Source organism: Massilia sp. Masssp93 (assembly GCF_059491295.1).
On the sequence record NZ_CP168502.1, the window covers coordinates 5,040,153 to 5,096,782 of the forward strand.

The 56,630-nt window shown below is 65.5% G+C and carries 50 protein-coding genes and 1 tRNA gene (1 of these 51 only partly in view); 23 read left to right on the top strand and 28 right to left on the bottom strand.

Annotated features, from left to right (window positions below; translation table 11 throughout):
- Positions 1-358: the 5' end (the start) of a GGDEF domain-containing protein gene (locus ACEN9Q_RS20805; RefSeq protein ID WP_495625886.1), read on the bottom strand. It extends 848 nt beyond the left edge of the window; 358 of the gene's 1,206 nt are visible here — the first part of the coding sequence; its start codon is at positions 356-358; its stop codon lies off the left edge, out of view.
- Between the two features lie 156 nt (positions 359-514).
- Here ACEN9Q_RS20805 and lplT point away from each other — a divergent pair, with 156 nt between their 5' ends.
- The 5 genes from lplT to ACEN9Q_RS20830 all read left to right on the top strand — a co-directional run bounded on the left by lplT (position 515) and on the right by ACEN9Q_RS20830 (position 7,620).
- Positions 515-1,741 carry a lysophospholipid transporter LplT gene (gene lplT, locus ACEN9Q_RS20810; RefSeq protein ID WP_056449728.1) on the top strand — a complete coding sequence of 409 codons (1,227 nt, stop codon included), beginning with the start codon at positions 515-517 and terminating at the stop codon, positions 1,739-1,741.
- A gap of 216 nt (positions 1,742-1,957) precedes the next feature.
- A complete protein-coding gene (locus ACEN9Q_RS20815) occupies positions 1,958-4,261 on the top strand; it encodes a M1 family metallopeptidase (RefSeq protein ID WP_495625887.1) in 2,304 nt (767 codons plus the stop codon).
- Between the two features lie 40 nt (positions 4,262-4,301).
- Entirely contained in the window at positions 4,302-4,784 is a 483-nt protein-coding gene (locus ACEN9Q_RS20820) for a DUF6702 family protein (protein WP_495625888.1), read from the top strand.
- Positions 4,784-6,820 (top strand): TonB-dependent receptor, encoded by a 2,037-nt coding sequence (locus ACEN9Q_RS20825; RefSeq protein ID WP_495625889.1) that lies wholly within the window; start codon positions 4,784-4,786, stop codon positions 6,818-6,820. The genes ACEN9Q_RS20820 and ACEN9Q_RS20825 overlap by 1 nt, the downstream gene beginning before the upstream one ends.
- Positions 6,821-6,867: 47 nt before the next feature.
- Complete coding sequence (locus ACEN9Q_RS20830; RefSeq protein ID WP_495625890.1) at positions 6,868-7,620, top strand: 2OG-Fe dioxygenase family protein; 753 nt, start codon at positions 6,868-6,870, stop codon at positions 7,618-7,620.
- A 265-nt stretch (positions 7,621-7,885) separates the two neighbouring features.
- Here ACEN9Q_RS20830 and ACEN9Q_RS20835 read toward each other — a convergent pair whose 3' ends face one another.
- Together ACEN9Q_RS20835 and ACEN9Q_RS20840 are read right to left on the bottom strand one after the other, a co-directional pair.
- Entirely contained in the window at positions 7,886-9,136 is a 1,251-nt protein-coding gene (locus ACEN9Q_RS20835; protein ID WP_495625891.1) for a DUF1501 domain-containing protein, read from the bottom strand.
- A gap of 19 nt (positions 9,137-9,155) precedes the next feature.
- Complete coding sequence (locus ACEN9Q_RS20840; protein WP_495625892.1) at positions 9,156-10,721, bottom strand: DUF1800 domain-containing protein; 1,566 nt, start codon at positions 10,719-10,721, stop codon at positions 9,156-9,158.
- Between the two features lie 173 nt (positions 10,722-10,894).
- On the opposite strand from ACEN9Q_RS20840, the gene ACEN9Q_RS20845 reads away from it, so the two are divergent.
- Both ACEN9Q_RS20845 and ACEN9Q_RS20850 read left to right on the top strand, forming a co-directional pair.
- Positions 10,895-11,245: a DUF3147 family protein gene (locus ACEN9Q_RS20845; protein WP_495625893.1), complete on the top strand. Its 351-nt coding sequence runs from the start codon at positions 10,895-10,897 to the stop codon at positions 11,243-11,245.
- A gap of 158 nt (positions 11,246-11,403) precedes the next feature.
- On the top strand, positions 11,404-11,982 hold the full coding sequence (locus tag ACEN9Q_RS20850; protein ID WP_495625894.1) for a PEP-CTERM sorting domain-containing protein: 579 nt from the start codon (positions 11,404-11,406) through the stop codon (positions 11,980-11,982).
- A 52-nt stretch (positions 11,983-12,034) separates the two neighbouring features.
- Here ACEN9Q_RS20850 and ACEN9Q_RS20855 read toward each other — a convergent pair whose 3' ends face one another.
- Entirely contained in the window at positions 12,035-12,802 is a 768-nt protein-coding gene (locus ACEN9Q_RS20855) for a hypothetical protein (protein ID WP_056449745.1), read from the bottom strand.
- A gap of 444 nt (positions 12,803-13,246) precedes the next feature.
- Between ACEN9Q_RS20855 and ACEN9Q_RS20860 the strand changes: the two genes are divergently transcribed.
- Entirely contained in the window at positions 13,247-13,636 is a 390-nt protein-coding gene (locus ACEN9Q_RS20860) for a hypothetical protein (RefSeq protein ID WP_495625895.1), read from the top strand.
- Positions 13,637-13,716: 80 nt separating this feature from the next.
- Here ACEN9Q_RS20860 and ACEN9Q_RS20865 read toward each other — a convergent pair whose 3' ends face one another.
- Both ACEN9Q_RS20865 and ACEN9Q_RS20870 read right to left on the bottom strand, forming a co-directional pair.
- A complete protein-coding gene (locus ACEN9Q_RS20865; protein WP_495625896.1) occupies positions 13,717-14,217 on the bottom strand; it encodes a hypothetical protein in 501 nt (166 codons plus the stop codon).
- Positions 14,214-15,275 carry an AAA family ATPase gene (locus ACEN9Q_RS20870; protein ID WP_495625897.1) on the bottom strand — a complete coding sequence of 354 codons (1,062 nt, stop codon included), beginning with the start codon at positions 15,273-15,275 and terminating at the stop codon, positions 14,214-14,216. Before ACEN9Q_RS20870 ends, ACEN9Q_RS20865 begins: the two co-directional genes overlap by 4 nt.
- A gap of 524 nt (positions 15,276-15,799) precedes the next feature.
- Between ACEN9Q_RS20870 and ACEN9Q_RS20875 the strand changes: the two genes are divergently transcribed.
- From ACEN9Q_RS20875 to ACEN9Q_RS20885, 3 genes are all read left to right on the top strand, one after another.
- Positions 15,800-16,228, top strand: a complete 429-nt coding sequence (locus tag ACEN9Q_RS20875) for a hypothetical protein (RefSeq protein WP_495625898.1) — start codon at positions 15,800-15,802, stop codon at positions 16,226-16,228.
- Positions 16,229-16,417: 189 nt separating this feature from the next.
- Entirely contained in the window at positions 16,418-16,960 is a 543-nt protein-coding gene (locus ACEN9Q_RS20880) for a hypothetical protein (RefSeq protein WP_495625899.1), read from the top strand.
- The gene (locus ACEN9Q_RS20885) at positions 16,953-17,696 is read left to right on the top strand and encodes a hypothetical protein (RefSeq protein ID WP_495625900.1); all 744 of its coding nucleotides are present in this window, start codon (positions 16,953-16,955) and stop codon (positions 17,694-17,696) included. The genes ACEN9Q_RS20880 and ACEN9Q_RS20885 overlap by 8 nt, the downstream gene beginning before the upstream one ends.
- Positions 17,697-17,873: 177 nt before the next feature.
- Here the strand turns inward: ACEN9Q_RS20885 and ACEN9Q_RS20890 are convergent, their stop codons facing one another.
- The 5 genes from ACEN9Q_RS20890 to pepN all read right to left on the bottom strand — a co-directional run bounded on the left by ACEN9Q_RS20890 (position 17,874) and on the right by pepN (position 23,349).
- Positions 17,874-18,788 carry a hypothetical protein gene (locus ACEN9Q_RS20890; protein ID WP_495625901.1) on the bottom strand — a complete coding sequence of 305 codons (915 nt, stop codon included), beginning with the start codon at positions 18,786-18,788 and terminating at the stop codon, positions 17,874-17,876.
- Positions 18,785-19,246 carry a DUF6932 family protein gene (locus tag ACEN9Q_RS20895; protein ID WP_495625902.1) on the bottom strand — a complete coding sequence of 154 codons (462 nt, stop codon included), beginning with the start codon at positions 19,244-19,246 and terminating at the stop codon, positions 18,785-18,787. Before ACEN9Q_RS20895 ends, ACEN9Q_RS20890 begins: the two co-directional genes overlap by 4 nt.
- Before the next feature lie 155 nt (positions 19,247-19,401).
- Positions 19,402-19,477, bottom strand: a tRNA-Thr gene (locus tag ACEN9Q_RS20900).
- A 181-nt stretch (positions 19,478-19,658) separates the two neighbouring features.
- Complete coding sequence (locus tag ACEN9Q_RS20905) at positions 19,659-20,660, bottom strand: class 1 fructose-bisphosphatase (RefSeq protein WP_056449755.1); 1,002 nt, start codon at positions 20,658-20,660, stop codon at positions 19,659-19,661.
- A gap of 25 nt (positions 20,661-20,685) precedes the next feature.
- Complete coding sequence (pepN, locus tag ACEN9Q_RS20910; RefSeq protein WP_495625903.1) at positions 20,686-23,349, bottom strand: aminopeptidase N; 2,664 nt, start codon at positions 23,347-23,349, stop codon at positions 20,686-20,688.
- Between the two features lie 219 nt (positions 23,350-23,568).
- On the opposite strand from pepN, the gene ACEN9Q_RS20915 reads away from it, so the two are divergent.
- The gene (locus ACEN9Q_RS20915) at positions 23,569-24,204 is read left to right on the top strand and encodes a DUF4136 domain-containing protein (protein ID WP_056449891.1); all 636 of its coding nucleotides are present in this window, start codon (positions 23,569-23,571) and stop codon (positions 24,202-24,204) included.
- Between the two features lie 353 nt (positions 24,205-24,557).
- Here ACEN9Q_RS20915 and ACEN9Q_RS20920 read toward each other — a convergent pair whose 3' ends face one another.
- The 4 genes from ACEN9Q_RS20920 to ACEN9Q_RS20935 are packed head-to-tail and all read right to left on the bottom strand — an operon-like array spanning position 24,558 to position 27,029.
- A complete protein-coding gene (locus tag ACEN9Q_RS20920; RefSeq protein WP_200958406.1) occupies positions 24,558-24,704 on the bottom strand; it encodes a hypothetical protein in 147 nt (48 codons plus the stop codon).
- Positions 24,701-25,681 (bottom strand): quinone oxidoreductase family protein, encoded by a 981-nt coding sequence (locus tag ACEN9Q_RS20925; protein WP_495625904.1) that lies wholly within the window; start codon positions 25,679-25,681, stop codon positions 24,701-24,703. Before ACEN9Q_RS20925 ends, ACEN9Q_RS20920 begins: the two co-directional genes overlap by 4 nt.
- Positions 25,682-25,700: 19 nt before the next feature.
- On the bottom strand, positions 25,701-26,081 hold the full coding sequence (locus ACEN9Q_RS20930) for a methylglyoxal synthase (protein WP_056449761.1): 381 nt from the start codon (positions 26,079-26,081) through the stop codon (positions 25,701-25,703).
- A gap of 21 nt (positions 26,082-26,102) precedes the next feature.
- Positions 26,103-27,029: a DMT family transporter gene (locus tag ACEN9Q_RS20935; protein WP_056449764.1), complete on the bottom strand. Its 927-nt coding sequence runs from the start codon at positions 27,027-27,029 to the stop codon at positions 26,103-26,105.
- 181 nt (positions 27,030-27,210) lie between these two features.
- Here ACEN9Q_RS20935 and ACEN9Q_RS20940 point away from each other — a divergent pair, with 181 nt between their 5' ends.
- The 3 genes from ACEN9Q_RS20940 (at position 27,211) to purD (ending at position 30,150) form a co-directional block, all read left to right on the top strand.
- Positions 27,211-27,990 carry a DUF2182 domain-containing protein gene (locus ACEN9Q_RS20940; protein ID WP_495625905.1) on the top strand — a complete coding sequence of 260 codons (780 nt, stop codon included), beginning with the start codon at positions 27,211-27,213 and terminating at the stop codon, positions 27,988-27,990.
- A 103-nt stretch (positions 27,991-28,093) separates the two neighbouring features.
- The gene (locus tag ACEN9Q_RS20945; RefSeq protein WP_056449768.1) at positions 28,094-28,819 is read left to right on the top strand and encodes a YebC/PmpR family DNA-binding transcriptional regulator; all 726 of its coding nucleotides are present in this window, start codon (positions 28,094-28,096) and stop codon (positions 28,817-28,819) included.
- A gap of 59 nt (positions 28,820-28,878) precedes the next feature.
- Positions 28,879-30,150: a phosphoribosylamine--glycine ligase gene (purD, locus tag ACEN9Q_RS20950; protein WP_495625906.1), complete on the top strand. Its 1,272-nt coding sequence runs from the start codon at positions 28,879-28,881 to the stop codon at positions 30,148-30,150.
- A 322-nt stretch (positions 30,151-30,472) separates the two neighbouring features.
- Here purD and ACEN9Q_RS20955 read toward each other — a convergent pair whose 3' ends face one another.
- The 3 genes from ACEN9Q_RS20955 to ACEN9Q_RS20965 all read right to left on the bottom strand — a co-directional run bounded on the left by ACEN9Q_RS20955 (position 30,473) and on the right by ACEN9Q_RS20965 (position 33,917).
- The gene (locus ACEN9Q_RS20955; RefSeq protein ID WP_056449772.1) at positions 30,473-30,766 is read right to left on the bottom strand and encodes a GIY-YIG nuclease family protein; all 294 of its coding nucleotides are present in this window, start codon (positions 30,764-30,766) and stop codon (positions 30,473-30,475) included.
- 139 nt (positions 30,767-30,905) lie between these two features.
- Positions 30,906-31,487 (bottom strand): hypothetical protein, encoded by a 582-nt coding sequence (locus ACEN9Q_RS20960; RefSeq protein WP_495625907.1) that lies wholly within the window; start codon positions 31,485-31,487, stop codon positions 30,906-30,908.
- Positions 31,488-31,550: 63 nt separating this feature from the next.
- On the bottom strand, positions 31,551-33,917 hold the full coding sequence (locus ACEN9Q_RS20965; protein WP_495625908.1) for a dockerin: 2,367 nt from the start codon (positions 33,915-33,917) through the stop codon (positions 31,551-31,553).
- A 548-nt stretch (positions 33,918-34,465) separates the two neighbouring features.
- Between ACEN9Q_RS20965 and hemF the strand changes: the two genes are divergently transcribed.
- The 6 genes from hemF (at position 34,466) to rng (ending at position 39,384) form a co-directional block, all read left to right on the top strand.
- On the top strand, positions 34,466-35,377 hold the full coding sequence (gene hemF / locus ACEN9Q_RS20970; protein WP_495625909.1) for an oxygen-dependent coproporphyrinogen oxidase: 912 nt from the start codon (positions 34,466-34,468) through the stop codon (positions 35,375-35,377).
- Positions 35,374-36,045, top strand: coding sequence for a nicotinate-nucleotide adenylyltransferase (locus ACEN9Q_RS20975; protein ID WP_495625910.1), 672 nt, complete (start codon positions 35,374-35,376; stop codon positions 36,043-36,045). The genes hemF and ACEN9Q_RS20975 overlap by 4 nt, the downstream gene beginning before the upstream one ends.
- Positions 36,045-36,731 carry a ribosome silencing factor gene (rsfS, locus tag ACEN9Q_RS20980; RefSeq protein ID WP_056449782.1) on the top strand — a complete coding sequence of 229 codons (687 nt, stop codon included), beginning with the start codon at positions 36,045-36,047 and terminating at the stop codon, positions 36,729-36,731. The genes ACEN9Q_RS20975 and rsfS overlap by 1 nt, the downstream gene beginning before the upstream one ends.
- Positions 36,732-36,737: 6 nt before the next feature.
- Entirely contained in the window at positions 36,738-37,208 is a 471-nt protein-coding gene (gene rlmH / locus ACEN9Q_RS20985) for a 23S rRNA (pseudouridine(1915)-N(3))-methyltransferase RlmH (RefSeq protein WP_056449784.1), read from the top strand.
- 4 nt (positions 37,209-37,212) lie between these two features.
- Positions 37,213-37,833 carry a Maf family protein gene (locus tag ACEN9Q_RS20990; RefSeq protein WP_495625911.1) on the top strand — a complete coding sequence of 207 codons (621 nt, stop codon included), beginning with the start codon at positions 37,213-37,215 and terminating at the stop codon, positions 37,831-37,833.
- Between the two features lie 66 nt (positions 37,834-37,899).
- Complete coding sequence (gene rng, locus ACEN9Q_RS20995; protein ID WP_495625912.1) at positions 37,900-39,384, top strand: ribonuclease G; 1,485 nt, start codon at positions 37,900-37,902, stop codon at positions 39,382-39,384.
- A 16-nt stretch (positions 39,385-39,400) separates the two neighbouring features.
- Here the strand turns inward: rng and ACEN9Q_RS21000 are convergent, their stop codons facing one another.
- Entirely contained in the window at positions 39,401-40,870 is a 1,470-nt protein-coding gene (locus tag ACEN9Q_RS21000) for a sensor domain-containing diguanylate cyclase (RefSeq protein WP_056449790.1), read from the bottom strand.
- 2 nt (positions 40,871-40,872) lie between these two features.
- The gene (locus tag ACEN9Q_RS21005) at positions 40,873-42,966 is read right to left on the bottom strand and encodes a sensor histidine kinase (protein ID WP_495625913.1); all 2,094 of its coding nucleotides are present in this window, start codon (positions 42,964-42,966) and stop codon (positions 40,873-40,875) included.
- 566 nt (positions 42,967-43,532) lie between these two features.
- Between ACEN9Q_RS21005 and ACEN9Q_RS21010 the strand changes: the two genes are divergently transcribed.
- Positions 43,533-44,636: a glycosyltransferase family 9 protein gene (locus ACEN9Q_RS21010; RefSeq protein WP_495625914.1), complete on the top strand. Its 1,104-nt coding sequence runs from the start codon at positions 43,533-43,535 to the stop codon at positions 44,634-44,636.
- Between the two features lie 149 nt (positions 44,637-44,785).
- Here ACEN9Q_RS21010 and ACEN9Q_RS21015 read toward each other — a convergent pair whose 3' ends face one another.
- The 7 genes from ACEN9Q_RS21015 to ACEN9Q_RS21045 form a co-directional block, all read right to left on the bottom strand.
- A complete protein-coding gene (locus ACEN9Q_RS21015; RefSeq protein WP_495628976.1) occupies positions 44,786-45,568 on the bottom strand; it encodes an ABC transporter substrate-binding protein in 783 nt (260 codons plus the stop codon).
- Positions 45,569-45,619: 51 nt separating this feature from the next.
- Positions 45,620-46,351, bottom strand: coding sequence for an energy-coupling factor ABC transporter ATP-binding protein (locus ACEN9Q_RS21020; protein ID WP_082548358.1), 732 nt, complete (start codon positions 46,349-46,351; stop codon positions 45,620-45,622).
- Entirely contained in the window at positions 46,348-47,058 is a 711-nt protein-coding gene (locus tag ACEN9Q_RS21025; protein ID WP_495625915.1) for an ABC transporter permease, read from the bottom strand. The genes ACEN9Q_RS21020 and ACEN9Q_RS21025 overlap by 4 nt, the downstream gene beginning before the upstream one ends.
- 9 nt (positions 47,059-47,067) lie before the next feature.
- The gene (locus tag ACEN9Q_RS21030) at positions 47,068-47,934 is read right to left on the bottom strand and encodes a formate dehydrogenase accessory sulfurtransferase FdhD (RefSeq protein WP_495625916.1); all 867 of its coding nucleotides are present in this window, start codon (positions 47,932-47,934) and stop codon (positions 47,068-47,070) included.
- Complete coding sequence (gene fdhF, locus ACEN9Q_RS21035; protein WP_495625917.1) at positions 47,931-50,741, bottom strand: formate dehydrogenase subunit alpha; 2,811 nt, start codon at positions 50,739-50,741, stop codon at positions 47,931-47,933. Before fdhF ends, ACEN9Q_RS21030 begins: the two co-directional genes overlap by 4 nt.
- Positions 50,738-52,438 (bottom strand): NADH-ubiquinone oxidoreductase-F iron-sulfur binding region domain-containing protein, encoded by a 1,701-nt coding sequence (locus ACEN9Q_RS21040; protein ID WP_495625918.1) that lies wholly within the window; start codon positions 52,436-52,438, stop codon positions 50,738-50,740. Before ACEN9Q_RS21040 ends, fdhF begins: the two co-directional genes overlap by 4 nt.
- Before the next feature lie 247 nt (positions 52,439-52,685).
- Entirely contained in the window at positions 52,686-54,362 is a 1,677-nt protein-coding gene (locus tag ACEN9Q_RS21045) for an OFA family MFS transporter (RefSeq protein ID WP_056449806.1), read from the bottom strand.
- A 139-nt stretch (positions 54,363-54,501) separates the two neighbouring features.
- Here ACEN9Q_RS21045 and ACEN9Q_RS21050 point away from each other — a divergent pair, with 139 nt between their 5' ends.
- The gene (locus tag ACEN9Q_RS21050) at positions 54,502-56,010 is read left to right on the top strand and encodes a class I adenylate-forming enzyme family protein (protein WP_495625919.1); all 1,509 of its coding nucleotides are present in this window, start codon (positions 54,502-54,504) and stop codon (positions 56,008-56,010) included.
- A 246-nt stretch (positions 56,011-56,256) separates the two neighbouring features.
- Here the strand turns inward: ACEN9Q_RS21050 and ACEN9Q_RS21055 are convergent, their stop codons facing one another.
- Positions 56,257-56,493 (bottom strand): hypothetical protein, encoded by a 237-nt coding sequence (locus tag ACEN9Q_RS21055; RefSeq protein ID WP_495625920.1) that lies wholly within the window; start codon positions 56,491-56,493, stop codon positions 56,257-56,259.
- Positions 56,494-56,630: the final 137 nt, after the last annotated feature.

Sequence of the window (56,630 nt, forward strand, 5' to 3'; positions counted from 1 at the left end):
GCCGGGCCAGCGGCGCGCCTTGCATGACGGGCAGCGCGTGCACCGCCAGCACGCCCGACACGAGGGCCGCGCCCCATCCCCATCCGGGCGCAAGGTGCAGGTGGCGCCGGATGCCGGCCAGCATGCCGAAATGGCCGCCGATGTAGAACGCGTTGACGCAGGCGCTGACGATGATGGGGCTGGCCGGCAGGTGCAGGCCGATTGCGCCCATCATATTGCTGAAGGCAAAGAGGACGGCGGCCAGCGTCCAGTCGACGAGGCAGGTCTGGCGCGCACTGGCGAGGTAGAGCAGGCCCATGCTGGCCGCCATGGTCAGCGCCGCGAGCGCGGCAGCCACGGTAAGTGTGTACGCATCCATCTTTTCCCCTTGGTCAACGATGATGTCGTCGCCCCAACTTTAATTCCAGAAGTATAAGACTATTGTCCATATGTAAATCTAACCAATTATTGCAATCACAACCTTTAAGCCAAGCGAAACCGGCGCCCGCCATGGCTGTGATATAAGAATGGCCCCATGAATGCCGCTTTCTTCGCAATCGTCGGCGCCCAGTTCTTTTCGTCGCTGGCGGACAGCGCCCTGTTCATCCTGTGCGTGTCGCTGATCGCCACACTCTCTTTTCCGCAGTGGATGACGCCGCTCCTCAAAATGGGCTTCGTCCTGTCGTACATCGTGCTGGCGCCGTTCGCCGGCGCCTTCGCCGACCGCTTTCCCAAGGGCCGCGTGATGCTGCTCACGAACACGGTCAAAATGGCCGGCTGTGCGCTGATCCTGGCCAAGGCCAATCCCCTGCTCGCCTACGGCATCGTGGGTCTCGGCGCGTCCGCCTATTCGCCGGCCAAGTACGGCATCCTGGCCGAGGTGCTGCCGCCGCGCCGGCTCGTGGCGGCGAACGGCTGGATCGAGGGGACGACGGTGCTGGCCATGATCCTCGGCACGGTGCTGGGCGGCGTCATCTCCGCCAATCCGCAGGCGATCGCGTGGCTGCTGCAGCTGCGCGCTTCCCTCACCTTGCCCTGGCAGGCCACGCCGGTCGGCATGGCGGTCGCCGTGATCGTCATGACCTACCTGCTCGCGACGCTCCTGAACCTGCCCGTGATGCACGCCGGCGCGCGCCCGCCTCACGCGCGCCGCACGCTGCCCGCACTGCTGGCCGATTTCTACCGCTGCAACCGCACCTTGTGGCGCGACCGCGAAGGCCGCATCTCGCTCGGCGTGACGTCGCTGTTCTGGGGCAGCGGCATGGTCCTGCAGGTGCTGCTGCTGACGTGGGCGCAGAACGTCCTCGGCCTCACGCTCGACCGCGCGGCCGCGCTGCAGGGCGTGTTCGCGCTCGGGGTCGCGCTGGGCGCGGCCATCGCCGGCAAGGCCGTGCCGCTCGTGCGCTCGCTGGCCGTCATGCCGCTCGGCGCCGTGATGGGCGCCGGCTTGTGCGCGATGGTCTGGGTGCATTCCGTGCAGGCGGCGCTGCCGCTGCTGCTGGCGATCGGCGTCCTGGCCGGCCTGTTCGTCGTGCCGATGAACGCCATCCTGCAGCACCGCGGCCACCGGCTGATGAGTGCCGGCCAGTCGATCGCCGTGCAGAACTTCAACGAGAACCTGGCCATCCTCGCGATGACGTCCAGCTACGCGCTGGCCCTGCAGGCGCGCTTGCGGCTCGATACCGTGCTCGTGCTGCTGGGCATGCTGATCGTGCTCGTCACGGTCGGCCTGCGCGGACTGGCGGCGCCGCGCCGCGGCTGAACAGTGTCCGCGCCGGCGTCCGCTGCGTGTCCGCGGATGTGTCCGCGTGTCCGACCGTGTCGAAAGCGCCACGCCCAGCCGTTTGTAACAGTCTTGTTACAAATCAAACGGGGTAATGGCGGAAAGGCAAGACTAGAATATTTTCCTTCTTTCAACCATGAATGCAGGGTAAATATGATACGTTTCCCGATCGGACTGGCGGCCGTATGCCTCACCATGTCGGCAATCGCGGCGGAACCTTTCGACGACAAATTCCGCCAGCTCGACGAATTGCTGCCGACGCCCACCTCCATCCGCACCGCTTCCGGCGCCCCGGGACACGCATACTGGCAGCAGCGCGCCGACTATGCGATCCGCGCCACGCTGGACGAAGGCAAGCGCGCGATCAGCGGCACCGAGACGATCACGTATCACAACAATTCGCCCGACACCCTGTCGTACCTGTGGGTCCAGCTCGACCAGAACATCTACAAACGCGATTCCGACGCGCGCATGACGGCGACCGTGCCCTCGCGCGACGCCTGGGCCAAGGCGCGCGGGCCGGAAGACGGCTATAAATTCGACGCCCTGCGCTCGGTGCTGGAAAAGCGCACGTTCGACGGCGGTTTTAAGATCGCCGGCGTGAAGGACGCGGGCGGCCATCCGCTGCACGTCGTCATCAACCGCACGATGATGCGCATCGACCTGCCGCAGCCGCTCAAGGCCGGCGCGACGCTGGCGTTCGCTATCGACTGGAGCTACAACATCAACGAGCAGAAGGTGCTCGGCGGCCGCTCCGGCTACGAAAAATTCGACGAGGACAAGAACGACCTGTTCGAGATCGCCCAGTGGTTCCCGCGCATGGCCGCGTACTACGACGTGACGGGCTGGCAGCACAAGCAATTCCTCGGCACGGGCGAATTCACGCTGGAATTCGGCGACTACGACGTGCAGCTGACCGTCCCGGCCGACCACATCGTGGCCGGCACCGGCGAACTGCAGAACCCGGGCGAAGTGCTCACGTCCGCCCAGCGCCAGCGCCTGGAGCAGGCGCGCACGGCGACCAGGCCGGTCGTCATCGTCACGCAGGCGGAAGCGCAAGCGAAGGAAAAGACGCGTGCAAGCGGCACGAAGACGTGGCATTTCCGCGCGAAGAACGTGCGCGATTTCGCGTGGGCGTCGAGCCGCAAGTTCATCTGGGACGCGCAGGGTTTCAAGAAGGACGCGACCAATGTGCTGGCGCAGTCGTTCTACCCGAAGGAAGGCAACCCGCTGTGGGAAAAATACTCGACGGCCGCCGTGATCCATACGATCGCCGAGTACAACAAGTATTCGTTCGACTATCCTTACCCCGTCGCGATTTCCGTGAACGGCCCGGTGGGCGGCATGGAATACCCGATGATCTGCTTTAACGGCCCGCGTCCGACCAGGGACAAGAAGACGGGCGAGCTGACGTACTCCAGCCGCATCAAGTATGGCCTGATCAGCGTCGTGATCCACGAGGTGGGCCACAACTACTTCCCGATGATCGTCAACTCCGACGAACGCCAGTGGACGTGGATGGACGAGGGCCTGAACAGCTTCCTGCAATACCTGGCGGAGCAGGCCTGGGAAGAGCACTACCCGCAGTCGCGCGGCGAACCGCGCGCCATCGGCGACTACATGAAGAGCACCAACCAGGTGCCGATCATGACGAACTCGGAATCGATCGCCGCCCTCGGCTACAACGCCTATGCGAAACCGACGGCCGCGCTGATCGTCCTGCGCGAGACGGTGCTGGGCCGCGAACTGTTCGACTTCGCCTTCCGCGAATACGCCCAGCGCTGGAAATTCAAGCGCCCCACGCCGGCCGATTTCTTCCGCACGATGGAAGACGCGTCCGGCACGGACCTCGACTGGTTCTGGCGCGGCTGGTTCTACACGACCGACCACGTGGACGTGAGCGTGGACGGCATCAGCGAATACACGGTCGGGACGAAAGACCCGGCGATCGAAAAGGCGTGGAAGAAGGCGCAGCACGACGCCGCGCCGATCTCGATCACGGACCAGCGCAACAAGGGCACCTTGCCGCGCCGCGTCGACGCGCATCCGGAACTGAAGGATTTCTATAACGAGCATGACGAGTACACGGTCACGAACCACGACCGCAACAAGTACAACGAAGCGCTCGAAGGCCTCGACGACTGGGAAAAGAACCTGCTGAAGGAAGGCAAGCACCTGTACCTCGTCGACTTCAGCAACCTCGGCGGCCTCGTGACGCCGCTCGTGCTGGAGATCACGCTTGCGAGCGGGAAGAAATACGTCGAACGCATCCCTGCCGAAGTGTGGCGCTACACGCCGAAGAAGATCACGAAGCTGATCATCACGGACGAGCCCATGGTCGCGCTGACGCAGGACCCGTACTGGGAGACGGCGGACACGGATACCGGCAACAACAGCTGGCCGCGCAAGGCGACCCCGTCGCGCCTGGAGCTGTTCAAGACCCAGCATGACCAGCCGGACCTGATGAAGGACTTCAACGAAAAACTGAAGACCAAGTGACGTAGGGCGGGCACCCCGTGCCCGCCGTACAAGACACGATATGATGAAGAATCTTATCCTGCTGCTGTGCGCCTGCGTGTGCGCGAGCGCCTCCGCGCACCGCTTCCACGCCGGCATCACCGACATCAGCTACAACGCGCGCACGGGAAGCACGGAAGTCGTGCACACGTATATGGTGCACGACGTCGAAGCGCTGTTGACGGAACTGTACCAGCGCCCGTTCGACCTGTCCGATCCGGACGACCAGGCCGTGCTGCGCAAGTACGTCGACAAACAGTTCTGGCTGGCCGACAAGGACGGCCGCCGCCTGCCCCTCGCCTGGGTGGGCGTGACGGTCGACACGGACAGTGTCGTCGTGTTCCAGGAAGCCGTGCGCACGCCCGTCGTCACCGTCGAGACCATCCACGACGCCGTGCTGAGCGACTTCCTGCCCGACCAGCAGAACACCGTGAACCTGACGGCGAACGGCAGCCTGCGCACGTTCGGTTTTACCGGCGGCCGCACGGAACTCGCCGTCCACTGATGCGTACCATCCCGCTGCTGCTCGCCGCCCTGTGCGTGCACGCCGGCGCGCGGGCCGACGATCCGGTGATCCAGCGCGTGCTCGTCGAGGGCGCGCGCGCGAGCCAGCTCGGCATCGCGGATTCCGCCAGCGCCGGCACCGTCGGCCAGAAGGAGCTGGCGATGCGCACCGTCTACCGGCCCGGCGAATTGCTGGAGGCGGCGCCGGGCCTGATCGTCAGCCAGCACAGCGGCGAAGGCAAGGCCAACCAGTTCTTCCTGCGCGGCTTCAACCTGGACCACGGCACGGACCTGGCCACCTGGCTCGACGACATGCCCGTCAACCAGCGCAGCCACGCACACGGCCAGGGCTGGACCGACCTGAACTTCCTGATCCCGGAGCTGACGGCGCGCCTGGATTACAAGAAGGGGCCGTATTCGGCGCGCGAAGGCGATTTCGCCTCGGCCGGCAGCGCGGCCATCACCTACGCCAACCGCCTCGCGCGCAACGTCGCCACCGTGAGCGCCGGCCAGGACGGCTATGCGCGCACGGCGCTGGCCGCATCGCGCGAGACCGGCGACGGCGTGCTGACGTATGCGCTGGAAGCCGTGCACAACGACGGCCCGTACACGCATCCGGACGATTACCGGAAACTCAACGGCGTGCTGCGCTACAGCCGCGGCTACGCAAACAACGGCTGGAGCGTGACGGCGATGGCCTATCGTGGCCGCTGGAATGCGACGGACCAGATCCCGCAGCGGGCCGTGGCGGCCGGCCTGCTCGACCGCTTCGACGCCGTCGACCCGACCGACGGCGGAGACGCGCAGCGCCTCAGCCTCTCGGGCGTGTGGCGCCGCACGGGCCAGGATGCGGCGTCGAAGGTCAGCGGCTACATCATCCGCAACCGGCTCGACCTGTGGTCCGACTTCACCTACTTCATGAACGACCCGGTCGACGGCGACCAGTTCGCCCAGCCGGACCGGCGCGTGACGAGCGGCTTCAATGCGACGCACAGCTGGCACGTGCACCGCGGCGAGACGGCGACGTCCGACATCACGGTCGGCGTCGAAGCGCAGAACGACAATATCTTCAACGGCCTGTATGGCACGAAGGCACGCCGCCTGCTGTCCGTCACGCGCGCGGACCACGTCGCCGAGACGAGTGCCGGCGCCTTCATCGAGAACGCGACGCGCTGGAACGGCTGGTTCCGCACGAAGGTGGGCGCGCGCGCCGACGCCTACCGGTTCCGCGTGCGCAGCAGCCTCGCGGCGAATTCGGGCACGACACGCGATGCGCTGGCCAGCCCGTCGGCCAACCTCGTGTTCGGGCCATGGCGCCAGACCGAGGTCTACGTGAACTACGGCACGGGCTTCCACAGCAACGATGCGCGCGGCACCGTCACGACGGTCGACCCGAAGACGCTGGCAGCGCTCGGCACGACGCCGGGCCTCGTGCGCTCGCGCGGCATGGAACTGGGCCTGCGCACCGAGGCGATCCCGAAAATGCAGACGGCGCTGTCCCTGTACCGCCTGGACTTCGATTCCGAGCTGACCTATGTCGGCGACGCGGGCACCACCGAAGCCGGCCCGCCCAGCCGCCGCGTCGGCGTCGAATTCTCGAATTACTATAAACCGTATAAATGGTTGTCCGTCGACTTCGACGCCGCCTGCGCGCACGCGCGCTCGCGCGGCGCCGCGCCCGGGCGCGACCGCATCCCGGAAGCCATCGAAGGCGTCAGCCAGCTCGCGCTGACGGTGACCCAGGTGGGCGCATGGGAAGGCGCGCTGCGGCTGCGCTGGTTCGGCCCACGGCCGCTCGTCGCGGACGACAGCGTGCGTTCGCGCGCCAGCACGACCTTGAACGGCCGCCTCGGCTACCGCATCGACCGCACCGTGCGCCTGGAACTGGAAGGCTTCAACCTGACGAACCGGCACGCCTCGGCGATCGATTACTACTACGCGTCGCAGCTGCCGGGAGAAGCCGCGCCGCGCGCGGACGTGCACTTTCACCCGATCGAACCGCGCTCGTTCCGGCTCACGCTCGTCAAGAACTGGTAATGCCCGGCGGCGGCACGAAGGCCTGGAAAAAGTGCTAGGCTAACGGGATGACAACACCGCAACCACCCTACACCGATCCGGCCCGCATCGCCGACGCCCTGCGCGGCGACGGCTATGCCTTGCTGCGCCCGGCCGACGTGGCGCTGCTGACCGGCTGCACGCTCGACGAGTTGATGGCACTGGCGCCAAGCTGGCAACGCCTGGAACTGGATAACTACCTCAAGGACGGCGGCCGCTATCGCCGCCGCCGGCACTCCTGCTTCATCGACAGCGGCGACGACCTCACGCAAAGCCCGCATCGCGCGCACTGGCAGCCGGTCGAGTACAACGCCCTGCACGGCGGCATGCACCGGCTGTTCGTGCCCATCGAACCGTCCACGGTCGGGCAGCCGGCCTGGAGCCGCCTGCTGCGTGCGCTGGGCGCCGTGTGCTCGCAAGTGAAAGGCCCGCAGACCTGGTACGTCGAAGCGCACCAGTTCCGCATCGACACGGCGGACGGCATCGGCCGTCCCACGCCGGAGGGCGCGCACCGCGACGGCGTCGACTTCGTCGCCGTCATCCTGATCGGCCGCGAACACATCAAGGGCGGCGAAACGCGCGTGTTCGAGGCGCACGGCCCCCGCGGCCAACGCTTCACGATGACGGAACCGTGGACACTGCTGCTGCTGGACGACGCCGCCGTGATCCACGAGTCGACGCCGATCCAGCCCGTGGGCGACAACGGCCACCGCGACACGCTGGTGCTGACCTGGCGCGCCGGCGCCTTCCAGGGCGACGACGCCGAGCCGACGGGCGCCTGAGCCACCTCCGCGCGGCCGCGCCGGCCGCCGCCTCCATTCTTGCCTCACCGACGGGTATGCGCTGTCCCGGGACACCGCATGCGGCAAGAAATGTTAGCGTATGACAATTGCGGGCAAAAAAAAAGCCCGCATCCTTGTCGGTGCGGGCTGAATCCAGATTTTCGGAGAAAAACTGGAGGAGACAGTTGCAACTATAGTCCTATATTTTGTGCACTGCAATACGGTAGAACTACTATATGTAGAGGACTGCCTCTAGAGCAGGAGCTCATGCGCCGACGATACGAAATCCAGCACGTTTTTGCGGCATTGCGGGAAAGACTTGTTCCAGACGTTTATCGCCTAACATTAAATGTTCTTCAGAAATCTGCGCTAACACCGAACGAAAATCGGTCGTGACGAGCAAATCGCGGCCCTCGTTCAGTTTCGCGTCGCTGACGCCTTCCCAGTCCCCGTAAACCTTACCTCCACGCACTTTTCCGCCCATGACCCACATCACATTGCCGTGACCGTGATCCGTGCCGCCGTTGCCGTTCTCGCGGGCCGTGCGGCCGAACTCCGACATCACGACGACGATCGTGTCGTCGAACAACGGACCGAGCCGCTCGGCCAGCACGGCCAGGCCCTGCCCCAACGGTGCCAAACGATTGGCCAGCTGGCCGCTGGCCGCGCCCTGGTTCGCGTGCGTGTCCCAGCCGCCCAGCGCGACGAACGCCAGCTGGATATTCGGGTCGTTGCGCATCAGGCCCGCCAGGCGCGCGGCATCGTCGGGAAAGCCGTTCGGCAGCGGCGCGCCGCGGTCGGCGGCCTGCATTTCGCGGCTCATGTCGCCCTGCTCCAGCGCGCCCATGACTTCGCGGTGCGCCGCGCGCCCGTCCGCGTACGCGCGCCCGAAGCGCGGGTGATTCGCGTACAGCTCGTCGAAGGCGGTCTTCACGGCGGGCCGGTCGAGCAGGTCGGCGCGCGCCGCACGCGCGACGTTCGGCAGGTTCACGGCGGCCGCGCGGCCGGACAGGATGCGCGGCAGCACCGGACCGATGCCCAGCAGCCGGCTGGGCGACTGCGGACCGGGCAGCGCGGCCACGAGGCGGTTCATCCAGCCGTCCGGCGTGCTCTTGCGGCCGGGCGTCGCGGATTCCATGTAGTCCTGCGCGTCGAAGTGGGAACGCGTCGCGTCCGGCGAACCGCTGGCGTGCACGAAGGCCAGCCGGTTCGCGCGCCACAGCGGCTGCAGGCTGGCCAGTGCGGGATGCAGGCCGAAATAGCCGTCCAGGGCGAGCGCTCCGCCGTCCATGCCCGGCGCCGCCAGGCCGATCGTCGGCCGCAGGCGCAGATAGTTCTCGTCGCCGACAGGGGCGACGACGTTCAGGCCGTCGACGGCGCCGCGCAGCATCACGACGACGAGTTTTTTGCCGGTCGGGCTGGCGGCGGGCGCGCTGACGGCCCACGCGCTGCGCCCGACGGGCAGCAGGATGCCGGCGCCCAGCGCCAGCGCGTTGAGGAAGTGCCTGCGTTGCATGTCGTTCTCCCGGACGGAATCAGCGCTGCATGAAATCGGGGCTGCCGAGCAGCATGGCCGCGCGCAGGTTGTCCGGATTGCGCTGGACGATGGCCTGCGTGCGCGGTGAAATCGATCCGGCCAGCGTCGCCTGCAGGCGCGCCGGATCGAGCGGCGCCGGCTTCGGATTGGCCGGCGCCGCCGGCACCGGCAACCGCACGACGTCGCTGCCCGCCATATCCGGTTCCATCGCCGCGACGGGACGGGGCTCGGCCGGCAGCGCGGCCAGCGGCAGCCTGCCGGATGCAAGCGCGGTGGCGAAGGCGATGCGCCGCGACAGCGCGTCCGGGTTGAGCCACGCGTCCTGCGTGTTCTTGTACCCGTCCGGCGTCTGGCAACCGTACAGCGGCATGCCCAACTGGTTCATCGTATTCACGAGCGGCATCACGTTCACGACCGGCGCGCCGCTGGCCCTGACCGCCGAGACCACGAACTGGTACGGCGTCTTGAACTTGGCGCCGACGGTGCCGGCGGCCATGAATTCGCGGCTCGCGAACAGCGTCACCAGCACGGCGCGGATATCGCCCTGCGACGCCAGCCACGTGGCCGCCATGCGGTCGACGAGGGCCGGCGGCGGATCGTCGCTGACGAAGTACTGGGCCAGCTCGCGGCTCACGTGGTGCGCGGTGGCCGGGTGCATGGCCAGCACGTCCAGCGCGTATTCGCCTTCCTGCTGGCCGGCGGGCGCGATCTCGTGCCCGAGCCACGTCTTGATGCCGCGGTCGTGGCGGCCGGCGTCGAAGCGGAACGTCTCGCCCGTGCGCGCCAGGCGCTTCTGGTCGAACGTCCAGCCGGTCAGCATGCGTGCCAGTTCCGTCACGTCGCGCTGCGTGTAGCCGCCGTCCGCGCCCAGCGTGTGCAATTCCATCAGCTCGCGCGCGTAGTTCTCGTTCAGGCCGCGCGCCTTTCCCTTCGCATCCGGACGCGGCGCCGACGACACGACGTTATCGAGGTAGAACAGCATCGCCGGATGCTTCGCCGTCGCGCCCAGCAGCGCGCGGAAGGAACCCAGCGCGTACGGGCGGATCGCGTCGCGCTCGTAACCCGTCACCAGCGCGCGGTCGATCCCCTTGCCGGCGAATACGTTGAAATGGTTGTACCAGAAGTCGACCATGACTTCTTCCAGCTGGCGCGGGCTCTCGACGGCGCGCAGCAGGCGGGCCTCGGCGGCCTGGCGCGACACGCGCATCTCCACCTGGCGCCGGCGCTGCTTCGCGCCCTCGTCGTCCATGCGCACGTCGCGCCGCAGCGCCAGGAATTCGCCCAGCGACTCGCCAGTACTGCGGTTGACCGTGTCCAGGGCGCCCAGGCGCGCGTCCAGGTCGGGCGGCAGCGGGATCGTCTCCGGATGCAGCTGCTCGGCTATCCAGCGCTGCACGCCCATGGTCGCCACGCGCTCGACGTCGCCGGGACGCGGCCCGAACGCGAGCCGGTTCAGCACGTGCAGGGCCTGCGCCTGCGCATCCGGCGCGGGCGCGGCCGCTGATGCGGCGCCCGTCGCGATCAGCGCAAAGGTCAGCAGGGCAAGCGATGCGCGGTAGGTCATGGTCAGCACTCCTCGTTGATCGTCATTTAACCTTGAATGGATGAGCGGGAATATCGATGCGACGTTTCAGTGGTAAAGATTTGTAACCGATCTCATGTAAATGCCGCACGTGCGGAACAGGCGCGCTGGAGCGTGCTTTGCTACACTGCCGGAGTTTCACCTCCCCGCCTGCCATGTCCTGGATCGTCATCAAATACCTGATCACCGCCGCCGTCGTCGTCCTCGTGTCGGAAGCCGCCGCGCGCTCCGACCGCCTCGGCGGCCTGATCGCATCCCTGCCGCTCGTCACCGTGCTGACGCTGATCTGGCTGCACGTCGAGCGCCAGCCGCAGGAAAAAATCGCCAACCACGCCTGGTACACGCTGTGGTACGTGCTGCCCACGCTGCCCATGTTCGCCGTGTTTCCCTGGCTGCTCGACCGCTTCGGCTTCTGGCCGGCGCTCGCGGCCGGCGTCGCGATCACGCTGGGCAGCATACTCCTGTTCGCCATCCTGCTGAAACGCTTCGGCATCCAGCTGCTCTGATCGTTCATGCTTCCAGGGAACGGAGCGTCGTGACACAGGCCGTTTGCCGCCTCGCACTGCAAAGCGGCAAGCTGGCGCCGCAGCCAATGGCCCCGGCCTATCCTTCGCACGAGGCCGCCGATCGCCGGCCCGGCCATTCATCGCTTGCAAGGAATCCAATGAAGCATCCATGCCTCCTGGGCGCTGCCCTGCTGCTGTGCACCGCCGTCCACGCCGCACCGTCCGCCTGGCTGTTCGAATACCGCGGCTTTTACGACTACCACGACCCCACGGTCTTGCGCACCGACGTGGCCGTCACGGGCAGGATCGCCGGCGACGACGTCGACGGCGACGGCGTCATCGACGCATCCGAGCTGGACTCGCTGTGGATGAACATGCGGCTGTGGTCCGGCGACTTCGCCCGCTGCGGCGGCGGTTCCGTCGATCACGATTGCCAGCTCGACGCGTTTTCCTTCCGTCCCGGCACCGGCGGCAGCGACGCCCTCGACATTGCCGCGAGCTGGCGCGACGTGTACGCGACCCAACTCGAGTACCACACGGAAGCGTTCGTGAGCGGCGTGAAGTACTCGGCCACGTCGAGTTACGGTCACGATTACCCGGTGGACGATTATTATTTTTTCGGCGCGGGGACGACGCTGACGATCACGCCGCTGTCGCCGGTCCCGGAACCGGGGGCGTGGATGATGCTGGGGTGCGGCCTGCTTGCGCTCGCGGCGAGGCGGCGTCGCGGGCTTTGAAAAAAGAAAAAGCCGGCACGAAGCCGGCCTGGAGGTGTGAACGGAATACCGCTCAATAATCGCGGTTGCGGCCGCCCAGCAGCTTGGCCAGCACGAAGCCGGCGGCGGCGGCGATGGCGATGGCGGTGCCCGGTTTCTGGCGCACGTACTCGAAGCTGGCTTCGCGCCACTGGCCGTAGGCGTCGGTCAACTGTTGCTGGCGCTGGCCCAGGTTGACGGTGGCGCCGCTCAGCATGCCCTGCAGCTTGTCCACGCCGGCGTGGGCGCTGGTGGCCAGGCGGTCGACCACCGGACGGGCCGCGTCGGCAGCCTTGTCGACCATCGGACGGGCGGCGTCGGCGGCCTTGTCGATCGACTGGTGCAGGCCTTGTGCGCGCGCATTCACCTGGGCACCCATGTCTTTCGAATCGCCGCCCACGCCCGAACCGGTGGCGGCGCCGGCGCTCTGGCTGTTCTGGCTGCCCGAACCCAGCGAGCTGCTGTTGCTGGTGCCGATACTGCTGTTGGTGCCGGAGGCGGTGGAGCCGGATGCGCTCATCGAGCCCATCGAGCCCATGCCCGACGACGACGAGCCGGCATTGCTGGTGCCGCCCACGGCGCCCGTGCTGGAAGCGGTGGCGCCGCCGGTGCTGCTGCCGGTCGAGCTGTGCTGGTCCTTGCCCTGGTTCTCCTGGCTGCTCTTGTTCAGGCTGCCCGAACCGGCCGTGCTGCCCAGGTTGCCCGCGCCGCTGGCGTTCGGCAGGTTGCTCGCGCTGTCCTTGCCCAGGTTGCCCGACCCCGTGGTGCTGCCTTTTGCTTCGCTCGACTTCTGATTATCCATGATGAATTCCTCTTGTAAGATTTTGACCAACGCGGAGTAGACCGATCTTCTTGACCGTGCATCCGTTCAAAAGTTCGACCGATAGGCGGTCCTTTCGCGTCGCGCCGATGCGCGATGTCGGTGCGACACCGTCAGAATGCGGTGTCTCAATAAAAAAAATATAACTTTTTGTCGGTCCCGACTGTGCGCTGCATAACAAAGGCGGAGGAAGGACGGGGGATGGGCGCGGGAGCGGAGAGGAAAAACAAAAAGGGCCACCCTGCTGGGTGGCCCTTCTCGACTACTTGAAGGTGCAGGAGTACCTGAAGCTCGCCGAGGCGCGCCTCTAGGGCATCGTGGTCGCCATCCGCGCCTGGAACGTCGGCAGGACCAACCCGATCAACACCGTGTCCCTGGCGCTCTACGAGCGGGGCATCGACCACGACCTGATCGACGGGGACGGCGATGACTAGGCCGACGGTCGTCATCCTCGCAGGCCGTCCGAGCAGGCCTGTCCTGCCCCTCCTCTCGCCGAGTCCGCGCGCCCCAGCCGTCGCGCCCACGCGCCTGCCCGCTCGACGGCTGCTCCCGGACAAGGATTCGGCTTCCCACAAGGCTGAGGCCGTCGCGCGGAGGGCACTTGCCCTCGCCGAAGAGGGCTACGCCCTGTTCGGCGCGCTGGAGGCCTGCGCCAAGGCTGCGGGCGTAAGGCCCGACTCGGACGAGTTCGACGCCGCGGCCGAATTAGTCGGGTTTCCCTACTGCCGCGTCCTCGACCTCTACGTGGACCCGGAGACGAAGCGCAAGGCAGAGGAGCTAGGCTTCCCAAACGCGCACAGAGTACTCAGCCGCTAAGCCTGAGTAGCCTTGAACAGAACCTACCGTTGCCCCGCCGTGTTTTAAGGGGAAGTGCCTGAAGACATTCCCCTTCTCTTTCAACTTTCTTTCGGTTGTTGGTCTACTGATTGGATGTCAGGGGGCGGCGTCTCGTCCGCCACAGTGACCGGTGGCAGAGCCTCTTCAGCAGGCTTTCGGAACGCATTTCCCTTGTGCGCCCGGGTGATCGACATTTCAACGATTCTCTCGATTACGCGTTCCGGCGTGGCCCACTTCATTACCAGACGACCAGGGTCCATTCCGTACTCAGCAACGATATCGCGCAGCTCATCCAAGGATAGCTTTCCCAATGCATCTCGTAATGCGGGCTCACCGTCCCGTACGATCTGTACAGGGTCAAGCACGGCAGGGGCACGGCGGTTTTTCCCTCGTTTAGGGTCACCATGATCTGATTGTCCCGTGACATCTTCCTTCGGTGCCTTGCGCTTGGCTGCTCCGGAACCTAAGGCATCGATTAGCGCAGCTTCAAATTCTGGATTGCGCTCAGCCTCTTCGAGAACAACACGCATCAAGCGGTTGAGAGTATTCCGCAAGCTCACAGTTCATTCTCCAAATCATTCCAAATTTCATGCGCCAGTTCGATATAGGTTGAGGTCAGCCCGTTCGGGTCGGAACCGTACTTCTGTCGCAGCGTCCGCTTGGATCGCGAATATTCTGCAGCGGCAGACGCAGTATTTGTCTGCTTAATCTTCGTTACATATACGGCTGGAACGTTGGCATCGGTTTGGAGTTGCTTCAACACGGTGTTGTGTACCGTCGAGTTGGCCTGATACTTAGTGATGACAATGCCGAGCGGAACAATATCCTCGCCAATTGCTTGAGCAAACTCACCGACCCGGGTAACGATCTGGGGAATGCCATAAGTCGAGAGGTGATCAGGGATAGTTGGAATAATATACGCGTCGGACAGACGCAAGCCGTTCAGCGTAACAATGCCCAAGTTCGGTGGGCAGTCTACGATGACGATATCGTAGTCGTCCAACTTGGACTTAACCGCACGCCACAGTAGTTCAACCGGATTTACAGCGTAGAATTTCCCGGATGGGGCTGACGCAAGTTGGTCCTGGACGTCGATCAAGTCAAGACTCGAGGACAACAGGTCGATGCTCCTAGCCTCTTGAACGTCACCTACCCTTTTTTGCAGCGTTGCCTCAAGGTTAAACTTCTTTACATCTGGATTCATTGCGTCCTTGAACAACTGGGCCAATGTGTGTCCTTGGTTATTCAGATCGAGCCACTTGTCTTCCCCAAGTAACATGATCGTCGCGTTAGTTTGAGGGTCGAGGTCGATGACCAACACCTTCTTTTTCATCTCTGCGGAGAATACCTCGGCGAGAGCTACGGACGTGGTCGTCTTCGCGACGCCACCCTTCAAATTAATTGTCGAGATTACATGAGTCATCGGAGTGTTCCTCTTATTCCTTTTTAGCCAAGACCGAATTTGCGAACGCCGGAAAATTGGCCCGGATGCTAGCTCTGCAACCGGGCTGGGGAAATTAGCCGCTCGCACGCGCCAGTTGGCGACGGCTTGACGGGACACCCCTGCCATCTCGGCAATCTCACCTATTCCTACCAGTTCAGTGCTCTCCTGAGTCATACCACCCACCTTGTGAACATTATTCACGAACACAGTGTACAACGTACACAAAAAGAGTCAAGCGGGAAATTGCTTGATCTTGAAAGCGCAGCCACATCCGATACCAAAAAATACGAATGGCGAATATTATCAAGCTACTATAGATGAGCACCGCGTCGCTACCAGCGCTTCGCGATACCTGGTCTACGTGTGAGCCAGGCCGAAGTCTTCGGGCACTAAAGCTCGAGGTAGTCAAACCCATCACGTCGGAGAAGTTGAAGGCCTCTCAGACGGCCAAGCAGAATGCACCGTCTTAAATGACGTAAGTCTCCTTAGGGTTGCCCGGCCATGTTCGGCGGGAGCGGTTGCGGGCCGGTTCCCTTCCTTTTCAAGCCCTTGGGCAGCCCCGCCCGCTGATCGACAGTAGGCGCGCCCTCCCTTGGCCGTCCGCACCGCTCCCAAATCCGTCCAGGCGCGGCCTAATGCTCTCACACACCAGCCAAACAGGAGAGCACAATGAAGCTGCAAGAGATGAGCACCAGTCAATGCTGGAGCTGCACAACTCCATCGCGGAGACGCCAGCCGGACCGAAGTCGTTCGCCACTAAGGCCAAGCTGATTGCCCGGATCGAGTCCATCGCGGTGGCCGGCAACGTCAATCTCGCGTCACTCTGGCAGGCAAAGACGCCCGAGGCAGGCGAGCCTGACATGCCGCCGCGGGCCGCAGCCACCGAGGCCATAGACGCCCCACCGAAAGCCGAGCGGATGCCCACCGGCAAGGGCATTGGCCGCCTCGCGCGCGAGCTCCTGCTTGACCCTACCGGCTACCCACACGCCGTAGTCGCCGAGATGGTCAATGCCCGCGTTGAGGGCGCGCGGGCCACTGCCAAGTCAGTTAGGTGGTATGCATGCAACATGAGGAAGAACGGTATCAACGTTCCCTCAAGACAGAAGCGTCAAACTGTCGTCATTTAGCCCAAGCAGTCTCATAGTCCCATGCGACACGCAGCATCCAGGATGGCCGATTTGCCTCGCCTATGCACTGTGGATCTAGTTTTTTTCCACTCTGCCAATCATTCTGTTCAAATTTCGTAGTCTTGAGGTATTGACACTCAAGTCTGAGCGCATGAAAATCACTCGTGGTCGACAACGGAGTTACTAGACATGAGTGAAACTGCAGCAAGGGAGTTTAACGCCATCCGGACGGTCCACGACGCGCTTGAGCCACTTGAAGAGGAAGCAAGGGCTCGCGTCCTAACTTACATTACTAGCTTGTTAGGTATCGAAGTAAAAATGGCTGGCGGTCGTAACAGCTCTGCGGTATCGACAGAAAGCTCGGCCATAGACGAGGAAGCCGAGGTGATTTCCGCCGAAGACGCAGCAAAGAGTGCCCCCACCTACTCGACCTTTGCTGAGCTTTATGCTGCAGCTAGTCCTAAAAGTAATGGTGAAAAAGCTCTGGTTGTCGGGTACTGGCTTCAGATTTGTCAAGGCGCAGAAAACTTCACCTCTGCCATGGCCAATAAGGAATTGACTCACCTCGGCCATAAGGTTGCGAATATTACTGATGCTGTGGATCAGATGAAGAACCAAAAGCCCATGCTCATCTTACAGCTCAAGAAAAGTGGGAATAGCCGACAAGCCCGGAAGCTCTACAAAGTAAGCCATGAAGGCGTAAAGCGTGTCGAGGGAATGATCCGTGGATGAGCCTCGACTCGCAACCGCGCTAACCGGGCTATTAGGTCCAACACTGTCGGCCGACCTCGCAAGCGACCTCGTGAAAATCAGGCGCGACTGTGCTACGCATACACTTGAGCGCGCGGCGCCAGGTAAGTTTGTCGAGACATTTGTACAGTGCCTCCAGTACATAGACACCGGCACCTTTGATGCCAAGCCAAGCGTTGACGACTACCTTGGCAAAAAGGTCGAGAACACTTTGCTGCCCGAGAGTCTGCGCATCTGTGCAGCTAGGGTGGCGCGGTCAATGTACACTTTCCGCAACAAGCGAAATATAGCTCACAAGAATGACGTGGATACCAACATTCACGATCTCGCCTTCGCGCATCAAGGTGCGGCATGGATCACCGCCGAGCTTCTACGACACGCTACTGGAATTTCCATGCAAGAGGCTGGCATGCTAATCGCAATGGTGCAGGCGCCTGTCGGCACATTGATCGAGGAGATTGGCGACACTCGCCTTGTCCACGCGGACGTATCGATAAAAGCCGAGCTTCTAATTCTACTTCACAGCCATTATCCAGACACGATAACGGTAGACTCGATGCTCAAAAGCTTGAGCCGTCGAAATGCGGGTACCGTCCGGAATCGACTACGTGACCTGCACATGGAGAAGTTGGCGCACGGTGATGCCAAGTCGGGCTACCGCCTCACTCAAACTGGCCATGTAGCGGCCGTCGCTGAGATTAAGGCGCTGGCCGTGTAGGTCTCTGTTAATCAGACGCAGCGATCAATGCAGTCTACCTCTACGGGGACTAAGCCTGGTGTTGAGCTACCGCGATTCGAGTCAAAAAAGGGTCACCCGCATGGGGTGGCCCTTCTTATTTTTGGCGCCGCAGACCGCACTCGAACTAGTTACCTTAGCATTGCGAATCCAAATGCATTACTCGACAGATATAAGCTGCCTCTTATAGATATCTTTCCGCTCTACCGAATCCCAATACTTAGCCGTTTCTACCTTAATACGTGCGATTGACGTGATAGTTAGACGCTGAACCTGATCGGTCAACCGAAGTGGGAACCTAATAGAAATCTTGCCGTCATCAGTACGAATATCGAGCCTTCCTGTATCAGTGATGCTGGCAACGCTCCCTACCAAGACTTCTTCGTACTTCTCCGGTTCACGGATAGTATCCAACAATGAGCGGATGCGAGTTATTTCATCCGGCGACCCTTCCCAGAACTGTCGCCCTCGGGGCGATTCCCAAGTAAACTGCGCAGCTAACCCTGCGCCATCTAATACTCTCATGAACTCGCTAAGCTGATGGGCAGATTTACCTCCAACCGCATCAACGGCATCGTAAAAATCGTCTTGATGGGAATTCAGAAGACGGAATGTCTGCGTCAGCGTAGCTTGAAGGAGACTTTCTCCAGTCAGGTCAGGTAGACCATTGCCAGTAACAAAGATGCGGGTAGAACCGTAGCCAAGCCCAGCTAGCTTTAGGTTAAGAGCGCTTACTACGTCTTGACCTACCCCTCGCTCAGCCTCGTTCCCATAGCGGAGTCTATGCGCAGCGAGCTTCCAAGCTTTGGATAGCGGCTCCATCGCTGCAATAAACCAGTCAAGCGAGATACTACCGTTTGCCCGCGGTCCAATGACACGAAGATCAACGAGTTCGCCTGCTTCCTCTGCCTCTTCGATTGCGAGCCGATGCTTTACCCTTTGCGCAAATTGAGTTTGGTTTTTTGCAGCAATTTGAAGAAAAAAGTCATCTGGCTTAGCGCGAGCGCGCTCGGCAGTTTCTTTTGCATGTTCGGATAGCGACTCGGCATGCTCACGCAGGAACTTTGTACTCATATGTTCACCTCCGCAAAACCTTTCGCCGTAACTCTGTCATGACTAAACCCTAGGACACCCCGCCAGTATGCCTCTCGGTGGAAAATGTCGTCTTGCGCTGGCGTTTCAACGTAGAGATCAAGATTGAAGAGGTTCTCTGCTGCGTCGTGATCCAACAAATGCGAAATCTGCTGTAGTACGGCTGGGTTGGCATTTGGGATGCCGGTCACCCAGTGCGGGTTCCAGAGAACGCAGTCAATATCGCCGGGCCCAGGCTTCTGCGTCATGAAGGACCCATCTAACCATAGCGTACCAGCTAATCCAAGCCCTTGGAGCGCGCCAACCCAAGCGATAAGTCGTTCGTACAGATCATGTCGGCGCTGGTCTTCAAACGGCGCAACAGCTAACGCGTGCAGCTCGGGCAACGTAATGACGTGCAACCCAGGCCGCAACAAGGGCGGGAAGTCGGGCTTAGCCATTTTTTCTCGATCACCAATCCTTTATTGGGCATGCCTCAAGGTACCCATTCCACTAGGATATTAGCAGTCTTTCATCCAAAATTGCCAATAAATAAGGGGCTGATCAGCCCACGAAAATAAAAAGGGCCACCCGCATGGGTGGCCCTTCTCACTTTTGGTGCCGCTGACCGGAATCGAACTGGTGACCTTCGCATTACGAATGCGCTGCTCTACCGACTGAGCTACAGCGGCTAAACCGGAAAACCGTTTAACCTGTGTCTGCACTACCTTGCCATCAGACTGCTGGCGGCCCGGAGGCCATCATGGGTGTTGCTCAACCGAATGAGCTGCACCGCAAAGGAGCCCGCATTCTAACAACAACTCCGCAAACTTGCTAGTCCGACTCGGCAATTTTATGCGGAGCGGTCGAAAATCATGCCTGATGGTAGCTCGTCACGCGCTCCACTTCGCTCTTCGAGCCGAGGAACACGGGCACGCGCTGGTGCAGCTTCTGCGGAACGATGTCGAGGATGCGCTCGCGGCCGTCCGTCGCGGCGCCGCCGGCCTGCTCGACGATGAACGCCATCGGGTTCGCTTCGTACATCAGGCGCAGCTTGCCCGGCTGCGACGGGTCGCGCTGGTCGGCCGGGTACATGAAGATGCCGCCGCGGTTCAGGATGCGGTGCACGTCGGCCACCATCGAGGCGATCCAGCGCATGTTGAAATCCTTGCCGCGTGCGCCCGTCTTACCGGCCAGCATTTCATCGACATAGCGCGTGACGGGCGGATACCAGTGGCGCTGGTTCGACATGTTGATGGCGAATTCCTTCGTCTCTTCAGGGATCTGCATGTCCTTCTGCGTGAGGACCCAGGAACCCATCTCGCGGTCCAGCGTGAAGCAGTTGACGCCGTTGCCGGTGGTGAGCACGAGCATCGTCTGCGGGCCGTACACGGCATAGCCGGCCGCGACCTGCTTGCTGCCGGCCTGCATGAAGTCGGCTTCGGTCGGGTGCGTCATGCCGTCCGGCGCCTTCAGCACGGAGAAGATGGTGCCGATGGACACGTTGACGTCGATGTTCGACGAGCCGTCCAGCGGATCGAACAGCAGCATGTATTCGCCCATCGGGTAGCGGTTCGGGATCGGGTGGATGGATTCCATTTCTTCCGACGCCATCGCGGCCAGGTGGCCGCCCCACTCGTTGGCCTCGAGCAGGATCTCGTTGGAGATCACGTCGAGCTTCTTCTGCACTTCGCCCTGGATGTTCTCGGTGTTGGCGCTGCCGAGGATATCGCCGAGCGCGCCCTTGCCGACCGAGTGCGAGATGGTCTTGCAAGCGCGCGCCACCACCTCGATCAGGAGGCGCAGCGACGCGGGGATGTTGCTGTGGAGACGCTGTTCCTCGACGAGGTATTGCGTCAGGCTGACACGTTTCATGGACTTCCTTCGTTTGTGAAAATGTTTAGTTGGCGAGGGCCTTGCTGACCACCTCGCGCACATCGTTCGACAGCTTGGCCTGTCCGGCCACCAGCTGCAACGCCCGCCTCATCTGGGCCTGCAGGTCCGGCGTGAAGCGGCGCCAGCGGTCCATCACGCGGGCGAGGCGGCTGGCCACCTGCGGGTTCAGCGCGTCCAGCGCGATCACCTGCTCGGCCCAGAACGCGTAGCCGCTGCCGTCCGGCGCGTGGAAGCCCACCGCGTTGCCGACACAGAACGTCGACACCAGGCTGCGCGCACGGTTCGGATTACGCAACGTGAAGGCCGTGTGCGTCATGAGTTCGCGCACGCGGTTCACGTTGGTCGTCGGGGCCGCGGCCTGCATCGCGAACCATTTATCCACGACCAGCGCCTCGCCCTGGAATTCGTCGTAGAAGCGCTGCAGGGCGTCACCGGCCGCGGGCGCGCGCGCATGCACGAGGGCCGACAGGGCCGCCACGCGGTCCGTCATGTTCGTCGCAGCGGCGAACTGGCGCTGGGCCAGCGTCAGGCAGTCATCGTCCGGGGCGGCGCACAGATAGGCCAGCGCCAGGTTTTTCAGTGCGCGCTTGCCGATCGATCCGGCGTCCGGGCTGTATTCGCCCGGCGTCTGGCTGGCGTCGTATTGCGCCCGCAATTCCGCGCGCAGGCGGGTGCCGATGGCGGCGCGCACGAACTGGCGCGCCAGGTGGATGGCGAGCGGGTCAACGACGTCCAGCTGGTCGGCGATCATCGATTCCGTCGGCAGCAGCAGCGCCTGCTCGCGGAAGGCCGGGTCCAGCGTATCGTCGGTGAGGATCTTGCGCATGGCGTCGACGAACACGTCGTCCAGGTCCGGCCTGGCGTTCTCGATGACGTTGCCGGCGGCGGCCACCTGGCCGGCCAGCTTCAGCAAACGGCTCATCGCGAGGCGCTGGCCCGCTTCCCAGCGGTTGACGGGGTCGCTGTCGTGGCTGAACAGATGCACCAGCTCGGCGTCGTTGTAGCCGTATTTCAGGATCACGGGCGCGGAAAAATCGCGCAGGATCGACGGCGTCGGCTGTTCCGTGACGCCGGTGAAGGTGAAGGTCTGGTCAGCGTCCGTCAGCTCCAGCACGGCCGTCGTGCCGTGGTCTTTTCCGTCCACGGTGAGCGGCAGGTCGCGGCCGTCCTTGCCCAGCAGGCCGACGGCGACCGGGATGTGGAACGGCAGCTTTTCCGGCTGGCCCGGCGTCGCCGGACACGACTGGACGAGGCGCAGCGTGTACGTCTGCGCCTGCTCGTCGTAGCGGGTCTCGGCCTGCACGACGGGCGTGCCGGCCTGGCTGTACCAGCGCTCGAACAGCGTGAGGTCGCGGCCGTTGGCGTCGGCCATGGCGAGGCGGAAGTCGTCGCAGGTGACGGCCTGGCCGTCATGGCGTTCGAAATACAGGTCCATGCCCTTGCGGAAGCCCTCGCGGCCCAGCAGGGTCTGGTACATGCGCACGACTTCGGCACCTTTTTCGTAGACGGTGACCGTATAAAAATTATTGATCTCGACGAAGGAGTCGGGACGGACCGGGTGCGCCATCGGGCCGGCGTCTTCCGGGAACTGGGCCTGGCGCAGGGTGCGCACCTGGTCGATGCGGGTGACGGCCCGGCCCGTGTTCGTGCCGATCATGTCGGCCGAGAATTCCTGGTCGCGGAACACGGTCAGGCCTTCCTTCAGCGACAGCTGGAACCAGTCGCGGCAGGTCACGCGGTTGCCCGTCCAGTTGTGGAAGTATTCGTGGCCGACGACGGCCTCGATGCCCTGGAAGTCGACGTCGGTCGCGACGCGCGGATTGGCCAGCACGAACTTCGTGTTGAAGATGTTCAGGCCCTTGTTTTCCATCGCGCCCATGTTGAAGTCGCCCACGGCGACGATCATGAAGCGGTCCAGGTCGAGCTCCAGGTCCCAGCGCTCCTCGTCCCAGCGGATGCTGTGCTTGAGCGACTGCATCGCGTAATCGGTCTTGTCGAGGTTGCCCTCTTCCACCCACACCTGCAGCAGGGCCGTGCGGCCGTCGGCCAGTTCGAAGTCCTCTTCCTGGCACACGAGGCGCGCGGCGACGAGGGCGAACAGGTACGACGGCTTCTTGAACGGGTCTTCCCACAGCGCGTAGCGGCGGCCGTCCGGCAGGTCGCCTTCCTCGACGAGGTTGCCGTTCGACAGCAGCACCGGATACTTGTCCTTGTCGGCGCGCAGCATCACGGTAAAGCGGGCCATCACGTCCGGACGGTCCGGGAAATAGGTGATGCGCCGAAAACCTTCGGCCTCGCACTGGCTATAAAAACTGCCGTTGGACGTGTACAGGCCGCTGAGGGTAGTATTGCTTTCGGGAATGCAGACGGTTTCGATTTCCAGCGTCGCCTCTTCCGGCGCGTTGGGGATGCGCAGCAGGGTGCCCTCGACGGTGTACTCCCCTTCGGCCAGCGCCTTGCCGTTCAGGCGCAGGGACACCAGTTCGATGTCTTCGCCGTACAGCTCGATTTCGCGCTGGGCACTGGCGGGATTGCGGCGCACCGTCATGCGATTGGCGACGACGGTGCGGGCGGGGTCGAGATCGAAGCCGAGTTCAACGGTATCGACCAGATAACTGGGGGCGGTGTAATCCTTCCGGTAGATCGTCTGGGGCGTATCGGTGCGCATGGTCAGGTCCGCAAAGCCGTTGGTGGGATGCTTATTTTACCAACAGCTTCACGCCGCACTCCGTCTGACCTTTCTTTTGTATCGCCATGTATAGGCAGTAACCGTGCGTAAATGTATCGACGAACATCACGCATCAGGAATAATATGGTCACCTGAACAAGACCGATTACAGGATTTGACATCCGACAGACAGGGAATACCGAATAGATGGAGCGCATCATGAAACGTACCATGATCACGGCGGTCGCCTCGCTGAGCCTGTTGCTGGGCGGCTGCGCGACGACGATCCGCAGTGACGTCACCACCTTCAACCAGTGGCCCGCCCAGTTGCCCGACAAGAGCTATGCGTTCGAGACGCCGCCGCCGCAGGACAACACGCTGGAGCTGCAGAGCTACGAAAACCTCGTGCGCGCCCAGATGAGCCGCCTCGGTTTCCATGAGGCACAGCAGTCGCCGGCGCTGAAGGTATCGATGCGCTTCACGACCATCGACGTGCCCACGCAGGTCATCTACCCGGCCTTCACGCCGATGTACTCGCCCCGCTTCGCCTACATGGGGTGGCGCCGGCGCTACTGGGGCGGCTGGTACAGCCCGTTCTACGACCCGCTGTGGGGCCCGTACCCGGCCTATGACGTGCAGGAAGAACACCGCTACCACCGCCAGCTGCAATTGTCGATCGCGTCGGCGACGGACGGCAAGCGCCTGTTCGACGTCACGGTCCGCAACGTCAGCAAGCAGATGTCGACCCCGGCCGTGATGCCGGCCCTCGTGCAGAGCGCGTTCGAAGGCTTTCCTGGGCCGAATGGCGGGTCGCGGGTGATCGAGCTGAAACAGGATCCGCGGCAGAACGGTTGAATTCGCGCACCGTCGCCCCTGCGCAGGCAGGGGCCCAATTTTTACGTGTCTCGACAACGCCAGCAAACTTGGGTCCCCGCCTTCGCGGGGACGACGTTAACGGTTGAGTTCGCGCACCGTCGCCCCTGCGCAGGCAGGGGCCCAATTTTTACGTGTCTCGACAACGCCAGCAAACTTGGGTCCCCGCCTTCGCGGGGACGACGTTAACGGTTGAGTTCGCGCACCGTCGCCCCTGCGCAGGCAGGGGCCCAATTTTTACGTGTCTCGACAGCGCCAGCAAACTTGGGTCCCCGCCTCCGCGGGGACGACGTTTTCAGGCGTAGGGTGGGTGGACACCCCGTGTCCACCACCGTTCAACCGAGGTACGCTTCCGACAGGAACGTGATCCCCACGATCAGCAACACGGCCAGCATCAGCACCACCAGCAACCGCCCGAACCGCGGCGCCGTCGCCGGCTGCGGATCGATCGGTGGTTCATTGTCGTCGCTAAATTCTCTCATGGCAGCAGGATCGTTTTGCCCGTCGTGCGGCGTCCTTCGAGGGCGACGTGGGCCCGGGCCGCGTCGGCGAGTGGGAAGCGCTGGTGGATCTCGATGCTCACCTGCCCGCTCGACACCATCCGGAACAGGTCGGCCGCCATCGACTCCCGCTGCGCCCGCGTGGCCGCATACGATTGCAGCGTGGGCCGCGTGATGTACAGCGAGCCGCGCGACGCCAGTTCGTTCAGCGCGAACGGCGGCACCGGCCCCGACGAATTGCCGAAGCTGACCATCAGCCCGCGCGGCCGCAGGCAGTCCAGCGAGCGCGTGAACATGTCCTTGCCGACGGAATCGTAGACGACCGGCACCTTGGCCCCATTCGTGATCTCAAGTACGCGCTGCACGACGTCCTCGGTGTTGTAGTTGATGACGTGGGCGGCGCCATGCTGCTTTGCCAGCGCCGTTTTCTCGTTGGACCCCGCCGTGCCGATGAGGTTCACGCCCAGCGCGCGTGCCCATTGACAGGCGATCAGTCCGACGCCGCCGGCCGCGGCATGGAACAGGACCGTCTCGCCCGCCTGCACGGCATAGGTCTGCTTGAGGAGGTATTGCACGGTCAGGCCCTGCAGCAGCATCGCGGCGCCCGTCTCGAACGAGATGTCGTCCGGCAGGTGCACGAGGACGTCGGCCGGCATCACGCGCAGCTGGCTGTAGGCGCCGTTCGGGCGCGCCGCATAGGCCACGCGGTCGCCCGGCCTGACGTGCGTGACGCCCTCGCCCACCGCCTCGACGACGCCGGCCGCTTCCTGGCCGAGGCCGCCAGGCAGGTCGAGCGGGTACAGGCCCGTGCGGAAATACGTGTCGATGAAGTTCACGCCGATCGCGTGGTTGCGCACGCGCGCCTCGCCCGGGCCGGGATCGCCGACCTCGACGTCGACGTACTCCAGTACCTCGGGCCCGCCCGTGCGTGCGAAGCGGATCGCTTTTGCCGTCGTCATGGCCGGTCTCCCGTCGATATCAGTTCGGCGTCGCCTGCAGCTGCGACAGCACGAGGTGGGCGCTCGCGACATTGGTCGCGCACGGGATGTTGTGCACGTCGCAGGCGCGCACGAGCGCATTGATGTCCGGCTCGTGCGGCTGCGGGGTCATCGGGTCGCGCAGGAAGATCACGCAGTCGATCTCGCCGTTCACCAGATGGGCGCCGATCTGCAGGTCGCCGCCGACCGGACCGGAATGCATGCGCGTCACGTCCAGGCCCAGTTCATTGATCAGGCGTCCGCCCGTGGTGCCGGTCGCCGACAGCGTGCAGCCGCGCAGGAAGTCGACGTACTCGGCGGCGAGCGCGATCATGTCGTCTTTTTTCTTGTCGTGGGCGATCAGGGCGATGCGAGGTTTCATGTTCCGTTCCGTTTCGGTTTGTCAGGATTGTTTTTTCAGCGACAGCAGATAGATCCCGGCCAGCACCAGGCCCGTTCCGGCCAGTTGCACGGTCGTGATCGCCTCCCCCAGCATGGCCCAGCCCAGGAACAGCGTCGACACCGGGCCGATCATGCCGGCCTGGGATGCCGTCGTCGCGCCGATGCGCTGGACCGCGGCCATCGTCATGAAGACAGGGAAGATGGTACAGAATATCCCATTCACGAGCGAGAGCCCGTAAACCGGCAGCGGCTGCACGAGCAGGCTCGCGGGGCGCAGCACGAAGAACTGGGCGATGCAGGCCACGCTCGAGACGCACATCGCGTATGCCACCAGGCGCAGCGAGCCGATGCGGCGCACCATCTCGCCGGTGCCCAGCAGATAGGTCGCGTAGCAGACCGCCGAGCCCAGCACGAACAGCGATCCGGTCACGGTATTGCCCGCGCCGCCTTGCAGGTCGTGCGCGAACACGAGCACGATGCCGCAGTACGACAGGCCGAGCGCGACCCATTGCGCACGGGCGATGCGGCGCTTGAGGCCCAGCGCCGTGATCAGGAGGACGAAGGTCGGCGTGAGGAACAGGATCAGGCGCTCCAGGCCCACCGAGATGTATTGCAGGCCGAGGAAATCCAGGTAGCTCGACAGGTAGTAGCCGACCAGCCCCAGCCCGACGAGACGCCAGCGGTCGCGCACGGCGAGCGGCGGCTCGGTCCGCATCTTCCACACGGCGACGGCCGCGAACACCGGAAACGAGAACAGCATCCTGAACGCGATCAATGTAACGGCATCGATGTGGTAGCGGTACAGCAGTTTGGCGACGATCGCCTTCGTGGAAAACAGGACGGCGCCGCCGATGGCGATCGCCAGGCCGCCCAGCACGGCCGGGCGTGGGTGCGACGCAACGGAAATGTCAACAGCAGATTTACTCATCCGACGATTGTACGGGGAATCCGCATTGTCGGCTGAGGACGCCTCCGAACCCGGCCAGTGGGGCACGGTCCAACTGCCATCATCGCTCAACCGCCGACCGGAGGATGTCCATGGCACACCATTGCACCCATCCACCCTGCCTTGTCCGCGCGACCGCGCAACCGGCCGGAGCCGGCAAGCGATGAGCCGCGCCAGCGGCGTCGGCCGCCCCGGTGCCGACCGCACCGTCGTCCTCGCCCTGCTGGCGCTGCTCGCGGCGCTGTGCTGGGCCTGTCTGCTGTTCCTGATCTTCCGGGCCGGCCGCCTGTCGCCGCCGGGTGCGGGCACCGGCGGCCACATCCTGGCCACCCCGTACCACACGGCCGAACTCGCGCGCCTGCTGGCGTTATGGATCGTCGTCATCGCCGCGATGATGCTGCCGGCCGCGGCGCCGTCCGTGCTGCTGTACACGCGCGTCAAGCGGCTCGTGCGCGAGCGCTGGGTCTATCCCTCCACCTTCCTGTTCATGCTGGGCTACCTGTTCGCCTGGACCTGTTGCGCCCTCGCCGCCACGTTGGCCGACTGGCAGCTGCACGACGCCGGCGCGCTCGACGAGACGATGGGCATCGCGCACCCGACCGTCGGCGCCCTGGCCCTCGTCGCGGCCGGCGTCTACCAGTGGACGCCCGCCAAGCACGTCTGCCTGGACAACTGCCGCGCGCCGCTGGCGTTCGTCCTCACGCACTGGCGCCGCGGCACGTGGGGCGCGTTCCGGATGGGCGTCACGGATGCCCGCTACTGCACGGGCTGCTGCTGGCTGCTGCTGGCGCTCGTGCTGCCGGCCGGCGTGCTGAACCTGCCCGTGATCGCCGGCCTGATCGCGCTGATCCTCGCCGAAAAACTGCTGCCCGGCGGCCACGTGGTGGCGTGCGCGACGGGGCTCGGGCTGGTCGGGCTGGGCACCGCATTGTTGTTTCCCTGACAGTTTTTAGACGGGGTGCCTATGCTAAAATGTCGAGGATTATCATACCCGGGGCCTCGATCATTGCAATCCAGCGAGGTCCTCTGCCTAAGGAAGACTCGACATGGCTGGACACAGCAAATGGGCCAACATCAAGCATAAGAAAGCCGCGACGGACGCGAAGCGCGGCAAGATCTGGACCCGACTGATCAAGGAAATCACCGTTGCCGCCCGCATGGGTGGCGGCGACGTTACGACCAATCCGCGCCTGCGCCTCGCCGTCGAGAAGGCGGCCGACGCGAACATGCCGAAGGATAACGTCAACCGCGCCGTGCAGCGCGGCTCGGGCGGCCTGGAAGGCGTCAACTACGAAGAAATCCGCTACGAGGGCTATGGCATCGGCGGCGCTGCCATTATCGTCGACTGCATGACCGACAACCGCGTGCGCACCGTGGCCGAAGTCCGCCACGCGTTCAGCAAGTTCGGCGGCAATATGGGCACCGAAGGTTCCGTCTCGTTCATGTTCAAGCACGTGGGCCAGTTCCTGTTCGCCCCGGGCGTCGAAGAAGACAAGCTGATGGAAGCCGCGCTGGAAGCGGGCGCCGACGACGTGATCCCGGACGACGAAGGCGGCTTCGAAGTGCTGTGCGATCCGAACGGCTTTGCCGGCGTCAAGGAAGCGCTGGAAGCGGCCGGCTTCAAGGCCGATTCCGCCGAAGTCATCATGAAACCGGACACCGAGACGGTGTTCACCGGCGAAGACGCGCTCAAGATGCAGAAGCTGCTCGACGCCCTGGAAAACCTGGACGACGTGCAGGAAGTCTATACGAACGCGGTCATTGAAGAATAAGCCTCATTCATAAGCCTCATTCAAGTACAAGCACAGGCATCGCCTGGCGAAAGCAATCCATGAAAATCCTGGTAGTCGGCTCTGGCGGCCGTGAACATGCCCTGGCCTGGAAACTGGCCCAATCCGAACGTGTCCAGATGGTCTATGTCGCACCGGGCAACGGCGGCACAGCGCGCGATGCGCGCCTGGTCAACATCGACATCACCGATCCGGCCGCGCTGGCCGACTTCGTCGTCGCTGAAAACGTCAACCTGACGCTCGTCGGGCCGGAACAGCCGCTGGCGGCCGGCATCGTCAACCTGTTCCGCGCGCGCGGCCTGAAAGTCTTCGGCCCGACCCGCGAAGCGGCCCAGCTTGAAAGCTCGAAGGACTTCGCCAAGGCCTTCATGCACCGCCACGGCATCCCGACGGCGCAGTACCAGACCTTCACCGACGTCCAGCAGGCCCACGCCTACATCGATGCCCAGGGCGCGCCCATCGTCATCAAGGCCGACGGCCTGGCCGCCGGCAAGGGCGTCGTCGTCGCCATGACCCTGGAAGAAGCGCACCAGGCTGCCGACGACATGTTGTCGGGCAACCGCTTCGGCGATGCCGGCGCGCGCATCGTGATCGAGGAGTTCCTGGCCGGCGAAGAGGCGAGCTTCATCGTCATGTGCGACGGCAAGAACGTCGTCGCCCTGGCCACGTCGCAAGACCACAAGCGCCTCAAGGACCACGACCAGGGTCCGAACACGGGCGGCATGGGCGCGTACTCCCCGGCGCCCGTCGTCACGCCGTCGATCCACGCGCGCGTGATGCGCGAGATCATCAACCCGACCATCCAGGGCATGGCCAAGGACGGCATCCCGTACAGCGGCTTCCTGTACGCGGGCCTGATGATCGATGCGGCCGGCGTTCCCAAGGTCATCGAATTCAACTGCCGCATGGGCGATCCGGAAACGCAGCCCATCATGACGCGCCTGAAGAGCGACTTCGTGACGGTGCTGGAACATGCCTGCAACAGCACGCTGGACAAGGTCGAACTGGAGTGGGACCGCCGCACCGCGGTGGGCGTCGTGATGGCGGCGGCCGGCTATCCGGACGCTCCGGCCAAGGACGACATCATCGACGGCATCCCCGCGGAAACGCCGGAATGCGTCACCTTCCACGCCGGCACGCAACTGGTCGGCGGCACGCTGCAGACGTCGGGCGGCCGCGTGCTGTGCGTCGTCGGCCTGGGCGACAGCGTCAAGATGGCGCAGAAGCAGGCGTACGAGACGGTCGAGAAGATCCACTTCAACGGCGCACAGTACCGGCGCGACATCGGCTGGCGCGGGATCAAGCAGGCGTAAGCGCTGCTTTTGGTTGCTGCGAAGCGGGATACGGCGAGAGCGGTGTCCCGCTTTCTCTTTGGCCGCTTCGGGTACGACTTCGGTAAGGAAATTGGGTCCCTGCCTGCGCAGGGACGACGGTTTTTAGGCCAACACAACAAGCACGTCGTCCCCGCGCAAGCGGAACCCCGAGTTCAAACGTCATCCCCGCGCAGGCGGGCCCCCAAGTTCAAACGTCGTCCCCGCGCAGGCGGGGACCCAAGTTCAAGCGCATCGTCCTCGCGCAAGCGGAACCCCAAGTTCAAGCGTCGTCCCCGCGCAGGCGGGGACCCAAGTTACGCACCTACCGACAAATTTCATCATAGAGATCACGCCAATCGGCGTTCATACTCTGGATGAGATTAACCTTCCAGTCCCGCCGCCATTTCTTGATCCGCTTTTCACGTGTGATGGCCTGCGTGATGTCGGCATGTACCTCGTACCAGACGAGGCGTTTCGTACCGGCGTCTTTTGTGAACCCGCTTACGAATCCTTCGCGATGTTGCCAGACACGTTTGATCAGATCGGAGGTAACGCCGACGTATAACGTACCGTATGGCTTGCTAGCCAGGATGTAGACGTAGCTCGACTTGTCCATATTCGAGTCCTCGGTTCCGAAAATGGCATGGTCGGGCCGAGGACTCGATAGGCTGCTGAGAAGTCGCAAGAAGATCGACTTCGGAAGCCAGGCTTGGGTTCCCGCCTTCGCGGGAACGACGGTTTATGACGGCAACGATTCAACCGCGACGACGGCGCGCCAGCCCGCCGGCCGCCAGGCCGCCCAGCATCAGCGCCAGCGTGCCCGGCAGCGGTACCGCGCTGGCGGCCGCTTCCACGTCGACGTTGTCGATCTGGTTGAAGGCGCCGGAGCTCAGGCGCAGTGCCGTGATGCCGGTCAGCGCCGTGGTCCACGTGCCCGCGTCCTGGATCGAGCCGACCCAGGTGCCGTCGGCCGACACCTCGCTCGCGTCCGTGTAGTAATCGAAGCCTTTCAGGTCGAACTTGCCGCCGCCCACGCGGCTCAGGGTCACGAACGAGCCCGCACCGTTTTCCATGCCGTCGTGCCAGTTATAGGTCTGCGGCTCGTACGTGCCGTCGCCGATGTGCGCTGCGCCGGCGTCCGCATTGGGCGCGTTCAGGGTCACCTGGAAGCCCGATTCCACATAGGTCAGATTCAGGCCGCTATAGGTCATACTGTCGGCCAGCGCGAAGCCGTCGCCGTACATCATCTCGGTCAGGCCGTCGAAGTTCAGGACGGTCGCGCTGGCGCTGCCTGCCGCCACCAGGGCGACGGCGGCGAGGATGGTTTTGAATTTCATGTCAATCTCCGAAAATAATCTTGATCGATGCAGCCGGCGCCCGTGCAGGCGCCGGCATGGCCATCAATAGCTGAACACGACACCGCGGCCAGCGCCGGCGGCGAACACGCGTCCGGGCACCGTCTGGTCGGCCGCCAGGTTGCTGATGCCTGCGTACTGGTGCTTGTCGTCGTTGATCCGGCGCCAGGTCGCGGCACCATTGTCGGAGCGGTACACACCCCACACGTTATTGATCACACCGACGATGTAGATGGAGGACGAGTACGTCGCGCCGGCCGGCGCCTTGCCGAGTGCGATGGAAGTCGCACCGTACACTTCCGGATACATCCACGTCGGATTGGCACCCCAGTCCGGCGCCGTGGCGTTTACCTTGGTCCAGGTCACGCCCGAGTCCGTCGAGTGCAGGACGCTGAAGCCGTCAGCCAGCCAGACATCGCCTTCCGCGTTCGGATTGACCGCGACCGACGTGTGGCCGAAGTCCGCCACCAGCGCGCCCGCGCTCACGAACGTCGTGCTCTCGCTGAACGTGTGGCCGCCGTCCGTCGAATACCAGAAGTGGGCCGTGTCCGACCACTGGTTCCACCAGGCGCCGCCCGAGTTGTAGGCATAGACCTTGTTCGGGTTCTTGCGGTCGGCGACGATCCGGTAGGCGCGGTTGACGCCCACGGAAGGCAGCGCCGGCAGGTTCGTGTACGTCCAGGTCGCGCCGTTGTCGGTCGTGTAGGCCGGTACTGCGCCCGACGGTGCCCAGATGATGTTGCCCGGCTTGGTGACGGCGATCGTTTCCTCGTTGCTCTGGTTCGCCATCGCATCCGGATGCTTGCTGGCGAACGCCGTCCAGGTCACGCCGGAGTCGGTCGAGTACGCGCCGCGGGGGTTATTCTGGACCCAGCCGCCACTGCCGACTGCCGCGATATAGGCCGGATTCGACCAGGCCATGTCGGTGGCGTGGCCGTTGCCGAACCAGCCGACCGGGCCGCGCGTCGGTTTCTTCAGGAGCTCGGTCTGCACGTGCGTGCCGATGTCGCCGGAGCTTCTCAGCAGCGCGTAGCTGGCGCCCTTGGGGGGCGTCGTCAGGCTGATCGTCGCGGTTTCCTCGAGGCCGGTCACGTCCAGGTTCCAGTTGGGCGTGGCTGCCGACGCGCTCTTCGTGTCCCAGATCCCGCCGCCGAACACGTGCAGGATGTGGTCGGGGTTGCTCGGATCGATCTCGACGTCGTCGACCCAGCCCGAGAAGTCCACGTCGGACGGCGTATGCGGGGTCATCGACGCGATCTCGCGCCACGTCTGGCCGGCGTCGTCGGACACCTGCACGACCGGCTGGCCCTGCCAGTTGCCCCAGGAGTTCGAAACGCCCAGTGCAATGCGCGTCGTCGGGCCGGAACCGGACACGGACAGGCCGCCCATGCCGAAGTTCACCCATTGCTCCGTATCGTAGCTCTTCAGCAGTGTCCAGTTGGTGCCGTCGAACTTGTACAACCTGCACGGACCGCCGGCGCCCGGGCCCATTTCCTTGGTGAACGCGACGTAGACAATGCCGTCCTTGGCGCGGACCATGTGCGGGATGTAGAAGCCGGTCACCGGGGTCGTCACGCCCGCCCAGGTCGCGCCGCCGTCGGTGGACTTGTACAGGTTGTAATTCAGGCCGGCCGCATTGGCGTAATCCGGCGCCACGGACGTGTAGATGGTCTGCGTGGCCGTGCCCGTGCCCGTGGTCGACGTGTCGAACAGCACACCCTCGATGCCGCCCAGGGTGCGTCCGGGCAAGCTGCCGATCTGGTCGCCGGGGTACTGGAACGACGTCAGGGACGTCACCTGGTTCCAGGTCTGGCCGTAGTCCGTGCTCTTCCACAGGCCCGACGTGCGCGAACCGTAGTACAGGACCGACGGTTTGTTCGGATCGACCATCAGCCGCTCGCCGATGGCACGGCCCGGATCGTTGGAACCGGCGCGGAACGGCAAATCAACATGCGTCCAGTTGTCGCCGCGGTCCGTGGAAATGTACAGGCGGGCATTGGTGCCGGACCAATCGTACATGCCCGTGACCAGGTAGACGCGCTTGTCGTCGTTCGGGTCCAGGGCGACGCTTTCGGCGCCGTTGAAGAATTCTTCGCGGATGCCGAAGCCGTCCGTGATGGAGGTCCAGGACGAGGTCGCCGCATCCCAGCGATAGGTGCCGCCCATGTCGGTACGCGCATACAGGACGTTCGGGCTGGTCGGGTGGAAGATCAGGCCTGTCACGTAGCCGCTGCCGCCGTATTTGACGCTCTGCCACCGGTTACCCGTCGTCGCGACATCGGCGCCGCCGCCGGACGCGCTGCCGACCATGGCGGCAAGGGAGGGCGACTGCGACGACGGGCTGCTGCCGCCGCCGCACGCTGCCACCAACCCGGCCAGGGCGCAGGCAAGCGCAAGGGATTGCTTCTTCATGCTTGGACTCCAAGAAAATTGATGAATCGTGGTTGCCGGTAAGGCGGACGAGCCGCCGGATCGACGCGCCCCGGCCGGCCCGGCGCGCGTTTGTTGCAATGCACCAACTCACCGGCACGGCCGAACTCGGCCTGCCCGTACGCTGGTGCGTTTAATCAGAAGGAAGAAAAATGGCGGCATACCCGCCATGGCGCGGGCGCGCTACGGTCGTGGCCGAGGGGTGGATGTTTGCTTCAAGGCGGTCTCCGGTTTTATCGTATGTCTTCTTTCCAGCACGCGTCGACGACGGCCACGCTGGATATGAAATCGTTTTCTTGAGACCTAGAGTATTGACAAAAGGTATGCATTTCTTGCACTTCCAGCTATAAAAGCTTGAAATGTGCAGAAAGTTGAAGAGATTGAGGCAGAATTTATAGTGACGCCCAGGGCCGTCGCCGGGCAATGTGATAGAGGTTTCCGAGAAGAAACTAACACCGCCGGCAGTTGCTGCCACGATCCCCCGCATCAGTGTACAATCCCCCGTTCATTTTTTTCTCACCCATTCCCACATGTCCACCCCGAATCCCGCCGCCGTCAAGGCCTGGCTGCTCGACCTGCAGGCGCGCATCGTGCAAGCGCTGGAAGGCGTCGACGGCAAGCCCTTCCTGCGCGACACGTGGGAACGGCCCGAAGGCGGCGGCGGCATCTCGCGCCTCATCGAGGAAGGCAATGTGATCGAACGGGGCGGCGTGAATTTCTCGCACGTGCGCGGCACGAGCCTGCCGCCGTCGGCGATGGCCGCGCGGCCGGAACTCGCGGGCCGCGCATGGGAAGCGATGGGCGTGTCGCTCGTGATCCATCCGCGCAATCCATATGCACCCACCGTGCATATGAACGTGCGGTTTTTCGAAGCGACGGCCGAAGGCAAGGACCCCGTCTGGTGGTTCGGCGGCGGCATGGATCTCACGCCCTGTTACGGCTTCGAGGCCGATGCGCGCCACTTCCATCAGGTCTGCCACGACGCGCTCGTGCCGTTCGGCGACGACCTGCATCCGCGCTTCAAGCGCTGGTGCGACGACTATTTCTACCTGAAGCACCGCAAGGAAGCGCGCGGCGTCGGCGGCATCTTCTTCGACGATTTCAACGAACTCGGATTCGACACGTCGTACGCCATGGTGCAGGGCGTCGGCAACGGCTTCCTCGACGCCTACCTGCCGATCCTGCAGCGCCGCAAGGACCAGCCCTACGGCGAACGCGAACGCGATTTCCAGGCCTACCGGCGCGGGCGCTACGTCGAATTCAACCTCGTCTGGGACCGCGGCACGCTGTTCGGCCTGCAGTCGGGCGGGCGCACGGAAGCGATCCTGATGTCGATGCCGCCGATCGTCAAATGGCGCTACGACTGGCATCCCGAACCGGGCAGCCCGGAAGCGCAACTGTATTCGGACTTCCTTCCCCACCGGGACTGGCTGGCTTCGTGACGACGTGTGCGAATTCCTGTGTAGCACTGCTGGGAGGTAGTTTCGATCCGCCGCATCACGGCCACGTCGCGCTGGCCGAACTGTTCGCGCGCCTGCTCCGTCCGGACGAGCTGCGCGTGCTGCCGGCCGGCCACCCGTGGCAAAAGAGGACCGGCCTGGAAGCGGGCGACGCCGAGCGCGTGGCGATGCTCGAACTGGCGTTCGCGGGCAGCAGCGCGCCCGTGACGATCGATACCCGCGAAATCGCCCGCCACGGCGCGACGTACACGGTCGAAACGCTGCGCGAAGTGCGCGCGGAACTGGGTCCAAGCGTCTCCATCGTGTTCGTGATGGGCGCGGACCAGCTGCAAAAACTGGACACCTGGCGCGACTGGCAGGACCTGTTCGCGCTGGCGAATTTTGGCGTCGCCGCCCGCCCCGGCTACGGGCTCGACGATGCCGCGCTGCCGCCCGCCGTGGCGGCGGAACTGGCACACCGGCGCGCGTCGTTCGACGATGTGCGCGCGAGCCCGGCGGGCAAAGTCTGCCTGGCGCACACGCTGGCCGTCGACATCTCGGCCACCCAGGTGCGCGCTGCGCTGCACGCGCAACCCCGTACTGACATAAGCGCGCTGGTTGCGCCGCAAGTGCTAGACTATATTCAACAACATAACTTATACAAAAGCTAATGGATATCAAGAAACTGCAAACGCTCGTCGTCGACGCCCTCGAAGACGTCAAGGGCCAGGAAATCGTCCTGTTCGACACGACGCACCTGACCAGCCTGTTCGACCGCATCGCGGTCGTGTCGGGCACGTCGAATCGCCAGACCAAGGCGCTGGCCGCCTCGGTGCGCGACAAGGTCAAGGACGCAGGCGGCGACGTGATCGGCATGGAAGGCGAAGACACGGGCGAATGGGTCCTCGTCGACCTGGGCGACATGATCGTGCACATCATGCAGCCGGCCATCCGCCAGTACTACCGCCTGGAAGAAATCTGGGGCGACAAGCCGGTGAAGCTGGGCGCCGCCAAGCGCAAGTCGACGACGGAAGGCCTGGACGCGGCCGCACCGAAAGCGAAGTCGAAGCACCTCGCCGCCAACCAGGAACAGGAAGATGCGAAGCCGGTGCGCGAGCGCAAGCCGGCGGCCAAGAAATCGGCCGACGCCAAGCCGGCCGCCAAGAAACCGGCCGCCAAGAAGATCCCGACCGGCGCCACCGTGAAGGTTGCCGTGTCCAAGACCGCCGCCGCGGACGCGAAGGCCGCCAAGGCCGCCAAGGCTGCCGCCGCACCGAAGCGCGCCACCAAGGCCGCGGCCGAGGGCGCCGCACCGGCCAAGAAAGTCATCCGCCGCATCAAAAAAGCTGACGAATAAGCTGCAATGCAGTTGATCATCGCCGCCGTCGGCCACAAGATGCCGGCCTGGATCGAGACCGGCTTCGCGGAATACGTCAAACGCATGCCGCCGGAACTGCGCATCGTGCTCAAGGAAATCAAGCCGGTGGAACGTTCCGGCAGCAAGACGGCGGCCACCGCGATGGCGCTCGAGCGCGAGCGCATCGAGGCCGTGCTGCCCAAGGGCGCGCGCATCGTCGCCCTCGACGAACGCGGCAAGGATCTGACCAGTGTCGGCCTGTCGCAGCAGCTGGAGGCCTGGCAGCAGGACGGGCGCGATTGCGTCTTCCTGATCGGCGGGGCCGACGGCCTCGATCCGGAACTCAAGGCGCGGGCCGATGGCCTGATCCGCATCTCCAGCATGACACTGCCGCACGGTATCGTGCGCGTGATGCTCGCGGAACAGTTATATCGTGCCTGGACGATTACCCAGAACCATCCCTACCATCGAGTGTGACCCGATGAAACCGCTCGACAAGAAAATCTACCTCGCCTCGAAGAGCCCGCGCCGCCGCGAACTGCTGCGCCAGGTCGGCATCGACTTCGACATCCTCAGCCTCCGCTCCGACCCGGCCCGCGGCATCGACGTCAGCGAAGACACGTTCGCGGACGAGCCCGCGCTCGACTACGTGGCGCGGGTGGCGCGCGAAAAAGGCGCGTTCGCGTGGAACGTGCTGCACCTGCGCCGCATGCCGCTGCGCCCCGTGCTGTCGGCCGACACGACCGTCACCATCGACGGCGAGATCCTCGGCAAGCCGGCCAACCACAAGGAAGCCGTCGCCATGCTCGAACGCCTGTCGGGCCGCACGCACCAGGTGCTGACGTCCGTCGCGCTGCACTACACGGACGTGTTCGAGCAGGTGACGCAGGTGTCGGACGTGCGTTTCGCGAAGCTCACCCCGGCCGCGATCCAGGCGTATTGCGCCACGCCCGAACCCTACGACAAGGCCGGTGCCTACGGCATCCAGGGCCTCGCCGCCCTGTTCATCGAGCATATCGAGGGCAGCCATTCCGGCATCATGGGGTTGCCGGTGTTCGAGACCGCGCAGTTATTGCAGAAAGCGGGCGTCTGCATTCTGTAGGGCGGGCACGGAGTGCCCACCCTGCGTGTATGATGTGATCCTGGACAACAATTAAAACCTGGTCACATGACTGAAGACATCCTGATCAATATCAACCCGCAAGAAACACGGGTCGCGCTGGTGGTACAGGGTGCCGTTCAGGAGCTGCACATCGAGCGCACGCTCACCCGTGGCCTGGCGGGCAATGTCTATCTCGGCAAGGTCGTGCGCGTGCTGCCGGGGATGCAGTCGGCCTTCATCGACATCGGCCTGGAACGCGCCGCGTTCCTGCACGTGGCCGACATCTGGGAAGCCAAGCCGCACGACGGCAGCAATGGCGCCAGCAACAGTAGCAACAGCGCACCGACCCCCATCGAGAAAATCCTGTTCGACGGCCAGGTGCTGACCGTGCAGGTGATCAAGGACCCGATCGGCACCAAGGGCGCGCGCCTGTCCACGCAGATCTCGATCGCCGGCCGCATGCTCGTCTATCTCCCGCAGGACAAGCACATCGGCATCTCGCAGAAGATCGAGAAGGAATCCGAGCGCGAAGCCCTGCGCGCGCGCCTCGCCGGCCTGCTGCCGCCGGACGAGAGCGGCGGCTACATCGTGCGCACGCAGGCCGAGGATGCGTCCGACGCCGACCTCGCCGCCGACATCGACTACCTGCGCAAGACGTGGGGCGCGATCACGAAAGGCGCGCGCACGCGTCCCGCGACGAGCCTCTTGTACCAGGACCTGAGCCTGGCCCAGCGCGTGCTGCGCGACTTCGTCCACGACGAGACGGCCGCGATCCTCGTCGACTCGCGCGAGAACTACCTGAAACTCGTCGAATTCGCCCAGGTGTACACGCCAAGCGTCTTGTCGCGCCTGCAGCACTACACGGGCGAGCGCCCGCTGTTCGACCTGTACGGCGTCGAGGAAGAGATCCTGCGCGCGCTGGGCCGGCGCGTCGACCTCAAGTCGGGCGGCTACCTGATCGTCGACCAGACCGAGGCCATGACGACGATCGACGTCAACACGGGCGGCTTCGTCGGCGGGCGCAATTTCGCCGACACGATCTTCAAGACGAACCTGGAAGCGGCGCATGCCATCGCGCGCCAGCTGCGGCTGCGCAACCTGGGCGGCATCATCATCCTCGACTTCATCGACATGGAGAACAACGAGCACCGCAACGCCGTGCTGGCGGAGCTCAAGAAAACGCTGTCGCGCGACCGCACCAAGGTGTCCGTGAGCGGGTTCTCGGCACTGGGCCTGGTCGAGATGACGCGCAAGCGCACGCGCGAATCGCTGGCCCACATCCTGTGCGAGCCCTGCCCCGCCTGCGCCGGCAAGGGGCAGGTGAAGACCAGCCGGACGATCTGCTACGAAATCCTGCGCGAACTGCTGCGCGAGGCCAAGCAGTTCAACCCGCGCGAGTTCCGCATCGTCGCCTCGCAGGAAGTGGTCGACATGTTCCTCGAGGAGGAATCGCAGCACCTGGCCATGCTCGGCGACTTCATCGGCAAGAAGATCTCGCTGCAGGTCGAGCGGGGCTATCATCAGGAGCAGTACGACGTCATCCTGATGTAAGAGAACAAGCTTTCAATCAATGACTTAAATCCAGCCAGGGGCACTCGCCCGCCGCGTGCAGCCGTCCGCGGCCGCCGCGCTTGGCCTCGTACAGGGCGCGGTCGGCTGCTGCCAGCAGCTCGTCGTAGACCCGCTCGAAGTACTGGCGCGGCGGCGCGGACGCGCTGCGCAAGGTTTCCGGCACTGGCAGCAGGGTCGCCATGCCGACGCTGCCGCGCACTGGCAGGCTTCGGCCCTGCCACTCGATGCCCGTGTCCTGCAGCAGGTCGAGCAGGCGTGCGGCGACTTGGGCTGCACCAATCTCGCCCGTATTCGGCAGGACGACGATGAACTCGTCACCGCCGTAGCGGCCCGCCATGTCGCCTTCGCGCACGATGGCGCGCAGCAGGCGGCCCATGGCGACCAGCGCCTGGTCGCCGGCCAGGTGGCCGCTGTCGTCGTTGATGCGCTTCAGGCCGTCCATATCCACCATCAGGAGCGTCAGCGGGCCGCCGTGGCGGCAAGCCTTGCGGATCTCGACGATCGTCCACTGTTCCACGAAGCGGCGCAAGTGCACGCCCGTGAGCGGGTCGACGGTGGCCATTTTGAACAATTGCGCGTTGCGGATTGCCACCGCGGCCTGGTTGGCGAACACGGACACCAGTTCCAGGTCCTGGTTGTCGACGATCGGCTTGTCGAGGTAGATCACGCCGATCGCCTGATCGGCCACGCACAGGGGCACGACGGTGGCGTCGGTGCCGACCTGTGGGCGGCGGCTTCGCGTGGCCTGGTCCAGCGCCCGCGCCAGGAGGCCATCGAGCTCCTGCTCGTTCAACCCGCCGGCCCCCGCGTAACGGCCGGTCGCCGCGTACACGGTGGGACCGGCATCGTCCTCGAACACGGCGAGGAAGCAGGACGGCGCGACGCCGGGATCGTCGGTGTGGTGCTCCCGGCTGGCGACGCATGAATTAGCGACGCCGAACAGGCCGGTGACCTGGAAGATGATGTCCTGCAGCAGGTTTTCCAGCGGCTGCAGCCGGTGCAGCCCGGGCGTCGCGTCGAGGATGTAGCGCAGGCCCACGCGGCTCTTGTGCAGCAGCCGGGCCGAATGGGCCGCTTTCAGTCCCACGTCCACCCACATCAGCAGCTTGTCGGGCCCCTCGCTCTTATCGTGGTAGCCCTGGATGTCGAGGCGCCTGAGGAGCGCGCGCGGCGGCTGCTCGGACGCGTAGCCGGTCTGCAGGATCACTTGCAGCATCGGGTTCGTCTTGCGCAGTTCGCCCACCACTTCCTCGCCGGTCATGCCGTGCATGTAGAAATCGAGCAGCAGCAGGTCGACGTGGACGCTGGCCAGCAACGCCAAGGCCTCCTCGCCGTCGCGGGCGGTCAGCACACGGTGGCCTTCACGTTCGAGCAGCTTGCGGATGGCGTCGAGGTAGGTCTGGTCGTCATCGGTGAGGAGGATGACCCAATCGGTGCGGGTGGCGTGGCGGGTTTTGCGGACCATGGTCACGGATCCTTTCCGGGATGGGGGAAATGCAGGGTGATGCGGGTACCGACGCCGAGCGTGCTGGCGACGTCGATACTGCCGCCGAATTGCGCGACGACGATGTCGTGCACGATCGCCAGGCCCAGACCCGTGCCCTGGCCGAACGGCTTCGTGGTAAACATCGGCTCGAAGATGCGGCGCAGGTCGGCCGGCGCGATGCCGGCGCCGTCGTCCAGTACGGCGAGTTCGATGCCGGCCCTTGACTCGGCCGCGCGGACGATGATCGACTGGGCGCCTGCGTCGACGGCGTTGGTCAGCAGGTTGGTGACCATCTGGCCCAGCCCGGCGGGCGTGCCCGTCACCTCCAGCGAGGGGACGGGCGCATCCAGGCGCACGGTGCAGCGTTGGCGCTTGAACTGGTGGTCGAGCAGCAGGATGCTTTCTTCGAGCGCCGGCACGACGGCGAAACGCACACGCTCCTCGTTGCCCTGGTCGCGCGTGTGGTGCTTGATGCTACGGACGAACGCAGCGGCGCGCTGGGCCGAAAGCGTGGCCTGGGTGGCGCACTGGCGCATCTCGGCGACGATCTGGCGATGGTCTTCCTCCGTGACTTCGGCGTCGCCCGCCGACTCGGCGTATTCGGTGACGAGCGCGTCCAGCTCTCCCAGTGCGGCCCGGATGGTCGCCAGCGGTGTGTTCATCTCGTGTGCGATGCCGGCGGTCAGGCGGCCAAGGGCCGCCATCTTCTCGGCGATCAAGAGTTTGTCCTGGTTTTCCTTGAGCGCCTGGTGCGCCGCTTCCAGTTCCTGCTGGCGCCGCGCCAGCGCCTGCTCGGCCAGTTCGCGCTCGGTCACGTCGAGCGCGATGCCGATCATGTGCGACGGCTGGCCGTTCGGGTCGAGCAGCGGGATCTTGCGGGTCAGGACGTAGCGCACGTCGCCGCCGGCGCGCCGGACGGCGGTCACGGGCTGGTCGACGATCGTGCCGGACGCCAGCGTCTCGTGGTCGCTCAGCGTGTCCAGGTCGGCCGCCTCGGGCGGATCGACGTCGTGGACGGTGCGGCCCAGGATCCGTTCGCGCGGTATGCCCAGCCAGCGCGCGCGCTCGCGGTTCACGAATTCGAAGCGCAGGCCCGGCAAGCGCTTCACGAACAGCATGGCCGGCATGTTTTCGACCACGGCGTCGAGGAAGGCGGCCGCCTGGCGGGCCGCGCGCGCCTGGTTGACGGTTTCTTCCAGCGTGGCGACCAGCCAGGTGGCGTGCGCGATCTGGAAAGCGTCGACATTGCCGGCGTCGACCATCCCGGCGTGGAGGAGCATCCTGCCGCCGGGGGCGGCGTCCAGCGTGGCCAGCAGCGCGTCGAGCCAGACGCCCGGATCGAAAAACAATGACAGGGCGAGCCGGCCCTCGCGCAGGGCGCGCAGGCTGTCCGGCGCGGCACCGAAACCGGCCACTGCCAGCCTGGGCGCCCGTGGTCCCGCAGCCGCCAGGGCGTCCAGCACGCCCAGCGCCAGTACGTCCTCCACTGCCAGCACCACGTCGCCGTCGCCCAGCCGGCCTTCCGCGAGCAGCGCGGCCGCCTGCGCCTGGGCGTGCACGCGCATGGCGTCCGGCGCGCTGCTGGTGCAGGGGACGGCGATCGTCAGGTGCGTGACCTCGGGTGCGCGGGCGCGCAGCGCGGCGGCATCCACGCGCGCGTGCGGCGTTTCGCCCAGCAGCAGGGCGCGCACGGGGCGTCCCCTGGCCAGCAGCGAGGTCGCGCGGGCCAGTCCCTCCCCGTGGTCGGCCCGGACCTGCGCGTGGACCACCCGGGGCGGCACCCCGGCCAGGTCACCCAGCAGCAGCACCCGTGCGCCTGCCGCGTGCAGGCGTTCGACATGGGGCACCAGGGCGGGCAGGTCGCGTTCCAGCGGACGCAGTACGAGCACGTCGCCGGCGCCCAGCTCCAGCGCGGCCAGCACGTCGCACTGGTGGGTGGTCGAGCGGACTGGCACGTCCTCGAGCCGGAACCCCGCCTCCGTCACGCGTACGCGCGCCTGGACACGGAAGCGGGTCCAGTAGAACGACAGGTCAAGGTCCGGCAGGCACAGGACGAAACGCGTTACGGCTGGCATCGAGACAGATGTTTGGAGACGGTGGAGACCCTTGAGCCATTTTACGCACGAACAAAATTATCTGTGAGAAAAAGCAAGATCGTTGTGGTTTTCATGCGCCCGGACGCGGGAGGCGTCGCGGCCCGGTACGCGTTCATGAAGACGGTGCGGCTCGAATGATGGGACGTCGATGTACCGATAACGATAAAATCGATTACTCCTGATTTCGACGGCATTAAATGCTGCTGGATAATTGAAAAATGTTACGACGTCATCCTGATGTGGCACCTCGATGTTAATTTAATACGCCAGTTTCGCCGCTTGCCCAGCAGGGACTTGTCATCGTGTTCAATAGCTGTTGCTCACATAGGACAATGCGTCTAAATATATAACCGGGGGCAACGCAGTGTCCCAGTTTGGACTACAATTCGAGACAATTTGTTGAAGATTTCGAGAGTTGGCGGTCGTGCGCATCCCTACCACGCTACGGGTACGCAGCCAGCCGACCGGTTAGCGCTGCTGATCGCAGACCCTGATACACCGCTGGCGGCGTCGGACAATAACTGGCAGGCGACCCGTAAGAGACAATGAACGTACCCCTCATTCCTTCCGATCTGCTGAAGAAATCGGACAAGATCCTGTTCATCGCCCACCTGGCGTTGGGCGATTACACGTATTTGCAGAACTGCTTCCAGGCATTCGCGCGCGCCTACCCGCACCTGAAAATGCACCTGTGGGTGGACGAGGTCCGGCGCACGAGCGACGCGTCGCAGTGGCCACACCTCAAGAAGAACGTCCTGTACGACTGGCTCGACGCCTGCGACTTCATCGAGAAGGTCTACAACCAGAACTACTCGCCCGAGCTGTTCCGGGCCTCCATCCGCGACGCGCAGCAGGAGCACTACCCGATCGTCGTCTCGCTGGGCACCTTGCGTCCCCATTTTTATGCCGACCTCGCGCGCGAGATCAGCCCGGACGGTTTCGTGTTCGGCCTCAAGAAGCCGCTCGGCCTGCTGGGCATGCATCACTGGTTCAGCTTCCGCAAGCTGGACGCCAGCCTCGATCCGGACGTGGCCGACCGCACGAGCGCCCCGCACATCAGCGACGTGCATGCCGAATGGTTCCGCCAGCTGGCCGCCGTCGACATCCCGCCGGCCGAGCGCATCCCGTTCGTGCACATCCCCGACCAATTCGTCGAGGGCGCGAAGGCGCGCCTGCACGAATGGGGCTTCGACGGGCGCCAGGGCAAGCTCGTGTTCATCAACCCGTTCGCCAAGACGCGCAAGCGCTGCTGGCCCGTCGAGCGCGTGGCCGAACTGATCACGACGATGCGCGCGCAGCCGGAATGGCGCGACGCCTGCTTCATCGTCAACGCGGTGCCGCAGGAAGTCGACAACGTGAAAGCCATGCTGGTGCGCCGCCAGCTGGACCGCACGGAGCTGTTCAGCGCCAACGAAAACTTCTTCCAGCTGCCGGCGATGCTGGCGCAGTGCGACCTGATCGTGTCGGTGGAAACGGCCGTCATGCACCTGGCGAACGCCGTCGGCGTGCCAGTGGTCGCGCTGATGCGCCAGAAGACGCCGGAATGGGCGCCGGTCGACAAGGCCAACAGCACCGTCGTCACGGCGGATCAGCGGCGCGACTGGGTCAAGGCGATTCCGGTGGATGCGGTGATGCACGCGCTGGCGTAGCGTCAAGCTGGTTGAGTCAACGGGGGCCGCGGTTGCGGCCCTTTGCTTTTTGCGGCTCGACGAACTTGGACCCCTGCCTTCGCAGGGGCGACGTGCAAACGGTGCCGGTAACGCAAGCACGTCGTCCCCGCGCAGGCGGGGACCCAAGTTCACTTCGCCGACGGGAAAAACAACTGCTCCCCTTCCGGCTTGAACGACGCGATTTTCGCCTGCCCCTCCGGCGCCGTGATCCATTCGATCAACGCCGTCGCGCCCTTGTAATTGATGCCCTTGTGCTTCGCCGGATTGACGGCGATGATCCCGTATGGATTGAACATCCGCTTGTCGCCCTCGACGAGGATGGCCAGGCCGGTCTTGGCCTTGTACGCGCCATACGTCGCGCGGTCCGTCAGCGTGTAGGCTTTCAACTCGGCCGCCATGTTCAGCACCTCGCCCATGCCCAGGCCGGCCGACACGTAGTTGGCGCCCACCGGCCTGGTGCCGGCCTGCCGCCAGTAGGCCTTCTCCATCACGTCCGTGCCGGAATTGTCGCCGCGCGAAATGAACTTCACGTTCGCGGCCGCGATCTTCCTGAACGCGGCGATCACGTCATGGCTTCCCCTCACGCCGGCCGGATCGGCGGTCGGCCCCGCGACGATGAAGTCGTTGTACATCACGTCGTGGCGATCGATGCCCCACCCCTCCGCCACGAATTTGTCTTCCAGCTTGCGCGCGTGGACGAGCGTGACGTCGACGTCGCCGTTCTTGCCCAGTTCCAGCGCCTTGCCGGTGCCGACCGAGATCACGTTGACCTTGAGGCCCGACTTCGCTTCGAAGGCCGGCAGCAGATAGCCCAGCAGGCCCGAGTTCTCGGTGCTCGTGGTGGTGGACAGGCGCAGGACGCGGTCGGACTGCGCGTGCGCGCACGGCGCGACGGTCAGGCAGGCGGTCATGCAGGCGATGAGGCCGAGGATGGAACGGCGTGGCATGGAGTCTCCTTCGTATCAGCGGTATTCGAGGTGCCCGTCGCGCAGCTTCAGCCGCTGCACGCCGTGCAGGTTGATCAGGTCGCGGTCGTGGCAGGCGATGACGATGCTGCTGCCCGCTTCGACCATCGTCGGGATCAGGGCGATCACCTGTTCGCGCGCGGCGCCGTCCAGGTTGGACGTCGGCTCGTCCAGCAGCAGCAGGCGCGGTTGCAGCACCTTCGCACGGGCCAGCGCCACGCGCTGTTTTTCGCCGCCCGACAGCTTGGTCGGGTCGGTATCGCGCAGGTGCGCCACGCCGGCCCAGGCCATCGCCTCGTCGACGACGGGCCGCACGGCGGCGGCAGGTTCGCCGCGCAGGACGAGGCCGTAGCCGATGTTGGCGGCGACGCTCGTCGAAAACAGGATCGGATGCTGGTGCACGTAGACGATGGCCCGGCGCAGCGCGCGCGGGTACGGGTGCACGCGCAGCACGTCCTCGCCGGCGAAGCGCAGGCTGTCGATCTCGGCCCGTTCCAGGCCGCCCAGCACGCGCAGCAGCGTGCTCTTGCCGGCGCCGTTCATCCCCGTCAGCACGTAGGCGCTGTGCGTCGCGATCTCGAGCACGTCGATGTCGAACAGCAGCCGGTCGCCGTGGCGCTTGCGCAGGCCGCGCACACCCAGCAGGGCCTTGCGGCGCTCGTCGCGCTGCGGCGCGTTGGCGTTCTCGTGGACGGCCGCCGCGATCTGCGCGTGGATGCCGATGCTCATGCGCGCTCCCGCACCGTGTGGGCGTCGCCCTGCAGCAGCATCAGCGCGCCGTTCATCAGCAGCGCGATCGAGACCAGCACGATGCCGAGCGCGATCCCCTGCGCGAACTCGCCCTTGCTCGTCTCCAGCGCGATCGCGGTCGTGATCGTGCGCGTCTCGCCTTCGATGTTCCCGCCCACCATCAGCGCGCACCCGACTTCCGAAATCACCCGGCCGAAGCCGGACAGCACGGCCGCCATCACGCCAAAGCGCGCCTCGTGCAGCACGCGCACCATCACCTGCAGCGGCGACGCGCCCAGCGCGATCGCGGTCTCGGCGTAGCGCGGATCGAGTCCCTGCACGGCGGCCAGCGTGAACGCGAGCAGCACGGGCAGCGCGACGATGCACTGGCCGAACACGATGCCCGGCTGCGAGAACAGCCATTGCAGGCCGCCCAGCGGCCCGTGGCGCGACAGCAGCAGGTACAGCACGAGGCCGATCAGGACGGTCGGCAGCGACAGCGCCGCCTGCGCCAGCCAGATGACGATGCGCCGTCCGGTAAAGCGCCGCATGGCGACGACGTAGCCGATCAGGATGGCCGGCGGCGCGGCCAGCAGCAGGCCGACGAGGCTCGTCTTGAGCGACACCCAGACGATGCGCCAGAGGTCCGCGTCGCCCGTGAACAGCAGCGCAAAGGCGCGCAGGACGGCATCCTCGATGTCGTTCATGGGCAGACGTCAGGCCGTGCGCAAGGTGCGGGCCGCCTCCAGCGCGGCCAGCCACTCCGGCTCGAACACGAGGCGCTCTTCCCCGGACAGCAACAGGAAGTGGTGGCCGCTGCAGCGCGCCAGCAGCGACATGCCGACCTGCGCCGCCACCGCGTGGCCCATCTGCGTCGTGCCGGAGCGCGACAGCAGGAACGGGATGCCCATCTGCGCGCCCTTGATCACCATTTCGGACGTCAGCCGGCCCGTCGTGTAGAACACCTTGTCGGCGCCGTCGACGCCTTCGAGCCACATCAGGCCCGCGATGGCGTCGACGGCGTTGTGGCGGCCGACGTCCTCGATGAACCACAGCAGTTCGCCGGCGCCCGTGAACAGCGCGCAGCCGTGCACCGAGCCGGCCTGCCGGTACACGGATTGCTGGGTGCGCACCGTCTCGACGATGCGGTGCACGACCGACTGGCGCAGGCGCGCGTCCGGCGGCAGCACGATGCGGTCGACCTCGTCCATCAGCCCGCCGAACACGGAGCCCTGGCCGCAGCCCGTCGTGACGACCTTCTTCGCCGTGCGCGCCTCGACGTCCTGGATGCCGGCGCGCGTGACGACGGCCACGGCATCCACCGACCAGTCGACCTGCACGGACACGATGTCGTCCAGCGACCGCACGAGGCGCTGGTTGCGCAGGTAGCCCAGCGTGAGCGCCTCGGGCGCCGCGCCCAGCGTCATCAAGGTGACGAGCTCGCGCTTGTCGACATACACCGTCAACGGCCGCTCGGCCGGGATGTGGAGGGTCGTGCGGCGCCCGTGCTCATCGATGGCCGTGACCGGATGCGTGAGGCCGGCGCTGGCCTCGGACAGCTGCGGACGATATGAAGATGTCATGCCTGCAATTGTGCCATGGGGTCCAGAATCTGGCCGCCACCGTAGGAACCCTGGTGCGCGACCTGCCCGCCCAGGCGCACGCGCACGGCGCAGTATTTGAATTCCGGGATCTTGCCGAACGGGTCCAGCGCGGCATTCGTCAGCCGGTTGATCGCCGCCTCGTAGTAGCAGAACGGGACGAACACGGCGCCGCGCGGCGTGCCGTCGTCGGCCCGGGCGTACAGCGCGACTTCGCCGCGGCGCGACGCGATCGTGATCACGTCGCCCGGCCGGCCCCCGAGCGCCTCCAGGTCGAGCGGATGCACGAGCGCGACCGGGTCCGGCTCGAGCGCATCGAGCACGCCGGCGCGGCGCGTCATGCTGCCCGTGTGCCAGTGCTCGAGCTGGCGGCCCGTGATCAGCACGACGGGGTACTCGGTGTCGGGTCGCTCGTCGGCCGGGATGATGTCGGCCGGGACGAAGCGCGCGCGGCCGTCCTCGCGCGGGAAATCCTGCGTGAAGACGACCGGCTCGCCCGGGTCGCCCTCCGCGCGGCACGGATACGTGACGGCACCGTCGCGCTCCAGCCGGTCCCACGTGATGCCGGCGATGCTGGGCATGAGTCGCCGCATCTCGTCGAACACGGCCGCCGGCCCGGCGTAGTCCCACGGCAGGCCGAGGCGGCGCGCCACCTGCTGGATGATCCACAGGTCCTGGCGCGCGGCGCCGGGCGGGTCGAGCGCCTGGCGCCCCAGCTGCACCACGCGGTCCGTGTTCGTGAAGCTGCCCGTCTTTTCGGCGAACGCGGACGCCGGCAGGATCACGTCGGCCAGGTACGCCGTCTCGGTGAGGAAGATGTCCTGCACGACGAGGTGGTCCAGCGCAGCGAGCGCCTCGCGCGCGTGGTTCGCATCCGGGTCGGACATGGCCGGGTTCTCGCCCATGATGTACATGCCGCGGATCCTGTTCTCGCCGCCGGCCAGGATGTCGTCCATGATCTCGACGACCGTCAGGCCGGGCCGGGCGTCCAGCGCCTTGCCCCACGCGGCTTCGAACTTCGCCTGCGCTTGAACATCGTCGACGCGCCGGTAGTCCGGATACATCATCGGAATGAGGCCGGCGTCCGACGCGCCCTGCACGTTGTTCTGGCCGCGCAGCGGATGCAGGCCCGTGCCGGGACGGCCGATCTGGCCCGTCATCAGCGCCAGCGCGATCAGGCAGCGCGCATTGTCGGTGCCGTGCACGTGCTGCGACACGCCCATGCCCCACAGGATCATCGAGCCTGTCGATGCCGCGTACAGCCGCGCCACGTAGCGGATCGTCTCGGCGGCGATGCCGCAGATGGGCGCCATCGCTTCCGGGCTGTAGTTGGCCACGTTCGCCGCCAGCGCGTCGTAGCCGCTGGTGCGGTCGGCGATGAAGGCCGGGTCGACCAGGCCCTCCTCGACGATCGTGTGCATCATCGCGTTGAGCAGCGCGACGTCGGTGTCCGGCTTGAACTGCAAAAAGCGGTGCGCGTGGCGCGCGAGGTCGGAGCGGCGCGGGTCCATCACGATGAGTTTCACGCCCGTGCGCACGGCGTTCTTCATCCACGTGGCGGCAACAGGGTGGTTGACGGTCGGGTTGGCGCCGATGACGATCACGACTTCGGCCCGCGTCACATCCATCACCGGATTCGACACGGCGCCGGAGCCGATCCCTTCCAGCAGCGCGGCGACGGACGACGCGTGGCACAGCCGCGTGCAGTGGTCGACGTTGTTGCTGCCGAAGCCCGTGCGCACGAGCTTCTGGAACAGGTACGCTTCCTCGTTGCTGCCCTTGGCCGAGCCGAAGCCGGCCAGCGCGCGGCCCCCATGCGCGTCGCGGATGCGCGCGAGGCCGCCGCCCGCCGCCGCCAGCGCTTCTTCCCACGTCGCTTCGCGGAACACGTCGAGCACGCGGCTCGGGTCCATCGTGAAGTCGCCGCGCTTCGGCATGCCTGCGCGCCGGATCAGCGGCTTTGTGAGGCGCTGCGGATGGTGCGCGTAGTCGTAGCCGTAGCGGCCCTTCACGCACAGGCGGCCGTGGTTCGCGGGGCCGTCGCGGCCGTCGACGCGGACGATGCGATTGTCCTTCACGTGATACGTCAGCTGGCAGCCCACGCCGCAATACGGGCAGACGGAATCGACCTGTTTGTCGGGCACGGCCAGGGCGGCACCGCGCGCGGGCGCCAGCGCGCCCGTCGGGCAGGCCTGCACGCATTCGCCGCAGGCCACGCACGTCGAGGCGCCCATCGGGTCGCCCTGGTCGAACACGATGCGCGCGTTCTCGCCGCGGCCGGCAAGGCCGATCACGTCGTTGACCTGTTCGTCGCGGCAGGCGCGCACGCAGCGCGTGCACTGGATGCAGGCGTCGAGATTCACTTCGATGGCCGCGTGGCTGGCGTCCGCCGGCGGCACCGCGCGCGTGGCGGGGAAGCGCGGCGTGCCCACGCCAAGTCTGTCCGCCCACTGCGCAACCTCGTCGTCGCGCGTGTACGTCGTTTCCGGCAGGTCGGACAGCAGCAGTTCCAGCACCATCTTGCGTGCGGCGACGGCACGCGCGCTGTCCGTGCGCACCTTCATGCCGGCCACCGGCTGGCGGCAGCACGACGGCGCCAGCGTGCGCTCGCCGTCGATCTCCACCACGCACGCGCGGCAGTTACCGGCCGGCTCCAGGCCGTCCTTGTGGCACAGGTGCGGCAGGTCGACGCCGGCGCGGGCGGCGGCGTCGAACAGGGTCTCGAAAGGCCGGGCCGCGACTTCGCGGCCGTCGATCTCGAACGTCACGCCGGGCACATTCGCATTCATGATCCCTCCAGCTCGTGCGGAAAGTATTGGATGACGCAATCGAACGGGTTCGGCGCGGCCTGGCCGAGGCCGCAGATCGACGCGTCGCGCATCACCTGCGACAGTTCGGCCAGCAGCGCCGTGTCCCACACGTCCCGCTCCATCAGCGCGACGGCCTTCGCGGTGCCGGCGCGGCACGGCGTGCACTGGCCGCACGATTCGTCGCGGAAGAAGCGCAAGGTGTTCAGCGCGGCCGCGCGGGCCGAATCCCGGTCGGACAGCACGACGACCGCGGCCGAGCCGATGAAACAGCCGTGGCGCTGCAGCGTGTCGAAGTCGAGCGGGATGTCGGCCATGCTGGCGGGCAGGATGCCGCCGGACGCGCCGCCCGGCAGGTAGGCATAGAACGCGTGGCCGTCCTGCATGCCGCCGCAGTATTCGTCGAGGAGTTCCTGCATCGTGATGCCGGCCGGCGCCAGTTTCACGCCCGGCTCGCGTACGCGGCCCGACACGGAAAACGAACGCAGCCCGCGCCGGCCGTGGCGGCCCTGGTTCGTGAACCACTCGGCGCCGCGTTCGAGGATGTCGCGCACCCAGTGCAGCGTTTCCAGGTTGTGTTCCAGCGTGGGCCGCCCGAACAGGCCCACCTGCGCCAGGTACGGCGGACGCAGGCGCGGCATGCCGCGCTTGCCCTCGATCGATTCGATCATCGCCGACTCCTCGCCGCAGATGTAGGCGCCGGCGCCGCGGCGCAGCACGATCTCCGGCAGGTCCGGCACGGGCGGATCGGCGCGCAGCCGGTCCAGCTCGTGCGCCAGCATGGCGCGCAGGCCGTGGTATTCGTCGCGCAGGTACAGGTAGATGGTGTCGATGCCGACGGCCCACGCGGCGACCAGTGCGCCTTCGAGGAAGCGGTGCGGATCGCGTTCGAGGTAATGGCGGTCCTTGAACGTACCCGGTTCGCCTTCGTCGATGTTGACGGCCATGAGGCGCGGCCCCGGTTCGTTCCTCACGATGCGCCACTTGCGCCCGGCCGGAAAGCCCGCCCCGCCCAGGCCGCGCAGGCCGGATGCCATCAGGGTCACGATCGTGGACTCGGGGTCGAGGTGCCCCTCCATGCAGGCGCGCAGCAGGCGGTAGCCGCCCGCGGCGCGGTAGGCGTCGTAATCGGCGTGGCCCGTGTGCACGTCGGTGGCGGGGCCGGCGGCGGCGGCCCGCACCGTGTCGACGCTCGCCCCGGTGACGGGACGCTGGCCCACGAGCGCCGCGGGCGCGCCGTCGCAGCGGCCGATGCAGGGCGCGGCCAGCACGCGGACCTGCGTGCCGAGGATCGCCGGCAGGCGCGCAAGCAGGTCGCGCGCGCCGGCCAGTTCGCACGACAGGCCGGCGCACACGCGCACGGTCAATGCCGGCGGCGCATCCTCGCCGTCGCGCAGCACGTCGAAGTGGTGGTAGAAGGTGGCCACCTCGTAGACCTCGGACTGCGCCAGCTTCAGCTCTTGCGCGAGGGCCGCCAGGCGGGGCGCGGACAGGGCGCCGTAGCGGTCCTGGACCTTGTGCAGGTGCTCGATCAGCAGGTCGCGCCGGCGCGGCGCATCGCCCAGCGCGGCCTGCACGTCGGCGAGGGCCTGCGGGTCGACGCGCCGGCCTTTGGGTGCCTCGCGCTTGCGCTGGCGGCTCGGGCCTTGCGTGGCGATGGGGATGACGGGGTGGTTCATGGTCGATCCTGTCTTACGTTGGATGATCGATGTGCAGCCGTTCGTTGACCGCGTGGGCGGAGGCCGCCCACCCTACCGGCAGCGCAACGGCCGCCGCAAAACGACGCGTTGCGGAACCGGCGGCGCGACGATCGCCGCAAAACGACGCGTTGCGACACCGGCGGTGCAACGGATCGCCGCAAGACGACGCGTTGCCGGTAGGGTGGGCACCCCGTGCCCACGCGTTCAACCAGCGCATGCATTCACATCACTGGAACAGCACGATGGCCTTCTGCAGCGTGATCCACACGCCGATCAGCAACGGCACGCCGACCACCGCCCAGGCCAGCGCCGCGACCAGCGGATTGCCCGCCGCCACCGGCACCGCCACGGCCGCGCCGCCGGCCATGCCGGCCACGCCCGGTGCGCTTGCCGGCGCACGCCCGGCCGCGCCGTCGCGCTCGTGCGCCAGGCGCCGTTCGTCGGCCAGTTCCTGCTCGCTCATGAAGTGGCGCGCAGCCACCGGGCGCACCATCAGGTTGCACAGGAAGCCCAGCACCAGCAGGCCGGCCAGCACGTACATCACCGTATCATACGCCTGTGCCTTCGGCACGCCATGGGCGATCTGGTACTCGCGGATGTAGTTGATCAGGCTGGTGCCGACGACGCCCGCCGCGGACCAGGCGGTCAGCAGGCGGCCGTGGATCGCGCCCACCATCTGCGTGCCGAACAGGTCGGCCAGGTAGGCCGGCACGGTCGAGAAGCCGCCGCCGTACATCGACAGGATGACGCAGAAGAACACGACGAACAGGGCCAGGTGGCCGCCGTGCGCCAGCGCCGGAATCGCCGCGTACAGCACGAAGCCGAGCACGAGGAACACGAAGTACGTGGCCTTGCGGCCGATGTAGTCCGAGCACGAGGCCCAGGCGAAGCGGCCGCCGATGTTGAACAGCGACAGCAGGCCCGTGAAGCCGGCCGCGATCGTCGCGATCTGGGCCTTCTGCCCCGCGTTCAGGTCGTTGAAGGCCGCCGTCACGCCGATCAGGCGGCCGCCGAACACTTCCTGCAGCAGCGGCGACGCCATCGCCAGGATGCCGATGCCGGCCGAGACGTTCAGGAACAGCACCAGCCACACGAGCCAGAACTGCGGCACCGAGCCGACGTGGTTCACGTGCACGTGGCGGTGGGTGATCATCGCGTTGGCACCCTTGGCGGCCGGCGGGGTCCAGCCTTCCGGCGCCCAGCCCGTGGCCGGCACGCGGTACGACAACGCGCCGCCCATCATGAACACGAAATAGATCGCGGCCAGCGCGAGGAACGTCTCCCACACGCCGACCGACGTGGCGGTGGCGAAGTGCTTCATGAGGCGGTCGGCCAGCGGCGCGCCGATCATCGCGCCGCCGCCGAAGCCCATGATGGCCATCCCGGTGGCCATGCCGCGCCGGTCGGGGAACCATTTGATGAGCGTGGAGACGGGCGAGATGTAGCCGAGACCGAGGCCGATGCCGCCGATGACGCCCGAGCCGAGCCACATCAGCCAGATCTGGTGGGCGTGGATGCCCAGCGCGGAGATCACGAGGCCGCCGCACCAGCACAGGGCCGAGACGACGCCGGCCTTGCGCGGTCCCGCGTGTTCGAGCCAGCCGCCGAACAGCGCGGTCGACAGGCCCAGGAACACGAAGAACAGCGTAAACATCCAGCCCAGCATCGAGATCTTCCAGTCGCAGTTCGTCGCCGTGATCTCGGCCAGGAAGCCCATGCCGGCCGGGCAGGCGAGCGATTCCTTGATGCCGACCGCCTTCGACAGCGGCAGCCAGAACACCGAGAACCCGTAGGCCATGCCGATGCACAGGTGGATCGCGAGCGCGGCGGGCGGCACGAGCCAGCGATTGAATCCGGGCTGCGCCACGGTGTGTTCTTTGTCCAGCATATCCAGTAAAGCCATGTCCCCTCCGTGATTATCGTTGTTCAGAGCGTATACTTATGGAAACTTTTACTGCATCGCGAGCGTATCACGAGTGTGCGCGGCGCCCAATATTTACAGCGGCTGGCGGGACCGCGCCGGCCCGGTTATCATCGCGGCCATGATCGACATCCCCGCCCTGCTCGCCGCGCTGCCCGCACGCATCGACGCGATCGTGCGCAGCGCCGCCTCACGCACGCCGGATGCGCCGGCCCTCGTCGACGCCGGCCGCACGCTGACCTACCACGACCTCGCCGCCCTCATCGACCGCCGCGCCGCCCAATTGCGGGCACACGGCGTGCGGCCCGGCGACCGCGTGCTGCTGGCGAGCGAGAACTGCGCGGACCAGGTCGCGCTGATCTTCGCCGCCGCGAGCGTCGATGCGTGGATCGTCAACGTCAACCCGCGCCTGACCGCGCCCGAACTGGACGCGATCCGCACGCACAGCGGGGCGCGCATCGCGCTCTACACGGCGGCCGTGTCGCCTGAAGCCGAGGCGCACGCCGCGCGCGCGGGCGCCGCGTTCGACGACGGCGTCATGATCGGCCCGCCGGACGACGACTGCGCGCCGGCGGACGAGCGCGACGTCGCGGCGCTCGTCTACACGACGGGCACCACGGGCCAGCCGAAAGGCGTGATGCTGAGCCACCGCAGCCTGCTGTTCGTGGCCGCCGTTTCCAGCCGCCTGCGCGGCCTCGTGCCGGCCGACCGCGCCTGGGGCGTGCTGCCCATCTCGCATGTGTACGGCCTCACGTCCGTGATGCTGGGCACGCTCAGCGCGGGCGCCTGCCTGCACCTGGCGCCCCGCTTCACGCCCGAGGGCATGCTGGCCGCGATCCGCGACGACGGCCTGTCCATCGTGCAGGGCGTGCCCGCGATGTACGCGCGGCTGCTGGAACTGGTCGGCGCCGACGCGCGGCTGCCGTCGCGCCTGCGCTTCGCGTACGCGGGCGGCTCGCCGCTCGATCCGGCATTGAAGGCATCCGTCGAGCGGCTGCTGGGCGTGCCGCTGCACAACGGCTACGGCCTGTCCGAAGCCGCGCCCACGGTCAGCCAGACACGCCTGGACGCGCCGCGCGCCGACACGTCCGTCGGCCAGCCGATCCCGGGCGTCGAGGCGCGCGTCGTCGACAAGGACGGGCGCGCCGTGGCCGATGGCGACGCGGGCGAATTATGGGTGCGCGGGCCGAACCTGATGCGGGGTTACTACCGCGACCCGGCGGCGACGAATGCGGCGCTGCGTCCCGGCGGCTGGCTGAACACGGGCGACATGGCGCGGCGCGGCGCGGATGGCGCCCTGTTCATCGTCGGCCGCACGAAGGAATTGATCATCCGGTCAGGTTTCAATGTATTCCCGCTGGAAGTGGAGACGGTGCTGAACGCGCATCCGGGCGTGACGCAGTCGGCCGTCGTGGGCCGCACCGTGGCCGACGGCAACGAGGAAGTCATCGCCTTCGTCCACCCCGATCCGCGCCGCCCGCCCGATGAAGCCGAGCTGCGCGCGTGGGCGGCGGAACGGCTGGCGCCGTACAAGCGGCCGGCGCGCATCGTCATGATGGATGCCCTGCCCGCTGCGGCGAATGGGAAGGTGCTCAAGCACGTGCTGAAGCAACGAGCCGCAACGATGTGACAAGCGCCACCGCACGCTGAACCGTCGCCCCCGCGCAGGCGGGGGTCCAAGTATTCCGGCGCAGTCGACATGCGTAAAACTTAGATCCCCGCCTGCGCGGGGACGACGTTGTCATCTGCGCCGTTGTTATCTGCGCCGTTGTTATCTGCGACGTTGTCACCTGCGCCGTTGTCACCTGCGCCGTTGTCACCTGCGCCGTTGTCATCCGCGCCGTTGTCATCTGCGCCGTCGTCATCTGCGCCGTCGTCATCTGCGCCTTTTCTTCCAGTCGTAGCCCGGCCCCGTCACATCCACCCCCGGATGCCCGACGACGTCCGGATGCTCGGAACACATCGTCACGAAGCGCACGCCCTCGCCTTCGCGCTGGCGCCGCCGCAGGTCTTCCATGAAGCGCATCGCGGCCACCATCGCGGTGGTGTCGAACGCCTGCGCGTGCGGGGTCCGGTTTCCGTCTTCCTCGATCGTCCAGTACACCATGTACATGTTCGTTCCTCCTGGCCGCATCGTGTCGGCGCGCGCAGCACCTGTCAAGACAAGCCCGGCCGGCGCTTTGGCAGAGACCGCGAGAACGTAGGACTTGTCCTAAATCGAGCCTATATGTTCGCCATCCCACACAAGAA

Coding starts and splice junctions, on each gene's coding strand:
- lplT (WP_056449728.1), top strand. CDS start 515: ATGAATGCCGCTTTCTTCGCAATCGTCGGCGCCCAGTTCTTTTCGTCG.
- ACEN9Q_RS20815 (WP_495625887.1), top strand. CDS start 1,958: ATGTCGGCAATCGCGGCGGAACCTTTCGACGACAAATTCCGCCAGCTC.
- ACEN9Q_RS20820 (WP_495625888.1), top strand. CDS start 4,302: ATGATGAAGAATCTTATCCTGCTGCTGTGCGCCTGCGTGTGCGCGAGC.
- ACEN9Q_RS20825 (WP_495625889.1), top strand. CDS start 4,784: ATGCGTACCATCCCGCTGCTGCTCGCCGCCCTGTGCGTGCACGCCGGC.
- ACEN9Q_RS20830 (WP_495625890.1), top strand. CDS start 6,868: ATGACAACACCGCAACCACCCTACACCGATCCGGCCCGCATCGCCGAC.
- ACEN9Q_RS20835 (WP_495625891.1), bottom strand. CDS start 9,136: ATGCAACGCAGGCACTTCCTCAACGCGCTGGCGCTGGGCGCCGGCATC.
- ACEN9Q_RS20840 (WP_495625892.1), bottom strand. CDS start 10,721: ATGACCTACCGCGCATCGCTTGCCCTGCTGACCTTTGCGCTGATCGCG.
- ACEN9Q_RS20845 (WP_495625893.1), top strand. CDS start 10,895: ATGTCCTGGATCGTCATCAAATACCTGATCACCGCCGCCGTCGTCGTC.
- ACEN9Q_RS20850 (WP_495625894.1), top strand. CDS start 11,404: ATGAAGCATCCATGCCTCCTGGGCGCTGCCCTGCTGCTGTGCACCGCC.
- ACEN9Q_RS20855 (WP_056449745.1), bottom strand. CDS start 12,802: ATGGATAATCAGAAGTCGAGCGAAGCAAAAGGCAGCACCACGGGGTCG.
- ACEN9Q_RS20860 (WP_495625895.1), top strand. CDS start 13,247: ATGACTAGGCCGACGGTCGTCATCCTCGCAGGCCGTCCGAGCAGGCCT.
- ACEN9Q_RS20870 (WP_495625897.1), bottom strand. CDS start 15,275: ATGACTCAGGAGAGCACTGAACTGGTAGGAATAGGTGAGATTGCCGAG.
- ACEN9Q_RS20875 (WP_495625898.1), top strand. CDS start 15,800: ATGCTGGAGCTGCACAACTCCATCGCGGAGACGCCAGCCGGACCGAAG.
- ACEN9Q_RS20880 (WP_495625899.1), top strand. CDS start 16,418: ATGAGTGAAACTGCAGCAAGGGAGTTTAACGCCATCCGGACGGTCCAC.
- ACEN9Q_RS20890 (WP_495625901.1), bottom strand. CDS start 18,788: ATGAGTACAAAGTTCCTGCGTGAGCATGCCGAGTCGCTATCCGAACAT.
- ACEN9Q_RS20895 (WP_495625902.1), bottom strand. CDS start 19,246: ATGGCTAAGCCCGACTTCCCGCCCTTGTTGCGGCCTGGGTTGCACGTC.
- ACEN9Q_RS20905 (WP_056449755.1), bottom strand. CDS start 20,660: ATGAAACGTGTCAGCCTGACGCAATACCTCGTCGAGGAACAGCGTCTC.
- pepN (WP_495625903.1), bottom strand. CDS start 23,349: ATGCGCACCGATACGCCCCAGACGATCTACCGGAAGGATTACACCGCC.
- ACEN9Q_RS20915 (WP_056449891.1), top strand. CDS start 23,569: ATGAAACGTACCATGATCACGGCGGTCGCCTCGCTGAGCCTGTTGCTG.
- ACEN9Q_RS20920 (WP_200958406.1), bottom strand. CDS start 24,704: ATGAGAGAATTTAGCGACGACAATGAACCACCGATCGATCCGCAGCCG.
- ACEN9Q_RS20925 (WP_495625904.1), bottom strand. CDS start 25,681: ATGACGACGGCAAAAGCGATCCGCTTCGCACGCACGGGCGGGCCCGAG.
- ACEN9Q_RS20930 (WP_056449761.1), bottom strand. CDS start 26,081: ATGAAACCTCGCATCGCCCTGATCGCCCACGACAAGAAAAAAGACGAC.
- ACEN9Q_RS20935 (WP_056449764.1), bottom strand. CDS start 27,029: ATGAGTAAATCTGCTGTTGACATTTCCGTTGCGTCGCACCCACGCCCG.
- ACEN9Q_RS20940 (WP_495625905.1), top strand. CDS start 27,211: ATGAGCCGCGCCAGCGGCGTCGGCCGCCCCGGTGCCGACCGCACCGTC.
- ACEN9Q_RS20945 (WP_056449768.1), top strand. CDS start 28,094: ATGGCTGGACACAGCAAATGGGCCAACATCAAGCATAAGAAAGCCGCG.
- purD (WP_495625906.1), top strand. CDS start 28,879: ATGAAAATCCTGGTAGTCGGCTCTGGCGGCCGTGAACATGCCCTGGCC.
- ACEN9Q_RS20955 (WP_056449772.1), bottom strand. CDS start 30,766: ATGGACAAGTCGAGCTACGTCTACATCCTGGCTAGCAAGCCATACGGT.
- ACEN9Q_RS20960 (WP_495625907.1), bottom strand. CDS start 31,487: ATGAAATTCAAAACCATCCTCGCCGCCGTCGCCCTGGTGGCGGCAGGC.
- ACEN9Q_RS20965 (WP_495625908.1), bottom strand. CDS start 33,917: ATGAAGAAGCAATCCCTTGCGCTTGCCTGCGCCCTGGCCGGGTTGGTG.
- hemF (WP_495625909.1), top strand. CDS start 34,466: ATGTCCACCCCGAATCCCGCCGCCGTCAAGGCCTGGCTGCTCGACCTG.
- rsfS (WP_056449782.1), top strand. CDS start 36,045: ATGGATATCAAGAAACTGCAAACGCTCGTCGTCGACGCCCTCGAAGAC.
- rlmH (WP_056449784.1), top strand. CDS start 36,738: ATGCAGTTGATCATCGCCGCCGTCGGCCACAAGATGCCGGCCTGGATC.
- ACEN9Q_RS20990 (WP_495625911.1), top strand. CDS start 37,213: ATGAAACCGCTCGACAAGAAAATCTACCTCGCCTCGAAGAGCCCGCGC.
- rng (WP_495625912.1), top strand. CDS start 37,900: ATGACTGAAGACATCCTGATCAATATCAACCCGCAAGAAACACGGGTC.
- ACEN9Q_RS21000 (WP_056449790.1), bottom strand. CDS start 40,870: ATGGTCCGCAAAACCCGCCACGCCACCCGCACCGATTGGGTCATCCTC.
- ACEN9Q_RS21005 (WP_495625913.1), bottom strand. CDS start 42,966: ATGCCAGCCGTAACGCGTTTCGTCCTGTGCCTGCCGGACCTTGACCTG.
- ACEN9Q_RS21010 (WP_495625914.1), top strand. CDS start 43,533: ATGAACGTACCCCTCATTCCTTCCGATCTGCTGAAGAAATCGGACAAG.
- ACEN9Q_RS21015 (WP_495628976.1), bottom strand. CDS start 45,568: ATGACCGCCTGCCTGACCGTCGCGCCGTGCGCGCACGCGCAGTCCGAC.
- ACEN9Q_RS21020 (WP_082548358.1), bottom strand. CDS start 46,351: ATGAGCATCGGCATCCACGCGCAGATCGCGGCGGCCGTCCACGAGAAC.
- ACEN9Q_RS21025 (WP_495625915.1), bottom strand. CDS start 47,058: ATGAACGACATCGAGGATGCCGTCCTGCGCGCCTTTGCGCTGCTGTTC.
- ACEN9Q_RS21030 (WP_495625916.1), bottom strand. CDS start 47,934: ATGACATCTTCATATCGTCCGCAGCTGTCCGAGGCCAGCGCCGGCCTC.
- fdhF (WP_495625917.1), bottom strand. CDS start 50,741: ATGAATGCGAATGTGCCCGGCGTGACGTTCGAGATCGACGGCCGCGAA.
- ACEN9Q_RS21040 (WP_495625918.1), bottom strand. CDS start 52,438: ATGAACCACCCCGTCATCCCCATCGCCACGCAAGGCCCGAGCCGCCAG.
- ACEN9Q_RS21045 (WP_056449806.1), bottom strand. CDS start 54,362: ATGGCTTTACTGGATATGCTGGACAAAGAACACACCGTGGCGCAGCCC.
- ACEN9Q_RS21050 (WP_495625919.1), top strand. CDS start 54,502: ATGATCGACATCCCCGCCCTGCTCGCCGCGCTGCCCGCACGCATCGAC.
- ACEN9Q_RS21055 (WP_495625920.1), bottom strand. CDS start 56,493: ATGTACATGGTGTACTGGACGATCGAGGAAGACGGAAACCGGACCCCG.